General features: G+C 55.1%; 41 protein-coding genes and 1 pseudogene (1 of these 42 running past the window's edge). 25 read left to right on the forward strand and 17 right to left on the reverse strand.

The genetic code is table 11. The features are described from left to right. Positions 1-525 (forward strand): annotated as a pseudogene (locus ABEA92_RS25145) (hypothetical protein); the annotation flags it as partial. A 381-nt stretch (positions 526-906) separates the two neighbouring features. Here the strand turns inward: ABEA92_RS25145 and ABEA92_RS25150 are convergent. After that, positions 907-1,320: a hypothetical protein gene (locus ABEA92_RS25150; protein ID WP_345687461.1), complete on the reverse strand. Its 414-nt coding sequence runs from the start codon at positions 1,318-1,320 to the stop codon at positions 907-909. Between the two features lie 254 nt (positions 1,321-1,574). Here ABEA92_RS25150 and ABEA92_RS25155 point away from each other — a divergent pair, with 254 nt between their 5' ends. From ABEA92_RS25155 to ABEA92_RS25165, 3 genes are all read left to right on the forward strand, one after another. Then, entirely contained in the window at positions 1,575-1,898 is a 324-nt protein-coding gene (locus ABEA92_RS25155) for a hypothetical protein (protein WP_345687463.1), read from the forward strand. A 338-nt stretch (positions 1,899-2,236) separates the two neighbouring features. Further along, positions 2,237-3,514, forward strand: coding sequence for a valine--pyruvate transaminase (locus ABEA92_RS25160; RefSeq protein ID WP_345687465.1), 1,278 nt, complete (start codon positions 2,237-2,239; stop codon positions 3,512-3,514). Between the two features lie 319 nt (positions 3,515-3,833). Beyond that, a complete protein-coding gene (locus tag ABEA92_RS25165; protein ID WP_345687467.1) occupies positions 3,834-4,340 on the forward strand; it encodes a hypothetical protein in 507 nt (168 codons plus the stop codon). 42 nt (positions 4,341-4,382) lie between these two features. On the opposite strand, the gene ABEA92_RS25170 is transcribed toward ABEA92_RS25165, so the two are convergent. The 5 genes from ABEA92_RS25170 to ABEA92_RS25190 form a co-directional block, all read right to left on the reverse strand. After that, positions 4,383-5,000 (reverse strand): HupE/UreJ family protein, encoded by a 618-nt coding sequence (locus ABEA92_RS25170; protein WP_345687469.1) that lies wholly within the window; start codon positions 4,998-5,000, stop codon positions 4,383-4,385. A 252-nt stretch (positions 5,001-5,252) separates the two neighbouring features. Then, positions 5,253-5,855 (reverse strand): protein tyrosine phosphatase family protein, encoded by a 603-nt coding sequence (locus tag ABEA92_RS25175; RefSeq protein WP_345687471.1) that lies wholly within the window; start codon positions 5,853-5,855, stop codon positions 5,253-5,255. Positions 5,856-5,966: 111 nt separating this feature from the next. Then, positions 5,967-14,312: a tetratricopeptide repeat protein gene (locus ABEA92_RS25180; protein WP_345687473.1), complete on the reverse strand. Its 8,346-nt coding sequence runs from the start codon at positions 14,310-14,312 to the stop codon at positions 5,967-5,969. A gap of 337 nt (positions 14,313-14,649) precedes the next feature. After that, the gene (locus ABEA92_RS25185; RefSeq protein ID WP_345687475.1) at positions 14,650-15,318 is read right to left on the reverse strand and encodes a response regulator transcription factor; all 669 of its coding nucleotides are present in this window, start codon (positions 15,316-15,318) and stop codon (positions 14,650-14,652) included. Beyond that, positions 15,315-20,054: a chemotaxis protein CheB gene (locus tag ABEA92_RS25190; protein WP_345687477.1), complete on the reverse strand. Its 4,740-nt coding sequence runs from the start codon at positions 20,052-20,054 to the stop codon at positions 15,315-15,317. Before ABEA92_RS25190 ends, ABEA92_RS25185 begins: the two co-directional genes overlap by 4 nt. 732 nt (positions 20,055-20,786) lie before the next feature. Between ABEA92_RS25190 and ABEA92_RS25195 the strand changes: the two genes are divergently transcribed. Together ABEA92_RS25195 and ABEA92_RS25200 are read left to right on the forward strand one after the other, a co-directional pair. Further along, on the forward strand, positions 20,787-21,005 hold the full coding sequence (locus ABEA92_RS25195) for a hypothetical protein (protein WP_345687479.1): 219 nt from the start codon (positions 20,787-20,789) through the stop codon (positions 21,003-21,005). 31 nt (positions 21,006-21,036) lie between these two features. Next, on the forward strand, positions 21,037-21,600 hold the full coding sequence (locus tag ABEA92_RS25200; RefSeq protein ID WP_345687481.1) for a hypothetical protein: 564 nt from the start codon (positions 21,037-21,039) through the stop codon (positions 21,598-21,600). A 486-nt stretch (positions 21,601-22,086) separates the two neighbouring features. Here ABEA92_RS25200 and ABEA92_RS25205 read toward each other — a convergent pair whose 3' ends face one another. After that, a complete protein-coding gene (locus ABEA92_RS25205; protein WP_345687483.1) occupies positions 22,087-23,175 on the reverse strand; it encodes a sugar phosphate isomerase/epimerase family protein in 1,089 nt (362 codons plus the stop codon). Between the two features lie 160 nt (positions 23,176-23,335). Here ABEA92_RS25205 and ABEA92_RS25210 point away from each other — a divergent pair, with 160 nt between their 5' ends. Then, the gene (locus ABEA92_RS25210; protein WP_345687485.1) at positions 23,336-26,161 is read left to right on the forward strand and encodes an Hsp70 family protein; all 2,826 of its coding nucleotides are present in this window, start codon (positions 23,336-23,338) and stop codon (positions 26,159-26,161) included. 88 nt (positions 26,162-26,249) lie between these two features. Here ABEA92_RS25210 and ABEA92_RS25215 read toward each other — a convergent pair whose 3' ends face one another. Further along, positions 26,250-26,441, reverse strand: a complete 192-nt coding sequence (locus tag ABEA92_RS25215; protein WP_345687487.1) for a hypothetical protein — start codon at positions 26,439-26,441, stop codon at positions 26,250-26,252. Positions 26,442-26,622: 181 nt separating this feature from the next. Here ABEA92_RS25215 and ABEA92_RS25220 point away from each other — a divergent pair, with 181 nt between their 5' ends. Both ABEA92_RS25220 and ABEA92_RS25225 read left to right on the forward strand, forming a co-directional pair. Continuing rightward, on the forward strand, positions 26,623-28,119 hold the full coding sequence (locus tag ABEA92_RS25220; RefSeq protein ID WP_345687489.1) for a sulfatase-like hydrolase/transferase: 1,497 nt from the start codon (positions 26,623-26,625) through the stop codon (positions 28,117-28,119). A gap of 135 nt (positions 28,120-28,254) precedes the next feature. Continuing rightward, the gene (locus tag ABEA92_RS25225) at positions 28,255-29,622 is read left to right on the forward strand and encodes a sulfatase-like hydrolase/transferase (protein ID WP_345687491.1); all 1,368 of its coding nucleotides are present in this window, start codon (positions 28,255-28,257) and stop codon (positions 29,620-29,622) included. Positions 29,623-29,657: 35 nt separating this feature from the next. On the opposite strand, the gene ABEA92_RS25230 is transcribed toward ABEA92_RS25225, so the two are convergent. After that, on the reverse strand, positions 29,658-29,948 hold the full coding sequence (locus ABEA92_RS25230) for a transcriptional regulator (protein ID WP_339942104.1): 291 nt from the start codon (positions 29,946-29,948) through the stop codon (positions 29,658-29,660). A 413-nt stretch (positions 29,949-30,361) separates the two neighbouring features. Between ABEA92_RS25230 and ABEA92_RS25235 the strand changes: the two genes are divergently transcribed. From ABEA92_RS25235 to ABEA92_RS25250, 4 genes are all read left to right on the forward strand, one after another. Beyond that, positions 30,362-33,175: a hypothetical protein gene (locus ABEA92_RS25235; RefSeq protein WP_345687494.1), complete on the forward strand. Its 2,814-nt coding sequence runs from the start codon at positions 30,362-30,364 to the stop codon at positions 33,173-33,175. A gap of 214 nt (positions 33,176-33,389) precedes the next feature. Beyond that, positions 33,390-33,563, forward strand: coding sequence for a hypothetical protein (locus tag ABEA92_RS25240; protein ID WP_345687496.1), 174 nt, complete (start codon positions 33,390-33,392; stop codon positions 33,561-33,563). 163 nt (positions 33,564-33,726) lie between these two features. After that, positions 33,727-34,125 (forward strand): STAS domain-containing protein, encoded by a 399-nt coding sequence (locus ABEA92_RS25245; protein WP_345687498.1) that lies wholly within the window; start codon positions 33,727-33,729, stop codon positions 34,123-34,125. A 406-nt stretch (positions 34,126-34,531) separates the two neighbouring features. Next, positions 34,532-36,310, forward strand: coding sequence for a SulP family inorganic anion transporter (locus tag ABEA92_RS25250; RefSeq protein WP_345687500.1), 1,779 nt, complete (start codon positions 34,532-34,534; stop codon positions 36,308-36,310). A gap of 564 nt (positions 36,311-36,874) precedes the next feature. Here the strand turns inward: ABEA92_RS25250 and ABEA92_RS25255 are convergent. From ABEA92_RS25255 to ABEA92_RS25265, 3 genes are all read right to left on the reverse strand, one after another. Next, entirely contained in the window at positions 36,875-37,870 is a 996-nt protein-coding gene (locus ABEA92_RS25255; protein ID WP_345687503.1) for a Gfo/Idh/MocA family protein, read from the reverse strand. Positions 37,871-38,166: 296 nt separating this feature from the next. Next, positions 38,167-39,450, reverse strand: a complete 1,284-nt coding sequence (locus ABEA92_RS25260) for a Gfo/Idh/MocA family protein (protein ID WP_345687505.1) — start codon at positions 39,448-39,450, stop codon at positions 38,167-38,169. A 139-nt stretch (positions 39,451-39,589) separates the two neighbouring features. Next, positions 39,590-40,180, reverse strand: coding sequence for a peroxiredoxin (locus ABEA92_RS25265; RefSeq protein ID WP_345687508.1), 591 nt, complete (start codon positions 40,178-40,180; stop codon positions 39,590-39,592). Between the two features lie 311 nt (positions 40,181-40,491). On the opposite strand from ABEA92_RS25265, the gene ABEA92_RS25270 reads away from it, so the two are divergent. From ABEA92_RS25270 to ABEA92_RS25280, 3 genes are all read left to right on the forward strand, one after another. Continuing rightward, positions 40,492-41,160: a PDZ domain-containing protein gene (locus ABEA92_RS25270; RefSeq protein WP_345687510.1), complete on the forward strand. Its 669-nt coding sequence runs from the start codon at positions 40,492-40,494 to the stop codon at positions 41,158-41,160. 234 nt (positions 41,161-41,394) lie between these two features. Next, complete coding sequence (locus ABEA92_RS25275) at positions 41,395-41,646, forward strand: hypothetical protein (RefSeq protein ID WP_345687513.1); 252 nt, start codon at positions 41,395-41,397, stop codon at positions 41,644-41,646. 128 nt (positions 41,647-41,774) lie between these two features. Further along, positions 41,775-42,272 (forward strand): hypothetical protein, encoded by a 498-nt coding sequence (locus ABEA92_RS25280; protein WP_345687515.1) that lies wholly within the window; start codon positions 41,775-41,777, stop codon positions 42,270-42,272. Between the two features lie 122 nt (positions 42,273-42,394). Here ABEA92_RS25280 and ABEA92_RS25285 read toward each other — a convergent pair whose 3' ends face one another. The 5 genes from ABEA92_RS25285 to ABEA92_RS25305 all read right to left on the reverse strand — a co-directional run bounded on the left by ABEA92_RS25285 (position 42,395) and on the right by ABEA92_RS25305 (position 46,293). Then, a complete protein-coding gene (locus ABEA92_RS25285; protein ID WP_345687517.1) occupies positions 42,395-43,786 on the reverse strand; it encodes an MATE family efflux transporter in 1,392 nt (463 codons plus the stop codon). 234 nt (positions 43,787-44,020) lie between these two features. Next, positions 44,021-44,197 carry a hypothetical protein gene (locus tag ABEA92_RS25290; RefSeq protein WP_345687519.1) on the reverse strand — a complete coding sequence of 59 codons (177 nt, stop codon included), beginning with the start codon at positions 44,195-44,197 and terminating at the stop codon, positions 44,021-44,023. A gap of 164 nt (positions 44,198-44,361) precedes the next feature. Further along, the gene (locus ABEA92_RS25295) at positions 44,362-44,571 is read right to left on the reverse strand and encodes a hypothetical protein (RefSeq protein ID WP_345687521.1); all 210 of its coding nucleotides are present in this window, start codon (positions 44,569-44,571) and stop codon (positions 44,362-44,364) included. A gap of 15 nt (positions 44,572-44,586) precedes the next feature. Beyond that, a complete protein-coding gene (locus tag ABEA92_RS25300; protein ID WP_345687523.1) occupies positions 44,587-44,826 on the reverse strand; it encodes a hypothetical protein in 240 nt (79 codons plus the stop codon). 30 nt (positions 44,827-44,856) lie between these two features. Then, on the reverse strand, positions 44,857-46,293 hold the full coding sequence (locus tag ABEA92_RS25305) for a YeiH family protein (protein ID WP_345687525.1): 1,437 nt from the start codon (positions 46,291-46,293) through the stop codon (positions 44,857-44,859). 370 nt (positions 46,294-46,663) lie between these two features. Here ABEA92_RS25305 and ABEA92_RS25310 point away from each other — a divergent pair, with 370 nt between their 5' ends. From ABEA92_RS25310 to ABEA92_RS25350, 9 genes are all read left to right on the forward strand, one after another. Then, the gene (locus tag ABEA92_RS25310) at positions 46,664-48,514 is read left to right on the forward strand and encodes a chloride channel protein (RefSeq protein ID WP_345687527.1); all 1,851 of its coding nucleotides are present in this window, start codon (positions 46,664-46,666) and stop codon (positions 48,512-48,514) included. After that, complete coding sequence (locus ABEA92_RS25315; RefSeq protein ID WP_345687529.1) at positions 48,507-49,589, forward strand: SGNH/GDSL hydrolase family protein; 1,083 nt, start codon at positions 48,507-48,509, stop codon at positions 49,587-49,589. Before ABEA92_RS25310 ends, ABEA92_RS25315 begins: the two co-directional genes overlap by 8 nt. Continuing rightward, positions 49,571-50,104 (forward strand): molybdopterin adenylyltransferase, encoded by a 534-nt coding sequence (gene mog / locus ABEA92_RS25320; protein WP_345687531.1) that lies wholly within the window; start codon positions 49,571-49,573, stop codon positions 50,102-50,104. Before ABEA92_RS25315 ends, mog begins: the two co-directional genes overlap by 19 nt. Before the next feature lie 8 nt (positions 50,105-50,112). Further along, positions 50,113-51,063: a tRNA pseudouridine(55) synthase TruB gene (truB, locus tag ABEA92_RS25325; protein WP_345687533.1), complete on the forward strand. Its 951-nt coding sequence runs from the start codon at positions 50,113-50,115 to the stop codon at positions 51,061-51,063. A gap of 102 nt (positions 51,064-51,165) precedes the next feature. Continuing rightward, positions 51,166-51,963: a hypothetical protein gene (locus ABEA92_RS25330; protein ID WP_345687535.1), complete on the forward strand. Its 798-nt coding sequence runs from the start codon at positions 51,166-51,168 to the stop codon at positions 51,961-51,963. A 191-nt stretch (positions 51,964-52,154) separates the two neighbouring features. Then, the gene (locus ABEA92_RS25335; protein ID WP_345687537.1) at positions 52,155-53,255 is read left to right on the forward strand and encodes an MraY family glycosyltransferase; all 1,101 of its coding nucleotides are present in this window, start codon (positions 52,155-52,157) and stop codon (positions 53,253-53,255) included. Beyond that, positions 53,234-55,705 (forward strand): O-antigen ligase family protein, encoded by a 2,472-nt coding sequence (locus tag ABEA92_RS25340; protein WP_345687540.1) that lies wholly within the window; start codon positions 53,234-53,236, stop codon positions 55,703-55,705. Before ABEA92_RS25335 ends, ABEA92_RS25340 begins: the two co-directional genes overlap by 22 nt. Before the next feature lie 70 nt (positions 55,706-55,775). Then, the gene (locus ABEA92_RS25345; RefSeq protein WP_345687542.1) at positions 55,776-57,020 is read left to right on the forward strand and encodes a DUF1573 domain-containing protein; all 1,245 of its coding nucleotides are present in this window, start codon (positions 55,776-55,778) and stop codon (positions 57,018-57,020) included. A gap of 30 nt (positions 57,021-57,050) precedes the next feature. Continuing rightward, on the forward strand, positions 57,051-57,671 hold the beginning of the coding sequence (locus ABEA92_RS25350; protein ID WP_345687544.1) for a multiheme c-type cytochrome. It continues 1,155 nt past the right edge of the window; 621 of the gene's 1,776 nt are visible here — the first part of the coding sequence; its start codon is at positions 57,051-57,053; its stop codon lies off the right edge, out of view.

The raw sequence follows: 57,671 nt of genomic DNA on the forward strand, positions 1-57,671 counted from the left end.
GAAGCGGCAAAAGGCAAGCAGATTGATTCGGCCGCCTTCGATTTGAAGCCGATTCCAACCGAAGCAGCGGGACAGGCGACTCGCGACACTCCGGTCGAGTCACTTCGTCAACAGCAGGGTTCCAAGCGTGCGAATCCGACCGGACGTCAGGTACTTCGTGACGGATGGCTTGCTCCGCTGCCGCTCGACTCCGGCACGCTCTCGAACGATCCCCAGTCGCACACCAAAGGATTTCGAAGCAGCGATCGCGGTTTCCTGAGTCTGTCACTAAGCGATTATGTTCGGTTGCTCCGCTGGGTTGCCCAACACGGAAATGACAAAGTGAAAGTTCCCAGGAGTCTCGCCAAAACGCTTGAGTCACTGGGGATCGACGTGTCGATGTGGCGAGAAATCGTATGGCACTGGAACGCATACTTTGGTCAATCAAGCTGCATTGGTCGGCGTGAGTCGATGCAAGCTGATGCCGAGCGGACGGGGCACCATTGGCACCGCGGCCAATCGAGAGCCTCCGCTTGCTTTATTTAATGCATCCGAACGCATATGTCGGCGCATCTGAGCGGGCGGATAATCTTGATGATCAACGTAAGAAGCACATCGCTGTCTGAGCGCAACGTGTTTGTAGATGCCGCTTGCAGTACTCTTCTTTCGCAAGGCTTTACCACGCCAATGAGCCTTTTAAGGCTGGCAGATGCAATAGTTCCGCAGCCAAGCTACGATGCCGAGCGTGCCTATAAAAATCAAAATCGGTGCCAGCCACAATCAAAAACGGTGCCAGCCACCGAAGTAGGTGCCTGGCACCGATTGAAAAGGCGAAATTGGTGGGTGGCACCAATTTTTGACGTGAAAGGCCGTCGCCTCGCGAGCGAGGCGACGGGCCGGTTCGTGTCGAGTGTTCTGCGATTCGCGTTAGCTCACGCAAAGCTCGCATTCGCAGTCACTGCAGCCACATTCCTCGAGCTCGCAACATCCGCATCCAGCTTCGCAGTCACCACAATCGCATCCGTCGCCCGTTGCAACCACACTGCTGTTTGTCGCGGCAACAGTGTCACCACTGCCCGCTTGATCGATACCTTTCGATCCATCCAAACAGCATGCGTCCGTTCCTGCGTCGGCAACTGCATTGCATTGGCACGCCTCACAGCTACACGCTTCGCAGCTGCATTCGCTACCATCGCAGCAATCACAACCAGCCTCGCATTGGCTGCATGAACAACACGCCAACGGCTGCTCATTGCCAGCCATCTTCGCTCCGGTAGCAGCCGAGGCGACCACCGCTGTTAACGCTACCGAGGCAACCATCACACTAAGAAATCGAAACATCTTGGTTCTCCAAAAACATCAATCTTGTCGTTGAACAAAAAACAAATCAGAAATAATCGTGCTTCTCTCGAAACCGCTATTTCCGCCAACGACAAAGCAATGCGCACTGGTCTTGTGCAAGGAGAAATACAACAGGGCCATCCGAGCGGCTGGTTGTCACCGATTTCGACCAAAGATTCCCAAATGGCAACTCCGCCGCCATCATTGCGTCGGCCAAAGGAACGTCGGGTTGATTACGAACCACCGAAACGGGAGTGACATGCCAAATCGCGGCAGTTCCGTCGCACGCGGCACACTCACAATGGCTGCACCCCTGGCCCGCCTCTGCCGTCCCTCCAGAGATCGATACGCTGCAGAACGTCACGCCAAAAATCCCGCAACAAGTTGCCCCCTGGCTGCCCACTTTGGCATCACACCCCAGCCGTTGCGTTGCCGTTGAGGAATCGGCCATGCAACAGGTCACACCAGGTGAATCTTGCCCCGCACTTCGGCAGCAGCAATTGGCCGCGGCAACCGCAGGTGATGCCACCAACGCGCACACGCCAAACACCGCAATCCAAGCGGTGAAGCTTCGGTAGTGGAGGTGTTTTAGATGCATCCGTTTACGGCGAAATTGAGTATGATTCAAACAGGGACAATCCTTGAAACGATGATCGTATTCTAAGTACATCCGGTCAAAGCGTCACCTTGTTTTTAATGAACGTCAATCGCGATGATCCGCCAACCATCATTTCAATGGTTCATTTTGTCTTTATAGAACAAGTTTATTTAAACGGACCGTGCGGCATGATTGGGGAAAGCTGTTGGCCGCCGAGCAAGTGACACACGACATCGGTCGTTAGCGTGGTTTCACGCTCGCCAAAGATCCACCATACTCGTGAGCGTTCAACAGCTATGTCTCGCACTGAAAAAAACAATGAAATTGCACTGGTCTGAGTTCGGTGAACAGCTTTGCCGCGGCAGCGGAATCAGCGAATTGATGGATGATCTCGGGCATGCGATTGCCAAAGGCGGCGACAGTATCTGCATGCTTGGTGGCGGCCAACCGGCACACATTCCTGAAATGGATGCACTGTGGCGAAAACGGCTAGAGCAGATGGGAAGCGAGCCTGGCAAAATTGAACATGCCGTGGGCAACTACGAACCACCCTCAGGAAACCCGGCCTTCCGTCATGCACTTGCGGATCTGTTCAAACGACAATTTGGTTGGAATCTCGGTCCCGAAAATATTGGCGTGACCGCTGGCGGACAAACCGCCTTCTTCATGCTATTCAACTCACTGGCCGGAAAATTCCGCGATGGTAGCCGCAAGAAGATTCTGTTGCCGTTGGTCCCGGAATACATCGGCTACGCCAACCAATCAGTCGACGGCGAGATGTTTTGTGCCGTCAAACCACGGTTGGAAATGACCGGCGATCATGAGTTCAAATATCGTGTTGACTTCGACGCTCTAAGCATCACGGACGACATCGCTGCAATCTGTGTCTCGCGGCCAACCAACCCGACCGGAAATGTGTTGACCGACGCAGAAATCCAACGGCTCGCCGAACTCGCCTCGCAGCATGAGATTCCGCTGATCATCGATAACGCCTACGGCGCACCGTTTCCCAACGCGATCTTTACCGAAGCCACTCCGGTTTGGAACGAGAACATTATCCTGACGCTCAGCCTATCCAAAATTGGTCTACCGGGCACACGCACCGGGATTGTCGTGGCGAGCCCCGAGGTGATCCGTTCACTTTCATCCATGATGTCCATCGTTGGGTTGGCCAACACCAACATTGGCCAAGCGATCGCCACACCGTTAGTTGAAAGTGGCGAAATCTTGCGACTTAGCAACGAAGTGGTTCAGCCGTTCTACCGCACCAAGTCCGAACAGGCCCTGGGCTTCGTTCGTGAATACTTTGACGACAGCTTGCCTTATCGAGTTCATCGCAGCGAAGGCGCGTTTTTCCTGTGGATGTGGTTCGAAGGTCTGCCCATCCCATCACAGGAACTGTACCAGCGCCTAAAGGCTCGCGATGTGTTGGTGGTTCCCGGAAACTATTTCTTCTTTGGATTGGATGATCATGGTTGGCGGCACCGCGATGAGTGTATTCGAGTGACGTTCACAATGCCTGAACCAACGGTAAAGAAAGGTTTCCAAATCATCGCCGAAGAGGTGGCCAAGGCATACGCGGAAGGCAAAAATTAATCGCCCTCAATGCCCAGCGAAGATGGCAACGCCGGCGACGCGGTGAGAGAATCAGCGGCCACCGTTTGCTTTGAAAACCACAACACCGGCGAACACTCGCGTTTACTTAAACGCAACGAGCAAATATAAAACGTCCCGATTGAGTCATCCGGCTAGTTTCCGTCGCACCGCCATCGCCAAAATCAACGACCACTCGCGATCAATCGTGCACTTCACTACGGTTGTCGCAATCAGCTTTTAAATTCCCACGTTGATATCCAAACCGATCCCCAGGACTCGCTGCGAGTTTCGTTTGGAATCAATGCGTATCGGCTGCGAGATGCTCACACGATCACCGAAACTACGATTTCTACTGCTGTTGATCGCGTCGTGGATTGTGATGACCACGACTCACGAGGTCGGCCATCTAATCGGAGGCTACCTGGGGGGCGGAACGCTGCAACATGCCGAGCTCCGACCGTGGCGTTTGCCTCACAGTCACTTTGCTCCCGATCCGCACCCGCTATTGACCATTTGGTCAGGTCCATTGGTCGGCGTTTTGACGCCACTATTAGTCGCCATTACGATTCGCAACGCATCCGTTTGGTTCATTGCAAACTTCTGCGTGCTCGCCAACGGCGTTTACTTGGCGGCAGCGTGGTTCAGCGGTGACCCTTTGCTGGATACCCCACGCCTGCTTGCCGCCGGTGCTTCGCCGTTGACAATCGCAATCTTTTGTGCGCTGACCTTGATCTGGGGTTACCCTGCGTTTCGTGCAAGTTGCACGGCAATCTTGCGTCCCCAACTTGACGAACCATCGGATTGCTCGAATCCAAAAAGTCTCTGATGGCTGAAACGTTTTTGCCCAAATGCCGGTCGCCCTGCCGCTTTAAACGAACATCAGTGCAAACGCAGCAGCCGTTAACGAACCACCAATGATACGGCAAGCTTTGGAAAACGTTTCGGTGGAACCAAGTCGCTGAAAGAATCGCGCGACCAGCATCGAAACCACGATCAGACCAATCGAGGTCGCCATCAAACCAGTGGCGTAGGACACGACGGTTTGCGCTCCGGTCATCTCGGTTAGGTGAGCGTAGCCGTGAAAAAGCCCCAACCCGCAGATGCCGCTCACTAAAAACGTGGGTGTGGTGCGTGGGGATAACAACGTCAGCCCACCGATCAATACCGAAGCCACGATCATCGTTTCGACCATTGGCACGGTGATTCCAAGCCAAGCCACGGATGCTCCGACCGCTCCCATCGTCAAAAATGCCGCGGGAACCGCTGCGACCGCACGTCCGCCGAAGCGAACCGCAATCAATGCGACTGCGATCAGCGTCAACAGATGGTCAATTCCAGTCAACGGATGCGTCAGCCCGTGCAAGAATCCCCCCATCCCCTGCTCCGAAACAGCATGGCCGGCAGCGCCGTGCCCGGGATGGGCCAGTGCCACGCTAGGGAAACTGATCACAAAAACAGCGGCAGCGAGCGTCATCCATCTATTCATATTTCAAATTCCTTGAGCGGGGTGAATATCCATTTATTGTTTCGAGCCGACGGAGCATGCTGTCGGGACCTGATGACAGAACGTTCAGTCAGTGCACACAAACAGAGCGTTCCAACAAGGCCCTGCGAACACACAGCCTCGGAAAGGGGCTCGATCAACGCTCAGTGTACGCCAAACAATGGGGCCGCGTACATTGGGTTTGCACCGATCCGGTTCGAAATAATCAGCCTGCCGTCAATGGAGTTCGCATCGCTAACGAGGCGACTTTTTTGACTCGATGTACTCTAGCACTTTAGCTTCCAATACCGGGGCTCTCAGTCCGACTCGGCGTGCTTCTTTGCGAGCTTCCTCGACACTCAACTTGCCATCGACGATGCGGTGCGCCATCCACACGGCTCCCACGCGACTCGCTGCCGCACAGTGCACCAGGACTTTTTCGTCGCTTTTCGCGGAACGAATGATTTCCAAACTCTTGTCGAACATTTCCGTCGTCAAATCGTCAGGGCCTTGCACGGGTAGCTGAAAGAAACGCAGCCCCGCCGCTTCAGCAACCTGTTTTTCATCCCACTCTAACTCAACCGGTTCGCGGAGCGTCAACACCGTGGTGATCCCTCGCTGCTTTAGCTCTTCGAACATCTGCTGGTCGGGTTGCCCCGCTAGGATCACATTTCCGAACCGCAGCACGTTTGGGGTATCGCCCAACTCGTGGGGTTCGAGCTGGTGTGACGTGGTTGATGATTCAAGTTTGTCCGCCGCCCCCCCTTCATCGGCGAGGGACTGCGAACACCAAACGGAGCCGAAAACGAAAATCGTCGCGGTCAATACCGCAACCACGCAAAACTGACGCGATGGCATTATAAAGTTCTTCAGATCAAGGGAGGCCGGGCACGGCGTGGTCAACACAGGATTACGCCATTCTAGCGTACATCGCTATCGTAACACGATCTAGCCACGACGAACGGGTTCCTATTGATAGGCCTCTTTGGTCGTGATCCCCCGGCGTTCATTATTGAGCAGCCCTTCAAAGTTTAACTGTTGTTGTTCTTGATAAATTGAGTTTTGACGGAACAGATTGTCACGCAATCCCGCCTTGCCTTTACTCAGCGGCTTCGTTTCGGCAGCGGCATTCGCGGACTGCGCCGCCATTGGGTCACCTGACGCCCCCGAAGTTCTCGTGGTCGCCATCGCGGACTGCAGATCCACGGTGCCTCGAAAAAATGCGTACTGATGGTTTTGGTGAGCGGCAATCACGGTACTCGTCCCCCGGATGTCGTCAGCGATCACCAAGCCACGCAGATCAGTATCGTCGGATACAAATTCATCATTCTCCGATCCAATGACTTTTACATGCACGTCATTTAAAAAATGGTCGCTGGTCGTGTCTTTGACGCTGACGCGAACACGCCCTGAGGTGGCGTCTTCTTGCACAAGAAGTTCCAGTGGGCTTATCAACACTAAACCCGATGCATAGAGATTCTCGCCGCGGCACACCATCAAATAGGCTCCCTCATCATCCAGCGGCAATTCGAGCATCTTTTCACGATCACGGAAATCGCGTCCGTCTCCGAGTTCAACCGTCGCTTCATGATACGGTTTGATCCCAGCCAAGTTGATTGCAGTAATGCGGTCGAGATTTCGTTGCAGCAAACCAAACTTCATTAGATCGATTCGATAAACCTTGACGACCACTTCGGCAATATTGCGGAAACGCAATTCGACTTGTTTGGGATCATCGGGTTTGATCGTGGTGACTTCATCCAATTCAACCGCTTTCCGGTTGAAGAAGCGAATCGCTTCCGCCGCATCCGCAAATCGCTCTTTGACTTTGGTGTATTCCGCAATCGCGTCGGCGGCCTCGCCTAAACTGTGATAGACCTGGCCCATGATGTAGGTTGCCTCCCAGCGATTATCGGCAACTCGGGTGCCACCGGTGTCGGGATTGGGGAACGTCGCCTCAGCCACTTTGCGACACATCTCCAGCGCGGCATTGGGATGTTCTAGTTCGAAATGAGAGTAACCGATCATGTACCAGAACGAATCGAGCAACCGGCTGTTGGGATACCGCTGAGCATATTTTTCACAGCGATCGATCGCAAACTCGAAACGTTCCAGATCGATCAAGGCCGTTGCCAGTGCAAAGCTGGCCTGATCATCGGCGGGGTCACTGGGCCATGTCGTGACAAAATGGTCAAGCATTTTAATGGCGGCGTGAATCAGGTGCACGCGGGTGATTTCAGCCGATTTCAACTTGGCATCGTCACTCGCTTTGGCGGCACGCCGGTACGTTTCTTGGGCCAATGCATAGGTTGCCGTGGCCACGTAGGCTTCGGCGGGATAGTCATGCAGCAACCGCTCCATCACCTGCACGCTACGCACGAATTCGCCTCGTTCATTCAAAAACCCCGCGACTTGCGATTCACGTTCAAAACTAGCCTGGACCGTTGCCCGATACACCAGATAGCTGCGTTCATATTCGCCAAGTTCGCGATACGATTTCGCGACGCTCAAGATCTCTTCAAATGAAATTTGCACGTCCGGAAATTTCTCTTTAAGAACTTCAAAGTACTTGACGGTATCACGGTGCTGGCTTCGATTCAGTGACGATGTGAACAACCACTGAGTCGCGTTTTTGAATTCATCGACAGCAAGTTGCCAGTTGTCAACCAGCTCCGTTAAATGGCGATGCGCGGCATCGTAATCGGCGTTGTCAATCGCGTGTTTTCCCAACGCGTACAGCTCGTCCGGCGTCCATCGATATTCATCCGCCGATCGTTCATCGGCATCCAGTACCTCGAGCGACTTGACCTCCGAAATCGAAAACAGCGATGGTTCATAAAAGCTCTGCAAGATCGATTGGGCGGCACGATAGGTTCCAGGAGCCGTGCCGACCAACGTGTAGTGGATATCCGATGGATATTTTCGATCACCAATGTAGAACGTGATTTGGCCAGGCTCGATTTCGAAGCGTTCGAATTGCCCGGATACGGAACCATCGACCACAGAGCATCCCGCCGGGATCGGCTCGGTTAGCACTAGGTAGTCGTACTTCTCTGCATTGCGGTTAGTGACGTAGTGCCGACGCGGCATAAGCGTGACGACGCCACGATCGCCCACCGGCAATTGCGTCAATGGATTCGTGAACGAGCGGTAGTTGCCGCTGACGACTGCGAAACCACGAGGAACGTCACGACCATCGATCTGCTTCTGCGCAGGCTCGTAGACACGCCTGACGGACCACTGTTTTGTCGAGTTTTTGATTTGGTCCGCCGAAACAAAGCCCGTTAAAATCGCTGAATAGCTGAAGGTAGCACGTCCGACCAAATTGAATTCGATCCGGTTCGCCTTGTCTTGAACCAGCAAGCGTTCATCCACCGCAATGCGACGCGTGCCGTCCTTTCGAGGATCGATCGTCATCGTTTCGAGTTGCTGATCGTTCACCGTCACGGTCAACTCGAACGTCTCCGAGACCGGCTTGGCCGAAGCGTTCCATTTCGCCAAGGCGGTAATCGCGGGTCCGTTTACCTTTTCGATTGGCCATCGCGATCCCACTCGCGCCGACAACAACGATTCGGTCATCTTAGCCACGTTTGGATTCTGGGGGTCGATCGCTTGCAAAGCCAACAAATAGATCGCCTGCAGCTCAGTCACATTTCGCATCCATGGCAGCACCGAATCGCGATCGTCGTCGCTAAGAGGCGATTCGCCACCCGGAAATTTGACAAGTGACAAAATCTCGAGTCCCATCTCGTCGTGATTCATTTCTGCAAGCGTCAAAGCCAGATGCACCAACCCCGATAGGCTCAAACGATTGCGTTCGCGATACAACCGATTGGCGAGGGAGAAATCACCACATTTCGAAACCGCCATCGCATGCAGCAGCACCGTTTGCCGTTCGAGATCACTCGAATCGGTCTCGGTAAACGCCGTTTGCAAATAAGCTTTCCCCGTTTCGATCGTCGCTTGCGGAACGGCGAACCCAAGATTTCTGGCTGCATGCAGAGCCCACATCACACGCGATGACAGATAGGGGTCCGCCGCGGAACCATCTGAATTCCCCGACCACGACCATCCGCCTTGTTCGCGTGCCGACGAGACAAGCTGGGTGACGGCAGCGGCGACTCGACTTGCTAATGCGTGCCCCTCGGGTGTGTCCGAATCTCGTGTGTGGCCAATCATCCTCAGCAAGGCCGATCCCCCCATTGCATCGGATATGGCTCGTTCGATCGGACTTGCCGCTGGTAATCCGCAGCGATAAAGCGGGTTTAGATGGGTTCCCAGCACGCTTTCCAGCAACGATCGGTTAACACTCGGACCAATTACAATCTCAAGCGACGAACTTTCCGCTGACTGATCCTTATTGAGCTCTAAGAGAGCGACCGTACTTTGCGACGAGGTGCCGCTAGCGACTTGAAACACTGGAAAACCGAATGGACGAACGACCACCACTTCGCTGGTCACGTCATCCGGTTCCCCATCGGAGCGAACCGTCAACTCGAACGTCACCTTAGAAGCGGGTTCGATTTCGACCGGCATCGCCAATCGCTGAATCCCTTCGCCTTCGATCGAAATCGTTTTGGTTTGAAGCACCGATTTTGAATCAGCCGTTGCCGGATCACCAAAAGTCGTCTTCAGCAACACGACGACGGAGCGTTTACCGCCATCAGCATGATGGATTTCGATTGGCAGTTTTGCCTTGTCGCCTTCGGTAAAGGCAAGTGGCGTTTTTAGCACACCAAACAGGTCGCGTTTGGTAATGACATCTGCCGTCGATTCACCCGCGAGCGTCCCTTGGTCAATGCCTTTCGCTGCCAGACGCCATGATGTTGATTTGGCAGGCATCGTCATGGTGATCGTCGCACGGCCGTGCTCGTCCGTGACCACCGAGGGATCCCAAAATGCCGTTTCAGCATGAGCCATCGAAGGCAGCCATTGAAACCCCACTTCCCGAATTTGCTGCTCCAAATCGGCTCGCCCTTTTAAGATGATCAATTTGCCACTGCGGGTCACTCCATTGACGATCAAGTCATTGTTGAGGCCTTGATTGACGGAAACGTCAAAGTATTCTTGCTGCGGCACGAAGTCGGCTTGTTGCGATAGCCGAGAAAACCACTGTGCGTTTTGGTTCTTGGTCCCGTCCGCCGCCAGCGGGATTGTCGCGGCCTCCATCACTTGCGGTGTGCTTTGAACCGTACCCCCGATCGACAACCGACGACGTGACAACGCATTCCATGTTTGCGACGATGGATATTGCCGCTGCCCGGATTGCTGCACATTGTTCGCAAATGGATCATCCGGTGCCTGCACCCCATCGGCGTCAACGTCCGCGCCGAACGGGTCGTCAGCATCGGGAAGGTTTGCGTCACCGAAAATGAGCCCTTCGGTCGCGACAGCAAAGTCGCCTACGACTTGACCGGATCCATCCAACGCATCACGCGACGGTAATCGTCCATTTAAATCGGCAAGTGCACGAGCCTCTCGATCTAATACCGCGACACGTTCGGCTTCGGCCAGCGACGTCTCACTGACGCTGTGTGTGGTCGGGCGATAAGCGAACATACAACTTGTACTTTGCCGTATGGCGGAACGACGCAATCCTGCGGAGAAGAATGCATCGATTGCTGATTGAATGTTGCCGAAGGTGTTTAGCAGATTGGTTTGGACCAGCCCCAGCGATAGTTCCGTTTTGACGGGGTTCCCTTGAGGATCGGTCACGGTGACCTCGACGGTCAAATCGTCCCCCGGCTTCAATTTTTGTGTATTGGGTTTCAATGTAACCTGAAGCGATTGGGACACTCGAAACTCGCTTTCGGCCGCATGCAAACGGTTCTTCGTCATCACCGCGACGGATAAAAAGACGTTCGGGGCAAACGACGACTTCATCGGCAATTCGATTTTGTTATCGCCGGTCTCGAGCGAAACGAACTGATAATCGAGAATCGAAGCTCCCTCGAACGTCAGCAGCGCAAGCGCAGGTGCCTCGCGCCAATGCAGATTGACGGCCGCCTTGTCTCCAACTTGGTAGTGATGGCGATCCGCCAAGATTCTCAGTCGCGTGGTATCTTTCTCGCCTGAGATGCGAACTCGAGTCTCGCCGCTGATGCTGTTTTTGAATTGATCGATCCCGGTCGCGCGAATGATGTAGATCCCGGGCTCATCGAGACTAAGGGTCACACGTGCTTGGCCTTCGGCATCGTCGCTAGAAACCTCATGGCTTTCGATCAGTCTCTCACCCGGTCGGCCGTCCGCGACGGTTCGCAAAAACACTTCGACGTTCAGACGCGTTTGCACCGGCTTTCCGGCAGGATCTGACACTTTGAAGAGCGTTTCGAACGATCTTCCGTTCAAGAAAACATCCCGCGACGTGGAGGCCGCAATTTCGAATCCCCGTGTCGCCAAAAACACCGTGTGCGTGGTTGTCAGGTTTCGCTGTGGGTTTTCAACGGTCAATCGAAGCGGTTGCGATTCGTCAAACGTCGTCGTTTCAAACTCGATTGAAAGCTTGCCCTCGTCATCGGTTTTGGCTTCGGACACCGCTGCATCATCACCAAGTCGATAGCGAATCGTTTCGCCGGCCAACGGAGTACCGTAGTAGTATTTCAACTCGACTGTCGCACGAATGTTTTCGCCCCGATGGTAGACTTGTTTTTCCGGTTCGACCGTAAGCTGAACCGGTTCTAATTTGTACTCACTGACTTTAAACGTGGTCTCGAATGACAACGTTCCCGCACGGTCGGATTCCCCCGAAGTGTTGCGGTGCAAATGAATTCGATAGTCCCCGGGCGTCGCCGCCGGTGGTAGCAGAAGATGGCTGTTGAGGGTGCCGAAGTCGCTTAGTGCAACCTCACTGGATTGCAACTGTCGCCCTCGCGAGTCGTAGATGTCGATCTTGAACTTCTCGCCCGGTTTATACGTGTAGCGATCTTGATCGACCCAGCGAACGACTCCCTTGATGTTGACCAGCTGTCCGCTGCGGTAGGCCGGTCGATCGGTGTACACGTATCCTCGCGGCGTCAGCCCTACCGCGAAATCGAGTCCGTTTAGATCCGTCACGGTCGATGCCATATGGCCTTCGTGGACCGCGAACACACGCAAATCGCTGATCGATTTCAGTTCGCTGAAATTCGTCTGCAAGGTGCCATCCTCTCGCGTCACCGATTCGGCAAACACCTTGTCCCCATCGCTGAAAAGCACACTCACCCCGGCGGCCGGTTTTCCCAGCTTCATGTTTTCGGCGAACAGGAACAATTCATTCCGAGATGATTTGACCAGAATGTCAATGTCGCTGACGACCACCATCGTAGTCGCTTCGAGTTTGTCGCTGGACACCGTCACGGCGGTCACCGAGGGCCCATCGACGGGGATCTCGATATCGCCATCAACTTGTTTGTACGGTTCGCTATTTTCGATCGTATGAACAAATTGCGAATCAGGATCGATCAACGCGATATCGAGCGTTTCAATACCGCTTGCCAAGTGCATCTTGCGGAAATAGTCGACCATATCGACTCGGTACGTCTTTACCGTCACGGATTCCAAGTTCCGTGTCGTTAAGCGGATGCGAGGCTGTTCGTCGCTGCGAAATTTTCGTTCGGTGACAATCTGTAGCGTCGGCGACGTCAGACGGCGAATGCGTCTTGCCGCTGGCGTATGATTTTCGACTTGTTTGTAGGCTTCGAGTGCTTCTTTGAGCTTGCCTAGCCGCTCTTCGAGCGTGATGCCAATCATCAGCGACGCATTGTTGGCTTCTTGGGTGCCGGGGTACTTGTTGACGACGCGTCGCCAATCGGAGATCGCATGTTGAAACAGCTGTCTTGTCGGTTCATCCAATTCAACCGATTGCGGCGAGTTCCCGTCATCGATCGCCTTGGCAACGCGTTGTTTGTGCATTTCCGCTGCCTCGGCCGCCTTCATTTCACCAAAGTTAAACAAGATCTGCGAAGCTCGAGGATCAAGCGGATATTTGTTAAGAAAGGCGGTCCACCGATCGCGTGCCTCGCCGTAATTCCGCTGGCGGTTGGCATCGGCTGCTTTGGCGAATTCCGCATCCACGATCTGTTTCTGGACTTCTGGCCAACGAGGATCCGCGGGATGATGCTCTAGAAACGAACGCCAAGCGGCAATCGCGTCGTCAAACTTTTCTTGTGCCAAGTACTGTTGTCCGAGCATTCGACGTGCCACAGCAACCTCACTTGAATCCGCGTAGGCGGCAGTATTGATCAACGCTTCAAGATGCTCCGCCGCTTGCGTATGGCGACGGTGATGTGCATAGCCTTGCGCGATTTCCAGAGCTGCGGTTGAGGCCAGTTCGTGCTCGGGATGATGCCCAAGGAACCGCTGGGCCGCTGTCGTCGCCAATTCCAAATCACGGATCGTCTTGGGCTTGGGAAGACCATAGGTGTGAGCCAATTCGTACTCGGCCCGAGCTAGATACGCATCGATCGCAACCGCATCTTCGCCAGCATCGGTCTCGTTGGCCTCACTAAGAAAATCCTGCCACGTTTTTCGTGCCTCGGCGTTCATGCCAAGTTTCAGCTCGACGTCGCCGAGCCGAAACGTGACTTCGGCCAATCGGAGTCGAGTCGCGGATTGAGTATCGACGTTGTCAACATTGTCATCGACACGGGCATACTTCTGCAGAAATGCTTGGTATGCCAACCTGGCTGCTTGATAATCCTGTAATTCCTCGTGGCAACGAGCGATTCGGTATTCAATGGTTTGTCGCAGCGAAGACGATGGGCCAAGCTTTACCGCTTCACTGTAGTAGCTAAGGGCTTGGCGATAATCAGGCTCTTTCGCCTTTGACGGATCCTCGGCCGGAATTCCCTCGAAATAGCGGTCCGCGTACTCGAGATACAGTTCGGCGAGCTCGTCCTTGCGACCTCGCGACAACAAACGCTCGGCTTCAGCGGCATAAATCGCTCCGGCGTCTTTGTATTGGTGACGCAGCACCATCACATGAGCCCGACCAAACCGAGATCGCGGCACCCAGGGGCTGTCGGGATATTTTGTCTCGAGCGTATCATAAGCGGCGATTGCCTCGTCATCGAGCCCCGATTCGGCTAACGCGTTGGCTTTCAAATACTGCAGATAGTCGCGTGACGCGGTTGCCTTCTGGTCAAGCGCGGCGTCAATCTCCTTGACCGCAACGTCGAACTGGCGATCCTGCATCGCATCGTGAATCGCACGTGAAAGATCCGGCAGCAAGGTGATTTGCGGTTTCGCACCTGCAGGATCAGCAGCCGTCTGGGCGAATGTATCTTCCAGCAAAACAATGCACGCCGCCACCAGCATGCAAAAACGAATTGGGCGCATCAGCTTGTCTCGGCAGGGTGAGAGAGAGTAGGTCGGAAATGAGAGGCAACCCCGCATGTGCGATTGCGGGTTGCAGATCCGATTTTACACCGCCGCATTGGCCAATAGGATTTGCCGAATGTCAGAACATTGTAAAACATTCCGGTCAGCGGACGAACGACCGAGCTCGCCTGGCTACAGTTCTCGTAGTTTCATGGCAAGATTCGACCAGCGATTGTGGGTTCGCGATCATCGTAAGCAGCATCAGACAAATCGTCGAAACGGCTGTTTATGCGACAAATGATTGCCCGCGTCGGATTGCCCCGTCTATTTCACCACTTCGGATAGCCCGTGTCGATCAGTAGCCGCGTTTCATCACCCACTGAGTCGCATGCTGGACCAATTGAGTGGCGTGATCGATATGAAGTTTACTTTTGATGTTTTCCTTATGTCGCTCGATTGTTTTGACACTTAAAAAAAGTGTGTCGGCGATCTCACGCGTGCTCTGCCCATGACCGATTTGCTCAAATACTTGCAGCTCCCGATTGGTCAATGATTCGAGTCCCTGCAGCAACGCCGGCTTGACGCTGCCCAAACGACCACGAATCAGAGTCTTGGTCACCGATTCGCTGAAGAAGAAGTCGCCATCGAGCAACGCATGAATCCCTTCGATCAATTTTTCGGGCGCTTCTTCTTTGTTGATATACCCGCGTGCCCCGGCTGCCAGTACACGGTGTGCGTACAAGTCTTCATCGTGGGCCGAGATCACTAAGACTTTTAATTGTGGAAGCGTCTTGGTGATCGAATGAATCAAATCCAATCCGCTGCCCTCTTTTAATGACAAGTCGATGATCGCCAAGTTGGGCGACTCCCGTTTCAACAGCTTGTATCCTTCCTGTTCACTGCTAGCCATTCCGCAAACCACCATATCGGGTTCTTGATTGATTAGTTGAGAATAGCCGAAACGGACAATGCCGTGGTCGTCCACCACGACAATCCTTGCCGTGGCGGACAGTGTCTTGTTCATGATTGACAACTCCGCTTGGGAATGACGAATGTGACCGAGGTCCCTTTGCCTGGAAGCGAATCAATTCGCAGTTCACCGCCAACGGATTCAGCGCGATACCGCATGATATTCAATCCATTCGTATTCGCTTTTGGCGGTGTTTCTGCGATCCCAATTCCATCATCCTGTATTTTCACCGAAAATTGGTCGTTTGTCGAAAGTTCGATACAAATTCGTTTCGTCTGGGCATGTTTGATCGCATTGTGCACTGCTTCACAAGCGATTTGATAAATCACAAACGCGACGGCGTCGTCGGTGATGTACGACTCGTCAAATCGCTCGGCATCTAGGTCGCATGGGACGTCGAACCGACGGGTCGTTTCGCGACAAAGCCCTTCCAGGGCCGCGAACAATTCCACTGAATCAATCGAGTTCTTTAACAGCCCATCGGACAATCGGCGAACATCTTGATGGGTTTGCTTGAGAATGTCGCCAAGATGTTTGACGTTTTCGAGTTGCGATTGCATTTCCGGCGGCATGCTGCGACGCAATGACTCGGCGATCAAGGCGCCTCCGGTTAATTGCTGTGCGATTCCATCATGCAGCTCTCGACCTATCCGTTGTTGTTCGATGACCGCCACTTCGGTAACGACTTCTTCGAGACGCTTTCGTGCGATCAAATGGCCAAGTTGAATCCCGATGTCAGGCAGAATTTCGAAGAAACGGTCGCGCCGCGACTGAACCTGATCCGAAATAAACTCCATGATTGCAACCGTTTCGCCGTCTACCGTAATCGGAAAGGCGCAGGCGGCGTGAAATCCAAAATCCGAAAGAGTATGGAACATTGGATTCAGCGAGGTGTCTTCGACCCAGATTGGCTGGCCCGTCTGCAGCACCGTCCCGATCATCCCCTCACCAGCGTGGAATCGCATTCGGCTACGATACTGACGAAATTCGTCAAACCGGAGAAATTGCTCTTTCGCATCCACGCGAACGTGCCACAATCCCGAACTTTCCATTTGCTCGCAGTCGTCACTACAGCAGCGCCATAGATGCCCGACCATCCAACCGTTGTAGGATGCGATACGCTGCAGCGTTGCACGCATCGCGTCTTCGACTGTTTTTGATTCGTTGGCGACACGCGTGATGTTTTGAAGAATATCGAGGAATTCGGTTCGTTGTAGAACTTGTTCACCAAGAATTCGGTTTAATTCCTGGACGCTCTCTTCGGCAGTTTTACGTTCCGTGATGTCCACCCACATCCCCACGGAAAACTGGGCCATCCGCTTTCCCTGTTCTAACGAATATATCACTTTTCCACGGTCTTCGATCCAGCGAATTTCGTCTTGCGTGCTGACCACTCGAAACTCGGCTCGGTAGCCATTGTCATCGCAGCGACGCAAAGCGTCCGACAAATGTACGAGGTAACGTTCGCGATCATCCGGATGAACCATTTTGGTGATCCGATCACAATTGATCGGTTCATCCGGCGTGATTTGGGCGATATTACGAAGTTCGTTAGACCACGACAACTTTTGGTTCGCCACATCGTAGGAATACCAGCCCAAGTTAGCAGCCTTCGATGCGAGCCGAAGCTTTTGTTCAGTCGCCGAAAGCTTGGCTTCCATTCGTTTTCGTTCGCCGATATCAATGCACTGCGCAACAATCGTGCCGTCGTCACGCGAATATCCCGAAAACAACATACGCAGCACTGCCCCATTCTTGCACCGAAAATCTCGCTCGTAGGGCACGATGTAACCGGTCTGGTCCAGTTCATCATATTTCTCTGACGCAACATGGTACCACTCTGGTGGCGGATCGAGATTCAACTGTTGTAGCGAGTGCGACTGCACCTCGTTTCGTGTGAACCCCGTTCGGTCTAGGAACCAATCATTGCAATTCAGCAGGCCTCCCTTCGCATCGAAGAACAAGACTCCGATGCCATCCACCTGCAACGCGTGACGCAGTTGCGCCTCGTTCGCTCGCAATTCCTCTTCGCGTTTTTTCCGTTCAGAGATATCGATCATGGTCACCACGACCCCACCACCCACTTTATCATCCGAGCGATATGGCAGCACGCGACGGACGAAGACCCGACCGTCATGGCAACAGACCTCGTTTTCAACCGGCAGTTTTTTGTCGATCACTTGGGCACATTCCGCTGCCAAATCCCCATCGAGAAAATCGTGGGCAAGATCACAAATCGATCGTCCTTGATCCGATTGCCGTACGCGAATCAAGGACTCGACCGCGGGTGTGAACCAGCGAATAGCCAGATGATTGTCCAAACAGATCGTGGGAATCTGGGTTGCAGAAACGAGGTTTTCTAAATCGGCATGTTTGCGTTCCAACTCATCGATCTTGGATGCCAATTCTTGATTGACGGTGGCAAGTTCTTCGTTGAGTGATTGCAATTCCTCTTTGCTTGTTTCCAGCTCTTCATTCGTGCTCTGCAGCTCTTCGTTGACACTAAGCACCTCTTCGTTCGATGCTTTGTACTCTTCATGAGCGATCTCAAAATGCTCTAACGAGGACTGGAATTCGTCTTTGACCAACCTCAACTCGTTTTCCAAATGGCGAATGATTGAATCTCGTTCGTCAAGGGTGGAGTCGCTGCCAACATCCTCACCAAGCTTGCCCTCACCAAGATCGCCCTCACCAAGATCGCCCTCACCAAGATCGCCCTCACCAAGATCGCCCTCACAGTCGCCGCTCGGCGAATCAATCTGCGGTTCGGCCACCGCTTGATCCTCGAAAGACTTAAACGCGATCAGTACAAAGGCATCCTCGTTTTCCGCATCATCAAGCAAACGGATTTCAATGGTCACATCGCGGGGACGATGGTCGTGATCCAAGCGATAATTGAATTGGACGGGTTTTTTTTCGGCAAATGTTTTACGGACCGCGTCGCGAAGTTTTAATTTTAGATCGCTACGCAGCTTGCTCAGCAAGTCGTCGTTAGGGACCCCCGCTCCAAACTGTAGGAATCGGTTAACATCACCATTGATGTACAAGATTTGCCAGTGCCGATCGATCAAGACCGCACAGGGTGCCACGATGTCAAACAGGCGCTTCTTAATCATTTGGGCAATTTGTTTGTCGTGACGTCGCAGCGGTAATGGCAGTGGGGTCCGATACGGTTGTTGCGTCTGCCCTGAAGGGATCGGGAAATCGATACGAACATGTGGTGCTGAGTTGGCTCGTTGAAAGATTCGCCAGCGTTTGTCGACCGTCGAAAACAATTCGTCTTGCCGGCCGATGGTTTCTGCCGTGCCCAACAACAGATAACCTTGTCGCTGCAGGGCGTAGTAGAAAATCCCCATCACCTTATGCTGAGTTTCCGGCTTTAAATAGATCAAAACATTGCGGCAACAGATCAAATCAAGCTGAGAGAACGGAGGGTCTGCGATCAAATTCTGTTCCGCAAACAATACCACGTCGCGGAGCGTTTTGTTCACTCGGTAGTGATCACCATCGGCCTCAGCAACAAAATAACGTTGAATTCGAGCACGCGTCACATCGGCCTGGATGCTCTGCGGATACCTTCCCGCGCGTGCATAGGCAAGCGCGTCTTTGTCAACATCTGACGCAAATACTTGTAGCCTACATTCTTTCTGTTGTTTACTCAACTCGTCTAGAAACAACATCGCGACCGTGTACGGCTCTTCGCCGGTAGCACACCCTGGAATCCATACACGAATTTGACTGAGGTTCGCATTACCGTCGACGACTTCGTGTTCCGCGAATTTCGAGGCTACGATGCTGGGAATGACTTGCTCCGCGAGTTCCTTCCAAACATTCGCGTCGCGAAAGAAGTCTGTCACGCTGATAAGCAGGTCTTTGGACAGCGCCGAAAGTTCTTCGGGATGATTTTCGAGGTAGTTCAAGTATTGCGAAACTCGAACAATCTGTTGTAGACACATGCGTCGACGTATCCGTCGCAGCAATGTGCCTTCTTTATAATCACGAAAATCATAACGAGAATGTTTTCGCAATAGCGAAACAATCGTCTCGAGTGTCTGCTTGGATATCCCCTCCGAAAATCCGCCCAGATCTTCTTGATCGCTCGGCGATACGGCGGCACGACTTGGTGACCGGCTTGACTTTAGGTAGGGATGTTTTGCGAAATGAGTGATCGCAGCCGCAATCTCGGCTGGCGACAGCACTTGATCGACCATCCCTGTTTCGATCGCGCTGGTGGCCATTCCTTCGTATTCAGAGGTATTCGGATCTTGGGCAATCACGAACCCACCTGCTTCTTTAATCGCTTTGATCCCCAACGTGCCATCGCTGCCAGTACCGGACAGGATAACTCCGACGGCACAGCGATGTTGATCCTTGGCCAACGCACGGAAAAATCGATCGACGACCACCGGCACGGTACTTCGTGCCTGCATTGACTGCAGCCTAAGCCGACCACCTTCGATTTCTAAATATTGGCCCGGGGGGATGAAATACACACAATTTGGCTCGACGATCATCGAATCGCCGGCCCGATGCAAGGTCATTGATGTGTATTTTGCAAGCAATTCTGCCGCGTGGCTCGGTAAATTCTGGGCCAGATGTTGGACAATGACCATCGCAACGTTTGGTTGATCCGGCATCGCCTCGAGCAATCGTTGCAACGACTCCAAACCGCCCGCCGAAGCGCCGACACCAACGATTGGGAATCCCCCCTTCTGCTCTTCGGAAGCCCCGTCGGCGGATTCACTCTGTTTTCCGGTCGATGCTGGAGTCCTCTCTCGTTTTTTCCCCATAACCATTCCGTGTGTTCGCTAAACTTGTGTGGACTTTATCCGCCGTGAATCGCCCTTGGCGTTGTCGAAAGTCATCACCACCAACCGCTGTGAATGCTGGCTTTAGGTGGCCACAAGTACACGGTGATTTCAAGAGATGTCGATCGCCCCACCCTGCCACGTCCCTCATCGAACGTCAGTAAAGGGCAAAACGTAACTTCGAGCAGCTTCAATAAGTATGCCTGCGATTCATTGTAGCGTTGCAGAGCCGGTTCATAGAATACACGGCACTAATGTTCAGTGGGGGGATCCCCCAGACCAGAGAGCGGGAATCTATCCTGTTTTGACGATCTTCGTGTGATAAGAATCAGCGACACCATCACCGCAACAGGGCGATCTTTTCTCTCAAGTAGGTGAGCGGTAATGATTAAAAGAAGTCCCGCTCGATGTTTGGGCAATCGGCTGATCGAGCAAGGGAAACGTGGCTAGCAACCAGACAGCCACCGCATCAATCGTTTCCTGGTAAAGGTGGTCCTTTGCGATCAATCCACAAAGAACGGCGGAAAGATCAAAGTTCACACCTTATGTAAACCCAAGGATTTGCAACCCGCATCGCCAGAGTCGATCGGTCGACGCAACCGCTGGCAACTCACATGTAAAGGCGTCCACGCCACCAAACCGAAAAATGTATTATTCAGTTCTCACTGGGGCAAACGGTTCGAGTGCGTCCCGCGTTTATAGAAGGAGACCGCCATGTATTCGCGCAGCAGCAATGTGTCGCTTTCGGCCGAAGCGATGCAAGATTTGTACCGAGTTGCCGAGGCAATCGAGACGCTGGAAATACAACTCAGTGTGTTGAGCGTGCAAATGCACTATGAAAAATCTCGTTTCTCGCCCCGTGCGATGGAATTGACTCGCGAGTTAGGTGAGATCCACCGCTTGCTGGAAAACACATTGACGTTTGGCAGTTGATGTCGATTGCTTCCCTGTATTAAATTCCCCGATGGCTTGTAACCCAAAAGAAGAAGAAAAGGCGGCGATAATGGAATTGCGAAAGCAACGATATGTAGAGCGAATCCGGGCGTTGGCTCAAAATAGCGATAGCCATGTCGATTTGAATCAGCAGGACAACTTGGACAATGGACTGGCGGCCGCGTTAGATTTCATGTCTCAAAAGCTGGCTGAGCCGAATGCGTCGGATACGCTCAGTCACGACTTAACCGCAATCCTCGAGCTGGTTGTCCCTGAATTTTCCGATGCATGCAAAATCGATCTGTTTGACAAAAGTAGTTGCATTCGTCGTTTCGCAAAATACGCCAGCGACGAATTGCTGCTAGACAACAATGCCACAGTGGTGCGTGAACGCGCCGATCACCCAACACGGATCAAGATCGCGTTGTCCGATGGGATCTCGTTCTTAGGCGCTATCGAATTTCAACGGTTGCCCCATCGAGGTCCGTTCACCATGGATGAACATCTCGACGCGAAGGTGCTTGCCAGCCGAGTGTCGAAACGTATCGTCAGGATGTCCCACGCTCGCTTTTCTGGTGCGAGCTATCGCAATTAGCCTTCACCGGCGATGGGACGTCCAACGCCATCAACCATACTAGCGGAGCAGCGCGGAGCCTCGCCCGGGTGCAGCATGAGGCAACGTTCGAAATTTACTGGGCGAGGCCCTGCGACGCTCCGCTACGGTTCCGCTGGGAAATAACTTCGTCATTTCAAAGTGTTTCCCGAATGACATGAACCCTCCGGTGGCGTTAGCGCCGTGCCACTAGCGGCTATACTGGAATGAGCGTAGCTCGGCCAGCCTTAGAGGTAGTGGACGAGGCTACGAGTCCCAGCGACTTATTCGCACGACGGGACTCGTTGCCTCGTCCACAACAGAAGAAGACATTTCACCCGCGTGATTGGTAACAAAAATCGAATGACGAAGTTGTTTCCAAACAGCACCTAAAGAAATCGATCTCTGAAAACGGACTCGGAGATCAGGCACTGAGATCAGGCATCCAAAACGGGTCCTGAAAATTCCGCTGCGGCAATTCGCTTGCGACTACGCGTTGGCAAAGGCATTGCGAAGCATGCCAAGACTCTTGGGGATCGCGGTCTCGTGAGCCTCTTTGCCCTCGAACTCGAGCGAGATGTAGCCACGATAATTGGCTTCTTTGAGGATTGCGGCCACTTTTGCGTAATCGATCTCAAGCGTGTACCAAGTGCCGCCGCCATAATAAGTTTTCGCCTGGACAAAAACCGCCTCGGGTGCAAGTTTTTTGTATTGGGCGTATTGGTCCTCGAGAAAATTCCCGGTATCCAGCGTGACGCGTAACCAAGGCGAATCGACCTCGCCAACCACTCGCAACACGCCGTCGGCGGTGCGGCCAAGTCCCCAGTGATTTTCCAGCCCCATCACAACGCCACATTTCTCTGCGGTGCTCAGACATTGCTCAAGCGAATCACGCACCCATTTAAAACCGTCGTCATCGGTGTACCCTTCCAGTCGCGGTTCGATCCCCTTGTTTGCCATTAACTCGTCAAAACTGCCTGACGTTCCCCAACGTCCGGTGTTCACACGAATGGTCGGGATCCCCATCGCATAGGCAAGCTCGATGCAATGATTGGTATGGTCAATCGCTTCTTGACGTTTGGCCGCGTCCGGTGAGACGAACGATTGGTGGGTGGACAATCCGCACAGCGACATGCCTTGGCGAAACGCACGCTGCTTGATCCGTTGCAGCGTCGCATTGGATTCGTCTTGCATTTGCACATGCAAAATCTCAACCGCGTCAAACCCCGCGTCCGCTGCCAAATCGACGCATTCTTCGATCGACAACTTGCTGTCGTCGCGGTACCGCCAATAGGAATAGGTTGACACCGCAATCGGGTTACTTTTGTTTGCGTTTGTGTTTGCTTCACCAGATGGGTCGCCGCTCGATCCCGAGCCAAGCTTTTGCCCCTCGTTCTGAGGGGAAGCCGCGATCGAACCGGCCCCCACCAATGCGGTTGCGGTCGCGATCGCTCCGGCCACTGCTTGACGGCGATTACAACGCTGTGATGACACAGCAGGTTTCCCTGCGGCCGGGGCGGCCTTGGTTGAACTTGCCTGCGGAGCATCAGAATCGGTTTGGGAGTCGAAATCCGTCATAATCAAAGTCGCTTGGGTAGATAGGGATCGATAGGTCCGCGGATGGCAGAAATTGCGTACGCAGTATAACCTGAAACGCCCCGACAACGGATATCCCGCCAGTGTCTGAACCGCAATTTGTCCAGCACTGAAAGATTCTTCCCTCATTAACCTACTCGTTGTGTCAAATCCTGATTCCATTGCTGACGAAATCGACTCTCGCCCCTCACGCTATGTGGTGGGGATCGATTTAGGGACGACCAACTGCGCTCTCTGCTTTATCGACACGGAAAAGGAACCTTGGTCCACCGAAACCTTTTCGATTCCTCAGTGGATTGATTTCGGTCAATGCGAGAATCGAGAAACGCTGCCGTCATTTCACTACGAATTGACCGACGATGAACGATCCGGTGCGCACCGTTTGCCTTGGCAAGACGACGCGATGCCCTATTGCGTCGGAGTCTTGGCTCGAGATGCAGGGCACCGGCATCCAGGCCGGCGAGCGGCGTCGGCCAAGAGCTGGCTTTCGCACGAAGGCGTCGATCGCACCGCCGATCTGTTGCCATGGCATGGTGATGCCGACGTCAGCCGATTGTCACCGGTCGACGCGTCGGCCCGCTACTTGGAACATTTGCGGTCCGCTTGGGATCATCAACATCTCGATGATCCGTTGGCTCAGCAGGATGTCGTGATCACGCTGCCCGCGTCGTTTGACGAGGTAGCAAGAGAATTGACAGTGGCTGCAGCCAAAAAAGCAGGCTTGTCACGAGTCTATTTGATCGAAGAACCGCAAGCCGCGTTCTATGCCTGGATCGACCGGCAACGCGATCAATGGCAAAACAGCGTACAGCCAGGTCAATTGATTTTGGTCTGTGATATCGGCGGGGGCACCACCGACTTAACCTTGATCCGAGTTCGCGCGGCGGGTGAATCGGGCGAGCAAATTCAATTTCACCGCGTTGCCGTCGGCGATCACTTGATCCTCGGGGGCGACAACTTGGATCTGGCGGTCGCTAAGCTGGCCGAAGCAAAAATCATCGCTTCGGGTGCGAGCCACTCGTTGTCGCCGAGCCAGTGGGATCGTTTGGTCCAGGTGTCCCGGACGGTCAAGGAAACGATGCTGCAAAACGATCGCCCCGAATCCTACACGATCAATCTGCCCTCGGAAGGCAGTCGATTGGTCGGTGGCAGCATCCAGGTCGAAGTCACCGCCGCCGAAATCGATGCCACGTTGATGGATGGTTTCTTTCCGACGGTCGATTTAGACGCGACCGCCGTCGCCGGTGACAGCGGATTCCAAGAGTTCGGGCTGCCCTATGCAGCCGATGCGGCGATCACACGACATTTGGCCGAATTTCTAAAGACGCATCGCCGCACCGGACTTGATGAACAAGACGATGATTCGGCAGAACGACCGGCGTTGGTGTTATTTAACGGTGGGGTGATGTCCGCGCCGGCGGTGCGTCAGCGGATTGTCGAATCGCTCGCGCGTTGGTTCGCCGAGGATGACGAGGACTGGAAACCTCGCGTTCTGGAATCACCAAGACTCGATTTGGCGGTCGCACAAGGCGCAGCCTATTACGCCGGCGTGCGTCGTGGGCACGGAGTTCGAATTGCCGCGAATCTGGGACGATCCTATTACATGCAGGTCGCCGACCATCCACCGCGAGGGTTGTGTTTGATCCCCGGCACGGCGGAAGCAGGGCAGCGGTTTCGCGCCGATGAACACCCATTGGAACTACAAATCGGTGCGCCGGTTCAGTTTCCATTGTGGGTCAGCAGCACGCGATTGGCCGATTCGGTCGGGGCGTTGATTGAAATCGATCGCAAAGAATTCTCGCCATTGCCGCCGATTTGCACGGCGTTGGTCCAGGGCAAACGACGCACCGACGAAACGATCAACGTCGTCATCGAAGCCGAGTTGAGTGAGATCGGAACCGTCGGGCTGTACTGTGTTGATAACCAGTCGAGCAAACGTTGGCGATTGGAATTCGATATCCGCAGCACGCTGGAAACCGATCGTGATGCGCACACAGGAATCGGCGAAACACGCGGGATTGTCGATTCGGACACCGTGACGCGGTGCGCCGAAGCGATCGAAAGCGTGTTTGGCGAATCGGCAGCCAAGCTAAAGCCCAATCAGTTGGTCAAACGGTTGCAAGAGGTCACCGAATCGCACCGCAACGAGTGGCCTCCGTCATTGCTGCGAGATCAGTGGCAATTTCTGCTGGACCATCAATCAGGACGCCGCAAATCGCCACAGCACGAGTCACGCTGGTTGAACCTCGTCGGCTTCTGTTTGCGACCGGGCTATGGAGTCGCCGTCGATGATTGGCGAGTTTCTCAGGTGTGGCGATGTGTGCACAACAAGTTGGTGTTCCCAGCGGCGGCATCGCGTACCGAATCGATGATTTTGTGGCGACGGATCTCGGGCGGTTTGACCGCAGGCCAACAAGCTCAGTTGGCAGCGCCGTGGATCAGCGCTCTCAAGAACCGCACTCGCAAAGTTGAGCCCCACGAGGCCGCCGAAGCGTGGCGATTGATCGGATCGCTAGAGCGTTTGCCGGTCAGCGACAAAGTCACCTTAGGACGAATTGCGATCGAAGCGGTTGCCCAAAAGAAGAACGAAAAAATCCGTCATGCGTTGCTCTGGGCCATCGGCCGGCTGGGCAGTCGTCAACCGCTGTACGGACCGCTCAATGGCTGTATCGGCGCCAGCGAAATCGCCGACTGGATCGAGTCACTGATTCGTCTGGATCGCAGCACCGACGCTGCGAATCACGAATCGGTCTGGATGCTCGCGTTGGTTCAAATTGCCCGCATGACCGGCGACCGCTATCGGGATCTTCCCGCTGAGGTGCGAGACGAGGTCGTGCAGTACTTGACGGCAAGATCGGCGCCGCCTCATTACCTGGAACTACTCAAGTCGGTCGGACGACTGGAAAGCGAAGAGGAAGCGGCGATCTTTGGTGACACCCTGCCGCTGGGAATCCGGCTGGTGCGATAAGTTCCGCTGGTGCGCTAGTTCGATTGATGTGCTAGTTCCACTGGTGTGATAAGCCGGTCAGTGCAGTGGCTTCGCGAGTCAGTCGGCTTCAGCGATTGTGAATTTCCATCGGTTCTGCGGCTCTTCGCCGCTCGCCGCCGCTGCTCATCATCGCCACGGCGATCCCACCGAGCACGATCAACAGCACTGCCGAGATCACATGAGGCCGATACTTTTCCCACGTCGTCGGCGATTTTTGTGGCGACGATTGTGATGAGGCAGGGGCGTTTGGATCTATCATATTCCGATTCGAAAGAGCGTCCTGAGCGATAAGCAAACGTCCAATCCTACCCGAACCCGCCCGCAAAATCGACCAGCAAGTTTTGACGTTTTTGGGATCACTTTGGGTGGGCTTTGTCAGCACGTGCGATGCGTTCATGCTACGCTGTTAAAATTCCTTTTTCCCCAACATGAGTCTCCCTATGCCATCGATCAACACGCTGCTCATTCGATCTCGGTCTCGCATGGTTTTAGTCGCTACCGCTGCTACGTTCATCCTCGGTGTGATCGCTAACGCAGCGGGCGACGAGGATGTTTCGAGCAATGCGGCGGCTGCGGCGAACGGGCGGCCCAATATTGTGTTGGTGATGACGGACGATCAGGGGTGGGGGCAGACGGGTTACTACAATCACCCAGTTCTTAAAACTCCCTATCTTGATGCGATGTCCGAGAATGGATTGCGAATGGACCGGTTCTATGCCGGTGCTCCGGTCTGTTCGCCGACGCGAGCCAGTGTGTTGACCGGACGCTCAAACGACCGCACCGGGGTCCAGTCGCATGGCTACGCACTTCGACGTCAAGAAACCACAATCGCCAGCGTGCTGAAGGATGCCGGCTATGTCACGGGCCACTTTGGAAAATGGCACCTCAATGGACTACGTGGCGCCGGAGTCCCCGTGCTGCATACCGACAACCATCATCCTGGACATTTTGGTTTTGACCAATGGGTTTCGGTCACCAATTTCTTTGACCGCGATCCGCTGATGAGCCGGCGTGGCAAGTTCGAACAATTCACGGGCGATTCGTCGGACGTGGCAATGACCGAAGCGATTGACTTTATTTCACGACAATCCAAAGCGAACCAACCGTTCTTTACCGTCGTCTGGTTCGGGTCACCCCATTCGCCTTGGTTGGCCGACGACGAGGACTTGAAACCGTTCGCGTCGCTCGACAAAGATTCGCGGCACCACTACGGCGAATTGGTGGCGATGGACCGCAGCATCGGCACCTTGCGAGACTCGCTGCGGCGACTCGGGATCGCAGAGAACACGTTGGTTTGGTACTGCAGCGACAATGGTGGGTTGCCCAAGATCACACCCGATACCGTCGGTGGGCTGCGCGGCAACAAGGGAAGTTTGTATGAAGGTGGGCTGCGTGTTCCCGCGATCGTCGAGTGGCCTGCGACGATCCAACCACGCGTCACGAACTATCCCGCCTGTACGATGGATATCTTTCCGACCCTGGTCGACCTGTTGTCGCTCGCCCCATCGGTCGCGCCGAATCCGCTGGATGGCGTCAGCTTGAAGCCGCTGTTTCACGAAGAGATCGAATCACGTGAAAAACCAATTCCCTTTCGTTTTTCGAATAAGGCGGCGCTGATCGACAACGACTTCAAATTGCTCGCAGAAAACCTGGATCGATCCAAGTTCGTGCTTTACGACTTGAACAACGATCCTACCGAAACCACCGATGTGACGGCCGAGCATCCGCAGGTGGCAAAGCGAATGCAGAAGTCACTCGTCGAGTGGAACGAATCGGTCAAAGCCAGCGTGGCCGGAAAAGACTACCCCGAAGGCCGGGTAGACCCGGATCATCCCGAGCCTCGGTGGTGGACCGAAGTCGAGGACTACAAACCCTTCTTTGACCAATGGCAGGATCGCTGGGAGTACGCTCGATACTTCAAGACGAAACGCAAATGAGTTGCCACGGACTTGATTGCAACGAATGACTCCTTTCCGCGATGTTCGACGTCATTTCATCCTCTCGTTACGAGGACGAGATTTTGGCAAGAACGCTGCGAACGATACTTACGCCATGACTGAAAAGGTTACTGAATGTACCGGATTGCAATTTGGATAGTTGTCTTGTTTTGCGGCCACGGCGCGTTGGCGTTCCACGTGTCAGCCGCCGAGAAGCCCAATATTTTGATGATCTATGCCGACGATATCGGCTATGAAGCATTGAACTGCTATGGCGGGCTGGATTTTGAGACGCCTCGGTTGAACCAGATGGCTGCCGCCGGGATACGATTCAGCCGCGCCTACGCCAGCCCCGTGTGCACCCCGTCCCGCGTCAGTTTGCACACCGGACTCTATACGACCCGGCATGGACATGTCGGCGTGCTGCCGGTCCATCAGGGGACGCGGCAAAAAGTGGATTTTCAAAAGATGCCAACGTTTGCCCAGCTGCTGCGATCCGGCGGCTATACGACGAGCGTCACCGGAAAATGGCAATTGGCGACGCTGCAGATGTGGCCGGATCATATCCGGGATGCGGGCTTTGATTCGTGGTGTATTTGGCAAATTTGGCGAGATGGAAACAAGACACTTCGCCACTGGACCCCCACGCTGAACGAAGACGGCCAAGTTCGCGAAGACATCGCCGATCGTTTTGGTCCCGATGTGCTAGCCGACTACGTGATCGAACAGATGACCGAGGCCAAAGCTGCGGGCAAACCATTCTTCATTCTGCACAACGAACTGCTGCCGCATGACCCAATCATCGAAACGCCGGACGATCGAGCACTTGGACGCAAAGCCCAGCTTGGAAACATGATCCATTACATGGACAAATTGGTGGGACGTCTGCTCGATGCGGTGGAAACACTTGGGATTCGAGACAACACCTATGTCGTCTTCATGGGCGACAATGGCACGCACGACGTGGATTTCAAAAATCCAAAATCCGGGCAGCTCCATGAGCTCAAACACACTCGGCATACCATCGCGGGGAATGTCAACGGTGGCAAGTTTCAGCTGAACGATGCTGGAACCCATGTACCGCTGATCGTGTGGGGGCCCAAATCGGTGCCTCGCGGAGCCGTCTGTGACGACTTGGTGGATGTCGTCGACCTCTTTCCGACCTATTGCGAGTTAACCGAGACCGCGATCCCCGCTTCACTGTCGATTGATGGACGCAGCATCGCGCCGCAGATTCATGGCGGCGATGGTCAACCGCGTGCATGGGTGCACCACGGGATCGCGGGCAAAGGCGAGAACTTGTTTGATGGTTCGTGGCGTCTGTCTCGAAAGGACGACAAGCTGGTCGACGCACGAAACTTGCCAGCCGAATCAACGGTGACTCAGACAAGTGAGCCGATCCACGCGGTGAAAAACCGATTGGGTTCAATCTTCGAGAAGATCACTCCGACTGGCCCGCGGCCGCCTGAGCCCTTCCCAACAAAGGTGCTGGGAAGGGATTAATCAAGCGATTGGCGGACACGCCTGCTGGGCAGGGATTAACCTTGGCCGCGTTCTTCGAGCTGCTCGCGGTACGAATCGCGTTCGCGGCGAGTCGCTTCAAGATCGAAGATCAAATACTTCATGTCCAAGCGAAGCTGTGACAACGCTTCTTGAACCAGGTTCAAGATGCGTCGACGACGGGTGCTGCACTCGACCACGCGGTCCAAGGCCGGAGCGACTGCGTCACGATAGCGTGCAGGAAGTGAATTGATCGCGTTGATCATCTCTTGCAGTTCTACGGGAGTGTCTTCGTTCAGCTTGTTGGTCGATCCAATGGTCTTAGGCATTCGGTTGTGCTCCGTAGAGTGAAATCAGCAAGTGGTGTCTTGTAATGCTTTGCTATCCATCGCATGCGAAGTGCCGATTCCCTGGCCGAGAGTTCTGATTCGATCGTAAGACGCTTCCAGTCAATGACTTAGGATGATTGGGCCGGCGATGATGTCAAAATGCAACGTTGCATTTTTTCAACCGACTTCCTCTTGGCTTGAAGCCCTAAATCTTGGTATGGGAACGTTTTACGTTTGTAGAGACGGCTTTCGACGGGATGTGTTTTTTTTTCAACACGCTGTCGCATTTGCCGTACATCTCGGCTGTGAGTTGCTGGTAGCGGGTTGTCGCACAGGTGAAGTTCACCGTGGCAGAAGACGAACGAGCAACTGCGGCTGATTGTTTCGCATCCGAGCTCTGTGGTCAACGATCAATGTCTTTGCCAAGGCCATCCGAATCCAAATCGTCGTCGGTCAAACCGTCTTGGCAAACCCTGCGCATTGTGCTCGGCGGGTTGGTTTTTGCGGTTGCGGGATTGGCGTTAAGCGTACCGCGCGGCCATGCCCAATTGTACGATTCGCTCGATGCGTATCCGCCGCGTTGGCACTTGGACACCTCCGACTGTGACGCCCGAATCCTGACGCATCAACATCTGCCGGACGGGGGTATCGATGGCCGCGCATGTGAAGTGGTGACCCTGAATGCGACGCACGGCACCGAAGCGGTGTTGGCCTATCCCATCGAACCGATCGTACCAATCGATGGCTTGACGGCGAACGTCGCTGTGATGAGTGCTCGGCCGGGAGCCCGCATTGGTTTTCGCGTTCGTTTTCCCTATTTACGCCCCGAACCATCTCGGCGACCGGCGTCGGTCATCGTGTACGGGGCAAGTTATAACGATTCGGGTCAATTTGCGACGATCGGGATCGGCATGATCGAGCGTCCGCTGCGACTGAAGACCATGGCACTGCGCGGCGAACATGGATCCGATGTCAATCTAAAGGATCCCTATGTCGACGCCGTGGTGGTGAACGCATACAGCGGAGCCGGCGTCACCGCGCTGCGGCTCGATGAATTACGCGTCGACGGGATCGTTAGCGTCAGCGATGTATCCCGCGCGACCGTACCGCAATCCGACTCATCCGAACACGACCGCGATCCCGCCGGCAGCAATCGAAGCGATCGTACCCACGCCAGCCGCATCGACCCTCAGGGTTCGTCGACCACCGGACAGATCAATCGCGGCAATGCGTTTCCGAACGGCAAGGTCACTCGGATCCTGCAACACAATGGCGAACCGTTGGCATGGGTCCGATCGCTCGGCTTTGATGCCGTACAGCTCTCTTCGCCGCCGGATGCGTTGCTGTTAAACGAGGCGATCCAAACGCGCATGGCGATTTATGCACCGGCCCCCTCGGCGCCGGATCCGTCGCTGCAAGCACTGCTTCACCCGGTAGCCGCTTGGTACGTCGGGCACAACGAAGCACTCGATTCAACCCGCGTCGATGCGGCGGATCTAACCGCCCGTCGACTTCGCGGATTTCCGAGTCCGTGGCAACGTCCGATCATTGGTGCACCGTCGGAAAGTTTCCGCCGCTACATGACCGTCATGGACGCAATGGTGCACGACATGCCGATTCGTGCGCGAGGACTGACCGCCGAGGAAGAGGTTGCGGAATTGACTCGTTTTTCTCGCCGCGTCGGTGACCGCGTTCAGATGGCCGCAGGCGTGATGAGCATGCCACCGGAACGAACACTACAACAAACGCAAGCGATCGCGGATTCGATTGGTGCACCGCAACCGACCGGTTTCCGTTGGCATTCGATGTGGTTGCAGACGATGCGAAGTCTCGAAATTGCACCGCAAGCCATCCTGTTCCGCTCGACTCATTCATTGGCGTCGGGTACCGAATTGGATACCCATCGATCGATGGCCCTGAGTTACGTGAATCGCGTCATCGCGATGATCGAACCTTGGATTGCCGGGGCAACCCCGGTGACGCCGCTGCGAGTGACGGGAGCTCCCTATTACTGCACACGGCTCTCAAAAGACGACGTTGACGTCGTCCTGTTGACGTCCAAAGCAACACGCGGATCGGAGGTCTTGGCCGGCGACGGACAAACACTCGAGTTAACGTTGTCGCCTACCGATTCGAAAAAGACAATTTGGCGATTGACGAATTTCACGGCTCAGCGTTTGGCTGCGGACGTGACCGCCACCGGAGCACGATTGTCGATTGTGTCACCCGATGCAGCCGAGATCATTGTGATCAGCAGCAACCCAAGCGTTGGAGGTGAATTGAGCCAGTCCGCCGCGCGGTTCGCACGCCAAGCGGCACTGGACCGATGGCAGCTTGCCGGTGACTTGGTTCGTCAAACACGCAACCAGTGGCAAACCGTGTTGGCGTCGCGAATCGGCAGTCGCAGTGCACCGATGGATCTGATCGGCGTCGCCGGTCGGACGCTTGCCGATGCCGAACCGCTATACCGCGCCGGCGATACGGATGCGACGCTACGAATGGCGCGTCGTGCTGATGCATGGGCACTACGTAGCGAATGGCAGTTAACCGAAACGTTGATGCCCGATTGGCCGCGTCCCACCAGTTGTCCGCCGATCGACTGCGGCGCCGCCGAAGTCCAAACGATGTGGTTTCCGTTGACCAAGGACCGTGGTTGGAGTCGAAACTTTTTGACCGCCGGCGCTCTGGATACCGCAGAATCGCTGAGCGAAGAACGTTGGAAATTTGGCAAGCGACTCGAGGGCCGCGCCCAAAGCGAGGTCATGTTTGCCAGTCGCGGATCGTACGCAGGTCCCGGTGCCCTGCTGGCTCGCGCGACTACGACCGCGGATGAACCGCTGCCTGGCGGGTACGAGGGAACCGTCATCCAAATTCGCAGCCCCGCCGTCCGCGCCCCCGCCCATACCGCGGTGCGGATGGATGCCCTGGTGCGAACGATTGGTTTTGGGCAACCGCACCAAGGCGTGCTGGTGTACGATTCCATCGGCGGACAAGAGATGGGCGTGTTGGTGCGCGGTCGATCGACATGGACCCCTGTCCGCTTGTACCGTCAAACGACCGAAGAAACCGAAGTCAGCGTGATGTTCGAATTGATGGGCGACGGCGAAGTGATGATCGACGAAGTGACGCTGCGAATCTGGCAGCCCGAAGACGAACCGCCTCCCAAAGCGTTCCGCCCACTCAGCACCGCTGTGGTGGACGAAAACCCACAAGCCGAATCGCGATGACGTAGCATGCTCCGCAGGCCCCAATCGCTACCCCTCGCCCGGCTGCTACTCTGCGTCCACACGCAGCGACCGCGTGTGAATCATGCTTGACGTCTTCCGCTGGCGTTGGTTTATGGCGACAATGTTTCCACAACTTTAGCTCCCCCCAAGACCATGAGGACGTCCGATGCATCAAGTCAAGTTATTTAAAAGCGTTGATACGGAAATGGCGGACATGGAATATCAAATCAACCGCTGGATGCGTAAAAGCGGCGCCCGCATCATCTCGATCACCGGCAACATCGCCGGCTCGCCCAACACATCCGGTGGCCCGCTGAGCAGCTTCGCAGCAAGCGACTTGTTCGTGATCGTGTTGTACGAAATCGACGCTCCGCAGAAACCGCAATAGTCCTCACCACGTTACACCGGAGCCAACAAAACGGTGGGATGCGGATCGGTCGAAACACGGCGACGACTCGCCGTTGGTTGAACGTGATGGAGTTATCGGGTATGCTTACTCGAACTTACCGAGAATCGGTAAACCACTCTGCGAACAAAAAACACAGAGAAGTATGAGCAATCTAGGAAGCGGCCCCGTTAATCACCCCATCCAAAAACATCTTGATCGATCGGTAGATAAAGGTCTCGAACAGACCATCAGCTGTTCAACTCAGCAACTTAATTCGCTGAAAACCGCGAGAAAGTTCTCGCAAGAGCTCGTCCGTTGGATGCGATGCCAAACCGAATCCGAGGATCGATCCTCGCAATCGGTACAAACGCTGAAGCTAGACTTAGGGGGTGTTGACCGGCTCAGCAGCGTGGGCGTCAACGAGTTGATCGAGATCAACCGCAAGGCACGCAAACTAGGTGTCAAGTTGATCCTGACCGAGGTCGGAGAAACGGTTCAAGAGGTCTTTGCGGTGACGCGGCTTGAGCGAATGTTTCACGTCGTGGGTGCTTCTGCGTCCTAGATAAATGAGCCCCTTACGTAACGTGTCGGCCTATCGACACGCCTCCTGATCAGTCTGGTTCGGGTCGCATCGTCCGAACTTTTCTTCCGGCGATCTTTGATTTTGCGGTAGCTCGCAATAGGCAACCTGTTTGGACCCGATGTCGCCCCCGTCGCCAAGGTAACGGGGACGATCCTCCCGCTGCAACCGATCGGTGGTCTTCACTGGTTTTGGGATCGCTGGGGTCGAATGAGCAAGCGATGTTGACGGAAAATGGGTGGGCATTATAGTCCGCGACTACAAAGCCACTGGTTTCTCCGTCGCCTGACCGGTTTTTTATGAAATCATGGATCTCAGCTGCGACGGTTCTCTACGTCCTTCCCCATAATTCGAATCGCTTTCGCTCGATTCCTGACCTACACCTGACATGCTAAACTTTTTCCGCTCACGAACCGCGACGGCCAAGGATGACTTGCTTTCGGGTTTGACTGTTGCTCTTGCCCTTGTTCCCGAGGCGATTGCGTTTGCATTTGTCGCGGGTGTCTCTCCGATCATCGGACTCTACTCGGCATTCTTCATCGGCTTGATCACCGCAGCCTTCGGCGGACGTCCCGGAATGATTTCGGGTGCGACGGGCGCGATGGCAGTGGTCGTCGTCGGGTTGGTGGCAACCCAAGGGATTGAATATTTGTTTCCGACGGTGGTGTTGTGCGGGCTAATCCAAATCGCGATCGGAACCGCTCGGCTAGGTAAATTGATTCGCTTGGTTCCGCATCCGGTCATGCTGGGGTTCGTCAACGGATTGGCAATCGTCATTTTCATGGCCCAATTCGGCAGTTTTCAAACCTTGGATCGAGCCAGCGGGCACTTGACCCTGTTAAGCGGTATGCCGTTGGTCGTGATGCTGGTTTTGGTGGCGATCACGATGGGCATCATTTGGCTGTTGCCCAAGTTGACCAAGGCAGTGCCGTCATCGCTGGCGGCAATTTTAACCGTCACGTTGTTGTCGGTAGGGATCAACCACACAATGACGTCGGACTCGGGTTCCGGCGAAAACGTCGTGGCGACCGTTGGTGACATGCTGAACACGCAAGCGAAAGCCAAAGCGATCGCGGCCAGCCGAGCGAAGGCCGAAGAGATCGCCAACGACGAAACCAAACCGCTTGACGTTTCAACCGTGGGCATCACGTCGGATGGAAAAAATCGCGTCGATTCTGTGAACGCGGTCACTGCCGCTGCCAACGCCGAAGCGGCCCTGGCAGACGGTGAAGGCGAAGCGACTGCGTCAATCAGTGGCGGGCTGCCTCGCTTGTTCTTTCTTGACTACAAATTGCCTCCGATGAATTTCGAGACACTTTGGATCATCTTTCCGTTCGCGATCACGCTCGCTGGCGTGGGGCTGATCGAATCCTTGATGACGCTGACGTTGATCGACGAGATTACCGAGACGCGTGGACGTGGCAACCGCGAATGCATCGGTCAAGGCGCCGCCAACGTGGTCTGCGGATTGTTTGGCGGGATGGGCGGTTGTGCGATGATTGGCCAATCGTTGATCAACGTCAATTCGGGTGGTCGAGGCCGATTGTCGGGAATCACCGCAGCGGTTTGTCTGCTGATGTTCATCTTGTTTCTATCTCCTTGGATTGAACAGATTCCGATGGCCGCATTGGTCGGGGTGATGTTCATGGTCGTGATTGGAACGTTCGAATGGGCTTCACTGAAAATGTTTCATCGGATGCCAACCAGCGACGTTGCTGTGATGGTGTTGGTTGCCGGTTACACCGTCGTGATGCACGATCTGGCAACCGCGGTTATCTTGGGCGTGATCGTTTCCGCAGTCGTGTTTGCTTGGAAACATGCTGCCAACCTTGGTGCCGACATTTCGATCAACGAGGCTGGCGGCAAGATCTACCAGCTGCACGGCCCACTATTCTTTGCTTCGGTGTCCTCGTTTAAGGATCTATTCGACCCTGCGAACGATCCCGACGATGTGGTTATCGATTTCTACTACACACGCGTGTATGACCAATCGGGACTCGAGGCGATCAACACGCTGGCGGAGAAGTATGAATCGCTGGGCAAACGATTGCACTTGACCCATCTCAGCGCCGAGTGCCGTAGTCTGCTGGACCGCGCCGGCGACTTTGTCGAAGTCAACTTGTCCGAAGACCCTCAGTATCACGTCGCCACGGATCGTCTGGGCTAGGCTCTGCCCGAAAACCGTAGCGGAACTCGTCAAGAGTTTCGTTGTTTTAGTCGTACGATGGACTTCCTAGTCCGTCGAATGCGCCATTGCCGGACGAGGAAGTCCATCATACGCCCCTTGCCGCAGGAAACTTCATTAAATCAACAATCCGTCAAGACTTTCGGCAGCATGGCATACCCCATTGGCGAATCGAAATTCTTCACGGGCTGCTGATTTAATTCAAATGCAAATCGCAACGGTGAGCCGTGGGCCGTGAGGCACCGGGTACTGCGTGGGACCCGGCCGCTGACGCGTCACGGCTCACTAAATCAACAAGCCGCTCACGAATTCCGCTACCAAGCTTCCGCCTCTGATCCGTTCTCAGACAATGCCTGGCCTGGATCAAGTCGGTACGTAGGCCGGATCAAGTCCTAACGTCGCCGGACCAAGTCGCGCTGAAGCGACACCGATCCAGCGATTGAAGGCGATATCCGAGTTCATAACCGCCGTCACGCCGGATCTTCGCTCCGCCGCGATCCGGCTTGCAGCGGGTGACGCTTCTTTGCATGGCGATCGGCGATGCCGTTATTCCGCGAGCAATGCGTCGGCTTCTTGTTCCGCCTTTGCCATCACGTCGGCGATGCTGACGTATTGACCGCCTTGGTTCTTGCTTTCCATCGCGGCTTGCATGAATGCATAAAGCTCGATCGTTTCAGCAGGATCGACTGGCGACTCGTGAGTCCGAAAGAATTTGGCGATTTGCACCAGCAGCGGTTTGTAGCCCGCGTAATCGCCTAAGGGCAGCACCTTTTTTTCGCCAAATGCGATTCCGCCATATCCGCTTTTGCCCGACTTGATTCCGCGAAACGTTGCGAGCCGCTGGTCCTGCCATTGTCCGATGGCCAGTTCCGCTTGGGGTGTTGATTCGTGACGCACTTTTTCGCAGCCGGGGCCCATGCACGCGTAGAGAGCCTCGACGCCGTGGATACCGTACCAATACAGATCGGTATGCGACGGTTCGAGTGAACAAGGGCTGTAGGTTTGACATCCAAGAACGTCTCCGAAGTCAGACGACTGGATCGCGTCGATGCCGCTGATGTAACGCAGTGACGAACTCGAAAACATCGGAACGTCGTACTTTTTCGCCGCACGATAGATTGCCACCACTTCGCTAAGATTGGATCCGACCGGTTTATCAATAAAGACCGGTTTGCCCGCCTTGAACACCGCGAGGGCTTGTTCTAAATGCGGTTTGCCATCGTTGGTTTCCAGCAGGACACAATCCACTTTCTTGAGCAACACGTCGATCGAATCCACGATTTCGACATCCATCGCCTTGATGGCTTCGGTGTATTTGGGGATGCGACTCGTACTCGATTCGATATCGCGACTGCCGTAGGGATAGGCCGCCACGACGCGGCAATTCGCCAACTCTGGCTGCGACGGCGCTTGATTAAACTCCTTCGTAAACGCAATCGCGTGGGAAGTGTCCAGCCCGATGATACCGATCGACAAGGTGTCTTCGGCGAGGGTGGTCAAGGCGGAAAAAAGTATTGCAATCATGCACAGAGAGATTCTCATGGATCGGTCTCGAGGTGGGGCAATTTAGGAGAGGGAAGGGGTGTATGATGGACTTCCTAGTCCGTCAATGGTGGATTCGACGGAATAGGAAGTCCATCGTACGACTAAATCAACGAAACTCTTGACGGCTTATTGATTTCGTGAAGTTTCCTGCGGCGAGGGGTGCTTGATGAACTTACAAGTCCGTCAATGGCGGATTCGACGGACTAGGAAGTCCGTCGTACGACTAAATCAACGAAACTCTTGACGAGTTCCGCTACGAAGGGTGTTACACCTCACCTCGTCGGCGTCCAAACTTACGCTTGGCGAGGCTCCCAGCCTTTGGCGTATTCACGGCTCCAAAGCTTGTTGGCTTCGGCGTTGTTTTCGATGTGACCGTTGGTTGGGTTGGTTTGCAGGACGGATCCGGTGCGGAAGGCAATGTTGCCCAAATGACACAACAGCGTGCTGCGATGCGCTTCCTCAATGTCCGCGTTTGTTCGCCGTGGTGAGCGAACGGCGGTCAAAAAATCAGTAAAGTGATCGGGGTCACCAGCGGGTCCCGAATTGGTTGAAACCTCTCGGCCCTTCATGTCGTAAACCGTATAGCCGGCGCCCCGCATCACCACCGATCCTTCGGTGCCATGAATGCTGATGCCAAACCCGGTATCATGCGGTCCGAGCGGCGACCAACTGAGCCCTTCCCACGTGATCGTTTTGCCTTCGGGGAAATCAAACGTGGCCATCATCGTGTCGGGCGTTTCTTGGTCGTCATCGTGACGATATTTTCCGCCACCCGCGGTGACTCGCGTTGGAAAGGTCAGCCCTAGAGCCCAGCGAGCGACGTCCAAGCCGTGCACGCCGTTATTGCCCATTTCGCCGTTCCCCCAGTGCCAATGCCAGTGCCAATTGTAATGGACCAGGTTGTCTTTGAATTCACGGCGTGGCGCAGGCCCTTGCCACAAATCCCAATCGAGCCAATCGGGCGTTGGCGCTGGTTTGCCCTTGCCAATCGAACCTCGCCGATTGTTGTACCAAGTGCGAGCGTATAGGGTTTGACCGATTTCGCCGGCATGGATCTTCTTGACCGCTTCGATCAGTGCCGGCCAACTACGACGCTGGGTCCCCATTTGCACTACACGATTGTTGCGTCGGGCCGCGGCCAGCGCCCATTCGCCTTCGGCCGCGGTGCCGCTGCAAGGTTTTTCCACGTAGACGTGTTTCCCCGCGTCACACCCGAGAATGGTCGCCGGAGCGTGCCAGTGGTTCGGAGCCGCCACCACCAACGCATCGACGTTTTTATCATCCAGCACATGGCGGAAATCAGTGACGATTTTGGGGCGTTGCCCCTGCTTGGATGCCACCAGTTCCGCGGTGCGATCGGCAGCACGCGAATCGACATCACAAATGTAGTCGATGCGAGTGTTGGGAAGAGCCATCATGCCAGAGGTGATCGCACGGCCGCGGCCGTTGACCCCCATGATGCCCAGCGAAACGGTCTCACTGGGCGTCGCGTCGCTTGCCGTCAGTGTCTTGGTCGCGGTTGCCGTGAACGCCGCGGCCGCAGCGGTGGACTTTAGAAATAGACGTCGATCATTCATTGCACAGTCTCAGGTGGGAAAGGGGGCAGAAAACGGGTAGGCATCAAACGGAGGGAGTTATCAAATCGGCTAGCGCGCCCGAGCGGCGGCTAGCGTTCCCAGGGCGGGCAGCTAGCGATCCAAACGCGGTGCGAGGGGATCACTCCAGATTTTTGACGACGTCAAGAATTTTGGCGGGATCCTGTTTGGCTTGGACTTTGTCATCCCGGTAAGCGATCTTTCCATCGCGATCGATCACAAACGTCCATCGCTTGGCCGTCACGTCGCGTTTTAAAACCCGTTCGCTACCGTCGATGATCGCCTTGACCGACTTGGAACCGCGAGTGATTGGCACTCCAAATTTTTCAGCAACCTTGCCATCCACGTCGGCCAACAAGGGAAAGTTCAACTCGTGTGCCTTTTTGAACCATTGATGGTTCTCGACCGAGTCGCCGCTGACCCCGACAACCTCGACCTGTTGCGACGCCAAGTCAGCCAACGTGTCACGATAACCACAAGCTTGCGCGGTGCAGCCACCGGTCATATCCGCTGGGTAGAAATAAAGCACGACGACCTTCTTGCCGAAATGGTCAGCCGAATTCCAGAGTTTGCCTTGGTCGTCTTGGACCGAAAACTCAGGCGCCTTGTCACCAACATCCAGCGCGCCGCCTTGCTCTTTGGCGACCGCCGTGGACGTCGTCAACCAACACAGAAGCATCAAAGTGACACCTGCAAAAGTGGAGCGTAACATAGACTTTTCTCTATAGAGTTATGGGGAGGATGTTCCTATTGAAGTCCGAATTATAGACGATGTGAACGAAAGCGGGGGCAGACGACAAAAAAGGTTTGGCGCTCATTTTGTCGATGACTGCCTGCTGCGCGAGTGACCGCAGCCAAGGATTGCCAATTCGCTCACATTTTCGCTGGTTTTTGCCGTGATCACGCGCGGGGCGGCCGCGGCAATCCGCTAGACTAATGGGGGGACCATAGGAAATCGCATTGCCAATGGGCGTTTCGCCGTTACCGCCAGCGTCGTTGGCCAGAAAGGGAGAGTTTGCTGGAATGTTTCAATTCAAACGTATTGCGAAGAGGCTTGTCATCGCCATTGTGGTTGCCGGTGTTTTGCCTACCGCGAGCCCGCAACCAGTATGGGGCGACGATCCAGCCAGTCGTGCTGCGGTCAGGCCTGTCGAGCCCATCAAAGCCGAAGTGCCCGTCAAAGCCGAAGCGCCCGTCAAACGAGCCGACTCAGCTAAACCAGCCGAGCCGGTTAAACGACCCACGCAAATGGAGGGGACATTGCCTCCGCCGCGAGCGACTCGGGGCAAGCCGGCTCAACCAAGTTTGCCCAGCGTAAAACCAGCGGCAGCGCCGTCACGCCAATCCAACGCGCCCCAAGCAGAGCGTCCTCGACTCGGATTGAATGTGAATGCCGAGCAGGCTGTCATCAATACGGTTTATCCTGACAGCGGAGCCGCGGCAGCGGGGGTGCGGCCGGGGGGCCGGATCGTCGCGATTGATGGGCAGCCAGTCCGCAACGTCGAAGATCTAAAACGCGTCCTTCGCGATCGGACGTCACTCGATACGGTGATTCTGCAAGTGGATTACCGGGCTTCCGCTGCCTCGCGTGTCGGCCAGCCGCGGACGCCGTCGATCAAAACGTTTCGTGTCCCGCTGGGGAAACCGAAGGTCATTTATCTGGAACTGCCTGCGCCAGCGAAGGAAAAGTGATCGCGATGTTGCGGGCGGCAAATCGAAACTTTTTTTGATTTTCTCGACCGCCTCGGGCAAAAACGCAAGCTAGAGTTTGAATACGGGTTTAGGAATCACAACGCTCGAGACTTCGGTTTCGCAAGCGTTGTGACCAGCAGCGGGGGAAAAATCGGATGTTGTTTGTCACAACTTTCTGTCCATCATCGGTCCTTGAGTGATCGACGATGATCTTCACTCATTTCGTACGCTGCCATGGTCGATTCATTCGGGCTATCTCACCGTCCACTCGCCATCTTAGAAACGGCGCCGCCACACGTTTCGGAAGTGCAAGATCCGTCCAAGAGCCGCTTGACTCAGCGGAGCGAAGATCGTGTCGCCGAAACACTTCCCTCGGGTCGTCCTCCGGCCCCGAACACTCCTGGCAATACGGCCGTCGAATTGGTCAATCAAGCGGTCGAATTACAGCAGCAATTGGCAGCCGGCTACATCGATATCCTGATGTAAAACGCGAGCTTCTTTGCTAGCACGCAAAACTTTGGCATGGTGATTCCCGAAAACTGCTCTCGCTCTCAGCGCGATAAGTTGAGACAACAGCGGCACGAACTGAATCTCACTTCCGAACGGAATCGAACATGCGAAATATCATCATCCTCGCCATGTTAGTCGCAGGTGCATCAGCCGCGGGCTGGTTTCAAATCCAACGTGACGGCGAATACACGCGAATCGATATCAATCGCGCAGAAATTCGCGAAGACGCACGCCGGGCAATCGACAAAGGACGTGAAATCCTTGACCGCCGCGATTCACAGCGTTCCGATTACCCCGATGCTCCATCGTCCGCCGGCCAACCGTATTCCCCCAACTACGATTCCGGATCCTATCCCGGCCCCACCGATTCGTACCAATCGCAATACCAAGATTACACGCCCACCACCGGCCCTCGTTACAACCAAGCAGAAGCCCCACGCGATTACCCCGCTTACGACAACCGCCAATACGATGCGGGACCTTATCCAAGCACCGGTCCCGCCCCGAATTACGGAACGACGCCCAGCACCAGTCCTTATCCCGGGCAATCGCCTGCGGATTATCCCCCCTACACCCCACCTCCTTACACGCCACGACGATAGTCGGTGAAGGTTTGACGGACACGCCGGAGACCACCAACTCGTCGGCGAGCCCGCTCAATCCTTGAAAAGATCGCGACATCGCAGGCCCACCGTCATCGCAGATCCGCAAAGCGTCTTGCCATTCAGCGAGGCGACTTGGACTCGGGCACTCGATCCGCTTGCGAATCGTTTTGACTTGCCACTGGACTGCGTGTTTTTCGCTTCCGGCTCATGCTCTGGGCTCGCAGTTTGCGAAAATGTCGGTTCGCGAACAACAAGTTTGAAATCGCAAACGAGCTGATCGAAATCGCATAGGCGGCTGCGGCCCCGGCGGCTCCAAAGGCTTGGAAAAACAAAACCAGCAAGACCACCAAGCCCACCGCGTGGATACACAACAGCGACAATAGCGTTCGTCGTTCGCCTGCAAAAAGCAAAAAGGTCGGCGAGAGTGAAAAGAGCGTCCACACGCTCGAGCCAAATGCGACGATACAAAGCGGGACGTAACTGTCGGAAAAACGCTCGCCGTACAACATCAGAATTTCGTCACCTGCGAAAATCACGACGACCAGGAACATCAGCACCCCGGTGCTAATCACCCAGAATCGCGTCCGCCGCATTTCGGTCAAGCGGCGCCACTGTGATGTTTCGATCCCCAGCGCAATCGTCGGCTGATAGTACTTGTCCGTCGCCTTGGCAAGCAACAAAATCAAACATCCGGTTTCAAATGCAGGCGCCAAGATGGCGACCTCATGACCTTGGTGTGGCACGTGGTAAGCCACCACCAACGTCGCGCGAAAAAGCCAGGCGATCAATGCGTAAAACACGAGGTACGAAAAACTGTCACGCGCCCAAGTCGACCTCACCGATGGGTCGATCACCTTTTCCGCATAGTGACGCGACCGACCAACCAATAGCGACATCGCGATGATCAGCCCCACCATGCTGCCGATACAAAAACACAGCACCGCGCGAAATGGCGTGATTCCCACTTCGATCGTGGTGAATCCCACCAATGCCAACGTGGTCAACGGCACCAAGACTCGCGAGATCAACGTCGCTCGCGTTGCCATTTGAAACGCCATCAACAAATCGATCGTCACCCCCGCGGCGGCAACCACCGGCAAGGAAACGATTGCCAAGAACATGACGTTGCGATGGTTTGTTTCGAGTACGGGGATCTGCATCAACGCGACCCCCAATCCCACCAACAAACTCATCAGCAGCGTGCCGCCATAAGCAAACCGCAAATAACCACGCAGCGGACTGGGTTGGTCGCCCGCCACATAGACCGGAACAATACGCAGTCCGTATTTTCCAAACCCCGCCTCACCAAGCGATGCCAGCAGCCCCAACGTCGCGATCGCCCCGACATACTGTTCAAAGTCGTCGTCCGCCAATTGCCGTGCCAGCAGCATCGTGATCATATAGCCCACCAAAACGCCAATCACGTTCAGCGTGGTCAATACGATCGTGGTCACCCCCTCTCGCTGTGGCAATGACGTGTGAAAGGTTGCTTCAACGTGTAGGGGGGGCATCAGCGATTACAGTCTATTTGCGGATCAAGGCGGGAGCATCATTATAGACGCTGTTCCGAACGCGAGTGAGTGCCCCGGGCCATTATCTCGCGTGGTTCGCAGCATCGATTCGACCGGCCATCCATTCGGCGATCGGTCGGCCCGATTGACTCTGCTGCAACACAGTTTTCAAGATCGAAACGATAGGAGTCGCCAGAAACATGCCAACGATTCCCCGGATCAATCCGAAAAAAACTATCCCAACAGCAACACAGTAGGGCGGACGTCAAATGACTTGCCCATCACCTGCTGCTCGATGGCGTTTCCATTAACAAATTGAATCGTGTTAATCAGTATAAAACACACGATTGCCGCGGTGGGCGACATCTCCGTACTGAGTGCCAAGAAAGGAAGCGGCAGCACATTTTTCACACAAAATACTTGCGAGCGTGCTCTTCAATCTCGGCCAGCAATGCTCTCGGCAGCGATTCATTTTCCAAGATCGAAATAGGATGCATCGACCCTTTTGGAATAGGGTTCGACCGCAGCGGTATCGACCGACACCGCAACATCCGCTTGCGATTCCGACTCGATCATTACATAAACATCATCCCCGTCCCTCCGAGGCAACGGCTCGGACGGCGGGAAGCCGTCGCTGCAGAATCGATGACGCTTGGCTTGATGACGCCACGATCAGCATCCTTAAAACCGGCCTGCCGCTGCTCTGGACCTTGGCTTGGCGTCGGCGGCGTCGCTTCGCGTGGGGTCGCTTCGCTATTTAGCGCATCCGGCACATGATCGACCACCCCCAATCCTTTGCTCTACCGCTGCGGCCGGCGTAGCAGATGGTCTCGATACGTCATCGTTTCGACATCGGTATAAAACAATGCCGTTGGATCGATTCCCCAACGCTGGTTGTGTTCGATGATCGGTTTTACGTAGCGAGTCGTCCCCACCCAAGGCAAAACAACGCACCACAAGACAACCAACACCCCAATCGCAAGCAACAATTGAAGTGCCCCGCGTGTTGGATTCGGTTGTAGTTTCGCCGCGTCGTCCATACTTCTTTCTGACTCTGTTTTCACGATCGCTCACTTCGCCAACATCGCTTCAATCGTATCACGGAAAAGCACTCCGAACATCAAATAGGCCATCGCCAACGTCAGCACCAAGTTCAATGATTGCCCACAGAGGTAAAGGATCATCGGCTTACCACCTTTGATCTGAGGCAACAGATCGGCGAACCGAGTGTCCAACCCGATACTGACAAACGCGAGACAGAAGAACCAATTGCGTAGTCCCTTGGTCGCCTGTTTCGTGGTCGCATTGATGATCTCTTCGCCATGACTCAGATACGCGTTCAGCAGGGTGAACGCGACCGATGCGACCAGAAAACCGATGACAAATCGCGGGAATCGTCGCCACACCTCGGCGATGCCCGCCGGTTTGCCTTCGCTTTGCGGTTGCACGCAAGCGACCCAATAGATCGAGATGCCGAGTGATGCGACGCCGATCAAGATATTTTGAATCATTTTGACGGTTACGGCGATCTTCTCGGCATCTTCGCCAAGGGCTTTACCGGCGGCAGTCACTGCACCGGTCGAATCGATCGTGCCTCCGATCCACGCGCCACCGACGATGGGGTCGAGCCCGATCCACTGGACCGCAAACGGCATCACAATCATCATCACGACGGTGAACAGCAATGACATGCTGATCGCCAGCGACAACTCCTCTTTCTTGGCTTTGCAGCTTGCCGATGCCGCGATCGCTGCAGAGACCCCACACACCGACATGTCGGCGCTGATCACCATGTTCAACGTCTTGGATTCCATTTTCAACACCCGTTGGCCAAACCAAAACGTCGTACACAGCACGATCGGCGTGACGACCCAGGCCACAAAAATCCCGGGGACTCCGAGGGCCAACAATCGATCGAACAAAATCTCGCCGCCGAGCACGACCAATCCGGTTTTGATATACAGTTCGGTCGCAACTGCGGGCCGCATCCAACCGGGCACTCCGACCGTGTTGCTGACCACCAAACCGATCACAATGGCCCACAATGCCGACGACAGATTCAAATGTTTGACGGTCGTTTGCCCTTCCATCAAATAGGCGATCATCGCCAGGGCAAACACAAACGGAAACGCGATTGCAAAAGAGACGATTTTTCGTCCCGTCATCGCTGCCGCGACCGTAAAGGCGATCCAGCACGCGAGTAACGATCCGATCAACGGCACAACCATTCCCGTCAACGCATCCAGCGGATTTGATTCCCACGAACCGGGTGTGCCCATCCAATCGGCCCAGGGATGAACCAGGCTACTGCTGGTCGATTCGGCATCCGGAACCGTGACGGCGATAGAAAGGACCGCCAACCCAAGCAGACTCAATCCAACGATCACCGCCACCCAATCCTCGCGGCGGTACCAGGGAGGATCGACGTAGGTCAGCTCGCAAACGGATGCATTCACATCGTCTGGTTTTGCAGCGAACGAATTCTCGTCACGTGTGGGATCATTCATCGGCGCGCACATCGCAAAAAGAGGGGGGGGGGGGGCTGAACTAGAAGATATCGACAAATACGGTGACGCAAAATGGGCACGATTTCGTCGTCATGATGCAAATAAGATCGTTCGCTAGCTATCGCCGGTGAACACTCGGTTCTGAAACCGAACGTTTTACTCGCGAGAAATCTTGATCAACTCGCAAGAATGCAGGGCCTAGGACAGCCCGGATGGCAGGCGACACAGAAAAAGCCGACTTCCGAGACGAAGGCTCCTTTCGTGAAATTGCTTCCTCGTTTTATAGTGATGGGCTTCTGGGTTTCTGCAGCGTGTCGAGGACCGACGCGGCTGGAACCATTCGTCTCCTCTCATTGTCTGCTCCGTTTCGGTGAAATTTCCAGTTCGGCCATTTCGTGCCTTGAAACTCAATGCATCAGGCCGCTGGTCACTGCTCGCACTGCTTGTCGGGCTAGCGGTCGGGGTGGCGTCGATCGCATTTGAGTGGACCACACAAGCGGTTCGCCGCTACACGCGCGGCGAATTTGCGGGCTACCCCCCAGAGGGTTCAATCGGCGAACACCAGTTCTTTGACAGCGCGAACCTTGCGTTTTCGCCCTGGATGGTCGTCGTCGTGATTACTCTTGGCGGCTTGGTCTCGGGTCTGCTCGTCCACTGGTTCGCCCCCGAAGCGAGTGGAGCGGGGACCGATGCCGCGGTCGACGCGTTTCACAATCGCAAAGGGATGGTCAATGCGCGGGTGCCTTGGGTCAAAACGATTGCATCAGCGGTCACGCTGGGTACCGGTGGATCGGGAGGCCGCGAAGGCCCGATTGCTCAGATCGGAGCCGGCATCGGATCGACGATCGCCGACCGATTTCATCTTTCGTCAACCGATCGCCGCATCATGTTGGCCGCGGGTGTGGGTGCCGGGGTCGGCGCGATGTTTCGCGCGCCGCTTGCCGGTGCGATCTTTGCCGCCGAAATCTTGTACAGCGATGCCGATATGGAAGCCGATGTGATCGTGCCCAGCGCGATTGCGTCGATTGTCGCCTACAGTGTTTATACGCGATCGATTTCGCCCGAAGTGCGATTCCAGCCGATTTTCGGAAACGATCTTGCTCACACTCTTGACTCGCCCATCGAGTTGTTGCCTTACACACTGTTGGCAATCATCCTGATGTTCATGGCGGCGTTTTATGTCCGCTTCTTCCATGCCACTCAAAAACTGTTTGAAGCCGCACCGCTGTGGCCGCACCTTCGCCCCGCCCTTGGCGCCCTGGTGGCAGGTTTGGTGGGAATTAGTCTGTTCGTCTACAGCGGCCACAACGCGGAAATCCTGGGCGTGTTGGGTACCGGCTACGGCACGCTGCAACACGCACTTAACGGCGATAGCGGATTGACGATTGGCATCTTGGCGACGGTGGCCGTCGTGAAGATGTTAACGACGTCGCTGTCGATCGGTTCGGGCGGTTCCGGGGGTGTGTTCGGCCCGTTGATGGTGATTGGCGGCTGTGCCGGAGCGGCGTTCGGTCAAGCGGCTCATGCCATGTTTCCCGAATGGGTTCCCTACCCCGAAGCCTATGCCGTGGTCGGGATGGCAGGCTTCTTTTCGGGCGTCGCGCGAGCTCCGATCTCGACCATCATCCTCATTCGCGAATTGACAGGCGACTTTGGATTGTTGGTACCCACGATGCTGGTTTGCGCGATCACGTTTGTGTTTTCATCCAAGTGGATTTTGTACACGCATCAAGTTGCCTCGCGACTGGAGTCTCCGGCACACCGAGGCGATTTTCTTGTCGATGTGCTCGAGGGGTTGGCGGTCAAAGACGTCTATCTCAAAGGCCGGCGGTTGTTGATGATCCACGAAGGGGAAACGCTTGACGAAATCGTGCACCGTTTGGCGGAAACCAACCAGCACTACTTTCCCGTCGTCGACTCGAACGATGCGATGGTCGGATTGTTTTCCGCCGATGACGTCCGCGCTTATCTCTATGATGAAACGCTGTGGCGATTGGCGAACGCGCGTGATGTGATGATCAGCGAATTCTATCGCGTCTCGCCCGACGATGACTTGAACACGGCGATGCAACAGTTCACGACGCTGAACGTCGATGAACTGCCGGTGGTCGATCCCGAAAATCCAACGAAGTTACTCGGTTTTTTGGGACGTAAAGAAACCATCGCAGCCTACAATCGAAGGATCCTCGAGCACCGCCGCGAGACCGAGCAAGATGTCTAATCCTTCGAAACGTAAACGAACTCGGCTGTACGTTCTGCTAACGACCGCCGTACTAGTCGTCGCGGGCGTACTTGGTTACATCGAATTTCATCTGGCCCGACCGGTGGGTGAGGGTCCCGCGGGGCCTCAAGTCGACATCCGATCGTTTCACAAGGTCTGGTCTGATGAACCGATCCAAATCATCGGCGTCGGCGACAGTATCACTGCCGGGTTAGGAGCGAAAACGCCCAGCCACAGTTTTTTCAACCGCGTCATCCAAACCCCCGATGACGAGTACGCAGAACTCCGCGGCGTTTGCTTGTCCAAAGTGCTGCCGAATCTAACGGCTGAAAATTTCGCCATTTCAGGTTCGGAGTCGCAAACCCATCTGGATGTAATTCAAAACACGATCCCGGTTTACCATGACGCTCGCGGGATCGTCTTGATGACCTCTGGCGGTAACGACTTGATCCATAGCTATGGGCGAAGTGCACCAAGGGAATGTGCGATGTACTCGGCGACGCTCGAGCAGGCCCAGCCGTGGATCGCCAATTTCCGCACTCGCCTGGCGACCATGTTTGACGAACTCGAAGAACGCTTCCCACTAGGCTGCGAGATTTTTATCGCGGACATTTACGATCCAACCGATGGAGTGGGCGATGCGCCAAGCATTTTCTTGCCCGCTTGGCCCGATGGATTGGCGATCCACGCTCAATACAATCAAGTGATCCGCGACGTTGCCCGGTCGCGAGACCACGTTCACGTCGTTGATCTGTACCAGACGTTCCTTGGACACGGATCGCATTGCCGTCAATTTTGGCGTGCGAACTATGATGCAAACGACCCTCATTATTGGTTCTTTACCAATATCGAAGATCCCAACGACCGCGGATACGATGCGATCCGGCGAGTCTTTTTGAACGCCATTGTCGAGCACAGCCGCTTGGTTCCCAAGTACACGCAGCACTCGAGTCCCCCAACCACCCCACGACCGCGTCCTGCTGATGCATGGCTATCGCAAGCGACGCTAGCGAATTTCTCGATTGATCCTTTTAGCGACCGCAAGGACCCTCTGTTTTGCAACCGATACGAATAGGAATATTGACCGTCTCGGATCGCGCCAGTCGCGGTGAATACGAAGATCGCGGCGGCCCCGCCATCCATGACTACTTGAACGAGGTTCTCGATTGCGAATGGACTGCCGATGCTCGAATTGTCTCGGATGATGTGCAATCGATCGAGTCTGCATTGATCGAACTGTGCGATCAATCGCACTGTTCACTCGTCGTGACCACCGGCGGCACGGGACCGGCAAAACGAGACGTTACCCCCGAAGCCACCGAAGCGGTGTGCGAAAAAATGATGCCCGGATTCGGCGAATTGATGCGTAAGGTTTCGCTCGAGCATGTCCCGACCGCCATTTTGTCGCGACAAACCGCGGGGATCCGTGGCTCGAGCTTGATCGTCAATCTGCCCGGCAAACCGTCGGCGATCGCCGAGTGTTTGGACGCCGTGTTCCCTGCAATTCCCTATTGTGTGGACCTGATCGAGGGCCCACGCATTGAAACCAAGCCGGATCGCTTGGCCGCGTTTCGCCCCAAAGGAAAGTAAACGCAGTCGTGTTCGGATTTATCAATTGCATCAAGCCGTCTGGAATGACGTCGCGTGATCTCGTCAACATTGCCGCGCGGCGAGTGCGGCCGCACAAGGTGGGGCACTCTGGGACACTCGATCCTCTGGCCGAAGGCGTCTTGGTGCTCGGGGTCGGTCGCGCGTCTCGGTTGACCTCGTTTGTGCAGAACTACCCCAAACAATACTTGGCTTCGTTTCGGCTGGGGGCCGAAAGCGAATCGGGAGACCTCGAGCAACCGTTGACCGAACATCCCGATGACCCGGTCCCGACGCTCGAATCGCTTGTCGCGGGCGCAAAATCGTTGACCGGTGAAGTCGTCCAAGTCCCCTCGGCATATTCCGCGATCTGGATCGATGGCAAACGCGCCTGCGACCGAATTCGCAACGGCGAACAAGTCGACGTGCCTTCGCGCAAAGTCCAAGTGTATGACTTCAAAGTCTTGAAATACGACTATCCCAACATCCAGCTCGATATCACCTGTGGTTCAGGTACGTATGTTCGCTCGTTAGGCGTCGATTTGGCTGCAAGTGTCCGAGCACATGCGGTGATGACTCACCTGGTTCGCACTCGAATTGGACCGTTTGCTATGGCCGACGCCATTTCCATCGAGCAAATCCGCCACGACGATTTGGAGGCATTTGTCCAGCCCGCGCGATTGGGTGTCGAACATTTACCGCATTTGTCCGTCAACGACGAAGACGCAATGAGATTGATCAACGGTTTGAACGTGTTTGGCACCGCGTTTTATACGCCAATTGACCCGCTAACCGGCGATGCCGGACCGATCGAGTCCTCGGATCCGACCGACGAAGGTATCGCTGCGGCGATTCGAACCGACGGACGGTTGATTGCGATTGTTCGCGGCAAGACTAAGCAATACGATCCGTCTTGGTACCCCGAGCGTGTCTTTCCGCTCAAACCACGATCGGTGTCTTGATCACCTAGCGATTCGACACAATCGATCCAAACAACGTGGCGTGAAACGCTACAATCGGGTTCAATGGAAGGTGCCGCGATCTCATTTCCACAGGAAACTCTGATGCCACCAAAACTGACCACCTGGATTGTGATGTGGGGGCTGATATCGGCTTCGGTCGTAGCAGCCACTGCGGCGGATCATCATCGCAGCGGCCGCAGCGGCGACCAACTTGTCGAATCGTTGATCCAGCAACTTGATTCGGCCAAATTCAGTCATCGCCAACGTGCGATGCGTCAACTTCATTCGCTGGGCAAACAAGCGATCGAGAAATTGGCGACCGCGACGCATAGCGAAAGCCGCGAAGTGGCTGACCGGGCCTTTGACATCCTGCAGCAGCACTTGATCGGCAACGACACGCATCTCGAGCTGGCCGCCCGCGAAACGTTGCAGTCGCTTTCGCAAAGTGAATCGGCCAAGGTCGCACAAAGAGCCAAACGGTTGTTGGAACCCGATTCCAACGATTGGGACGAGCTGAACCCGTTTGTTCCCGGCGGAGCTGTCGTTCGTCGCCAAGCCCTTTTGCGAAATCCATTGCAAGCAGGCATCCGTATTCAGGTGGGCGGACTGAACCAACAACCTCGGGCGCGACGAACGATCAGAATTCAATTCAATAACGGGATCAAATCGGTCGAGGTGACCGAAAACAACAAGACGATCAAAGTGGCGGGCAAGGCCGATGGCAGTATCGAGGTGACCGAAACGAACGCGGGCAAACCGAGCCCCACCAAAACGTACAAGAACGAAGACACGCTAAAAAAAGAAAATCCGAGTGCGTATCAAATTTTCCAGCAGGGTGGGATTCCCAACCCGCAGTTCGTTCCACCGATCCCGATCAATCCGCCTTTCCCACCCCGCTAACCCCTAATCAACACAACCGCCATAAAATCGGCGTCCGAAAACACCGAAGTTATCTCGGATCGTTTGCCCAACCTGGGGTACCACGTACCTCGACGCTGCATTTCTTGATAGATTGAGCCGTTTTAAATCGGTCGTTTTCTCATAGGGTGGTTGCGTTGGATCTCTCGCAGTGGCTTGGATGGTTGATCGCTGTGACGGTCCTCCCCCCGTTTGTGGTTTCTCTGCTTACGATTTACCCGGTTCGCCGTTTTGCAGTGCAGCTAGGTTTAGTCGCGCGTCCGGGCGGTCACAGCACGCATACCAACGTGACGCCGCTTGGGGGCGGCATTGGGATTTGGGCCGGCATCGTGGTGACGTTCGCGTTGGGCACGTTGGCAGTCGCGCTGGTTCGCAACAACGTCGCCCTGCAATCGCACTTGCCCGATCAAGTCGTTCCGCATTTGGAAGGCGTGTGGTCGCGTGTCACGCAATTGTGGTGGCTGCTCGCCGCAGGCACCGTGCTGACGATTCTTGGCGTGATCGATGATCGCGGCGGCGTGAATCCCTGGTTGCGGTTGGCGGTCGAGTTTGCCGTGGCCGCGTTTGTGGTCTACGGATTGAATTTTGGATTGACGGCATTCATCAGTATTGCCTGGCTGACCAAGGTGTTGTCGGTGATTTGGATCGTGGGGCTGATCAATTCGTTCAACATGCTTGACAACATGGATGGGCTCAGCGGAGGCGTGGCGGCAATTATCGCCACATCGATGGCGATCGTGATGTTGACGACCACCGACCCAGGAACCTCGCAGCCGCAATTGTTCGTGGCGGCGATGTTGTTGGTCGTGTGTGGTTCGCTGCTTGGTTTTCTGTGGCACAACCGACCCCCCGCCAAAATATTCATGGGGGATGGTGGCAGCTACTTGGTGGGTTTTCTGATTGCCGTTTCGATGTTGATGGCCACCTATGCATCGAGTGACGGATCACGACCGCATGCGATGTTGGCGCCGCTATGTGCGATGGCGGTGCCGCTCTATGACATGACCACGGTGCTGTGGATTCGGATCCGCCAAGGGCGAAGCCCGTTTGTGGGCGACCGCAGCCATTTCTCGCACCGCTTGGTCGAACTCGGTCTAAGCCGGACCCAAGCGGTATTGACGATCTACTTGGTCACTGGCACCTGTGGATTGGCTTCGATTTTGCTAACGCATGTGGAACTAACGCAAGCGATCATGGTGATCGGGATTGTGGGGTGCATGTTATTGCTTGTGATCATCTTGGAATCGACTCAGTGGCAAAGCGACGAAAAATAGAAAGCCGAAGCGGACACAGTCCGAGCGGCCGCAGCGACGCAAAACTCGCGAACACATCGGTCGCCGCCGAGACACATTCCAATGGCAATCCGACTCTATTTGATGCGGTCATCGATCCGCCCCGCCCTCGGTTTGCAAATCTGCCAAGCGGAATCGCGGTGTTCGTGTTGGCGGCCGCATTGGTTTATTCGCAGTATTACCCCAGCGACAGTGTCGCGGTGGAAAATGGCGACGGGCTGTGGTTTGTTGCGTTTTCGATCGTCGTTTTGATCGGGAATTCGTTTGGAAAACGATTCCGAAAGGAAGCCGTCTCGCACCCCGTTTCACTGGCGTTGGATTGGGTGCCATGGTTGCTTGCCGGGTGGATCATGATTGCGGCCTTTGGCAGCAGCCCGCCAGGGAACCTGCGGTTTGCCACCAACGAAGCGTGGATTTGGGTCAGCGCCGCGTCGATCTTTTTTGCCGCACGTCGCTTGTTCGCTCAGCCGATGGTGGTGCGTGGGATCATCACGCTGTTGTTGGGATGTGCGGTAGCACAAGCCGTTCACGGGCTGCATCAACAATTCATCAGTCTGCCGGAAATGCGTGCCGCTTACCAACGAAATCCAGAGCAGATGCTGCGGCTTGCTGGGATCGAGGCGCCACCGGGATCGTCCGAACGAATTGTGTTCGAAAATCGTTTGCGTGACGGAGGCCCCACCGGGACGTTTGCTCTGGCAAATTCGCTTGCCGGCGTCTTGGTCGTCGGACTCATGATTTCAATTTCGGGGCTCTGGTTTCACGCATCGCAAATGTCAGTGCCCCAGCGCGTGTGTTGGATTGGCTTGACGGCGCTACTGGCGATTTCGTTGTTGGCGACGCGAAGCCGTTCGGCTGTGTTGGCGGTGTTTATCGGCGCCGTGTTTCTGTTCTTTGCGTCGATGAGCTTTGGGCGACACCGACGCACGATCGTGATTGCGTTGGCATCGGCCGGCTTGCTTGCCGCGATCGTTGTTGGCGGAATCGTGATCTGGGGTGATCGCGAATGGGTCGAACAGGCCCCCGCGTCGCTTGCGTTTCGAATCCAGTACTGGCGCAGCACGATGGCGATGGTCACTCAGATGCCGCTGTTTGGTGCGGGGCCGGGAAATTACCAAATGATCTACGAGCGTTTTCGCGAGCCCAGTGCGAACGAGCAAATCGCAGAACCTCATAACTTCTTTTTCGAAACGTTAGCCAGCGGTGGATGGATCGCAGCGGGGTTGTTGGTTTGTTTAACCGTCGCGGTCCTCGCGTGCTGGAAAACTCGTCGTGATCAGCTGAGCGAATGCAAAGACACGCCCGACCCAGCGGCTCAGCGATGGTGGAACGCGGCGATCATCGTCTGGCTCGGTGCCGCCGTCAGCTTCGCGATGGTCTGGATCGTCGGCTTTATCGTGTTGAGTATTCCTGATATCGAAGCCGATCTGTTTGGGGTGCCGCTCAGTATCGCGGGGATCGTCTTGACATGGAAACACCTTCGCCGGTTTAGCGACCGCCATCTTCACACGCTTGCTGCGGCGACGTTGCTGTCGATCCTGGTCCATTTGTCGATCGCGGGCGGATGGACTGTGCCTGGGGTAGCGATTTGTGTGTGGCTTGTCGCGGCGGTGATCTGCCGCACGGTCGCCAAACCTGCCTCCGTCAAAATCACAACGGGCAAAATCACAGCGGGGGAAACTGAAAACGCCGCCACGGATCTCGGCGACGATGCCGATCACACGCTCAGGAATTGGCGAGAGCGAAAGTGGAGCAAACTCGGATCTGCCGCCAGCGTGCTGTTGCTTGGCGGGTTGGTATGGATGTCGATTTTGCCCGTTTCGCAGCAACAGCGATTACTCAAGCAGCTGTCACGTCCGCGTGTGGCCGGTGATTTCGAGGAAATGGATCGTTTGTTGACCAAGGCGATGGAGGCGGATCCGTGGTCCGCTGAAGCGGCCCGTTGGCGTGCGGACGCCTATCGCCGGCAAATCGTCGCCGCCGCAACCAAAGACGACGCCACCGCAGCCACTCGCCGAAGCACTTGGCAAACGCTGGTTCATCAAACCAAGCAACGAGCGGGCGAGGATCCGAGCGTTTATCGCGAATTGGGGATCGCCCAATTGCACGTTTTTCAGCGATTTGGCCAAGACGAAGATTTGCAGGACGCCTTGGAAACGTTTCGCCAAGCGGCCGCCTGGAGCCCCTCGAATCAGTGGATGGCAGCCCAATTGGCCGAGGTTTTACGGGCCGCTGGCGACTCGGCCAACGCAGCCGCGGCGGCCCAGCGAGCCGAGTGGCTCTCGGGGCTTGGTTTCACCATGGACCGGATGTTAGAAAATCAAATGATCCTAGAAGCAAGTCAAATCGGCATCGCTGCGGCAAACGAACCGAAAAGACGTCCTGCCAGCGAGTTATTGATGAACCAATTAGGGCACACCGACGTACGGTAACCCATTCATTTTCCATCCTCAAATCTCGAACTCCTCCCTCGTCTCCTCTACATCAGATAACGGTTGAATCATGAACAGATTTTGGGTGCTGTTAGCCATCGTGGCGGTCGCCGGTTCCGCAGCCGGATGGGGGATTAATTACGCAGCTTACGGTCATCGCGATGCTCGCATGGGCGAAATGGTTTACGGCGGTGATATCACCGGCGAAAACATCGATGATTACTACACCCAAGTCGCACAGACCAAAAATCCGCAAGTCGATTTGCCCAACGGCAGCACGTACGACTTCGGCACCATGGCGCCCGGGACCAAGGGCGAGCACACGTTTGTGATCAAAAACACGGGCGAGGGAGACCTAAAACTCCGCTTGGGGGCAACGACTTGTAAGTGCACCCTGGGCACCTTGGACAACGACGTGCTCAAGCCCGGCGAACAAACCGAAGTTCGCTTGGAATGGGATGTAAAAACCGACGCGAAAACGTTCGGACAATCGGCTCAACTGTTGACCAATGATCCAAAGCACTACGCCATCGATTTGAAAATCCAAGGCCGCGTCGTCGGCGACTTGGAAATGGTTCCCGACGCACTGACCTTTGGCGATGTGTCGGCCGACGAAACGGTGACGCTGACCGCCAAAGTCTACAGCTACATGGATCCACCGATCAAAGATCCGACATTCAAATTTAGCAGCGATGCGCTGAATGAATTGTCCGAAATCACGATTGAACCGTTCGAACCCTCCGAAGCCGATGGAGCAAGCTCGTCGGCGTTGCAGGGATTTGATATCTCGATCAAGATCAACCCCGGCATGAAGCAGGGACCCGTTTCGCAAAACGCAATGTTTGGTTTCATTCAAGAACAATCCGACTCGGATGCAACCGACGAGGACGAGCGAAAGTTTTTAGTCACGCCGATCACAGGCAAGATCGTCGGATCGCTCAGCATGATCCCAAATCCGAAGCTGACTGGTTCCGAAGGCGGCAACTATATCTATGATTTCGGAGAAGTTCCGCCCGAAGGTCCCTTTACAGCGAAAACCTTTGTTGTGCTAAAGGGCCAAGATCGCGACAATACAACTCTCAGCATTGAAAGTGTTGAACCGGAGGGGATCGTCGAGGCAACGTTTGGCGAAAAACTCGTGCGTTCATCGATGACGCTGTATCCGCTGGAGATCAAATTGATTCCAGGTCCGAAGGCGATTCAGCGACTCGGCCGAAACCAGGACGATTACGGTAAGATTCGCATTGTCTCGGATAATGGCAAATCAACCGGGAAACTGGTCGTGGGTGTGAAATTTTCAATGGAACCAAAATAAATTACCCCGTTGTTAAAAAATTTGGGTCGTATGAAGAATCAAGTTACCAAACCTGCTTTACGCGATCCGTCCGGTTTTTCGACCGATGATCCTGGGGCGATTCCGCACCGCGATGGCAACGCCAATGGCATTGCCGCCAACCCGCCCACGCGAAGCTTGGGGATCGGTTCCCGTCTGCTTGCTGGTGGATTGGGGATCGCCGCAATCATGGCGGTCATGGCGAGCTCGATCGATGCTCAAGCCCCCAGCGAAACGCCCCCCGTCAAAATCGAGCTCATTCCGACGCCTGCCGGAACCCCCGATACCAAAGCCGCCGATCCCAAGAGCTCGCCGACCGCCGACGAGCCTAACGCGCCCTCCACGTCGCCGGCAAAATCCAATCCGGGTGGCGAGGTTCCCGAAAATTCGCTCGGCCCCGAAGACTATCGCAAATGGCCGACTCCGGATTTGACGCTGGTCCTCTCTGGCAACCAACACGGGTATATCGAACCGTGTGGATGTACCGGATTGGCAAACCAAAAAGGAGGCGTCGCGCGACGCTACTCGTTCTTGGAACAGCTAAAAGAAAAGGGCTGGACGTTAGCTCCGATCGACGCTGGTAACCAAGTGCGACGCTTTGGAATTCAAGCCGAAATCAAATTGCAGCGGACC

This window comes from Novipirellula caenicola, assembly GCF_039545035.1.
GTDB lineage: Bacteria > Planctomycetota > Planctomycetia > Pirellulales > Pirellulaceae > Novipirellula > Novipirellula caenicola.

Excerpts from the sequence above, each read along its gene's own strand:
- ABEA92_RS25230 (WP_339942104.1), bottom strand. The coding sequence starts at position 29,948 with ATGCCTAAGACCATTGGATCGACCAACAAGCTGAACGAAGACACTCCC.
- ABEA92_RS25255 (WP_345687503.1), bottom strand. The coding sequence starts at position 37,870 with ATGAGAATCTCTCTGTGCATGATTGCAATACTTTTTTCCGCCTTGACC.
- ABEA92_RS25170 (WP_345687469.1), bottom strand. The coding sequence starts at position 5,000 with ATGAATAGATGGATGACGCTCGCTGCCGCTGTTTTTGTGATCAGTTTC.
- ABEA92_RS25270 (WP_345687510.1), top strand. The coding sequence starts at position 40,492 with ATGTTTCAATTCAAACGTATTGCGAAGAGGCTTGTCATCGCCATTGTG.
- ABEA92_RS25215 (WP_345687487.1), bottom strand. The coding sequence starts at position 26,441 with ATGATAGATCCAAACGCCCCTGCCTCATCACAATCGTCGCCACAAAAA.
- ABEA92_RS25160 (WP_345687465.1), top strand. The coding sequence starts at position 2,237 with ATGAAATTGCACTGGTCTGAGTTCGGTGAACAGCTTTGCCGCGGCAGC.
- ABEA92_RS25185 (WP_345687475.1), bottom strand. The coding sequence starts at position 15,318 with ATGAACAAGACACTGTCCGCCACGGCAAGGATTGTCGTGGTGGACGAC.
- ABEA92_RS25280 (WP_345687515.1), top strand. The coding sequence starts at position 41,775 with ATGCGAAATATCATCATCCTCGCCATGTTAGTCGCAGGTGCATCAGCC.
- ABEA92_RS25305 (WP_345687525.1), bottom strand. The coding sequence starts at position 46,293 with ATGAATGATCCCACACGTGACGAGAATTCGTTCGCTGCAAAACCAGAC.
- ABEA92_RS25315 (WP_345687529.1), top strand. The coding sequence starts at position 48,507 with ATGTCTAATCCTTCGAAACGTAAACGAACTCGGCTGTACGTTCTGCTA.
- ABEA92_RS25200 (WP_345687481.1), top strand. The coding sequence starts at position 21,037 with ATGGCTTGTAACCCAAAAGAAGAAGAAAAGGCGGCGATAATGGAATTG.
- ABEA92_RS25250 (WP_345687500.1), top strand. The coding sequence starts at position 34,532 with ATGCTAAACTTTTTCCGCTCACGAACCGCGACGGCCAAGGATGACTTG.
- ABEA92_RS25285 (WP_345687517.1), bottom strand. The coding sequence starts at position 43,786 with ATGCCCCCCCTACACGTTGAAGCAACCTTTCACACGTCATTGCCACAG.
- ABEA92_RS25330 (WP_345687535.1), top strand. The coding sequence starts at position 51,166 with ATGCCACCAAAACTGACCACCTGGATTGTGATGTGGGGGCTGATATCG.
- ABEA92_RS25165 (WP_345687467.1), top strand. The coding sequence starts at position 3,834 with ATGCTCACACGATCACCGAAACTACGATTTCTACTGCTGTTGATCGCG.
- ABEA92_RS25260 (WP_345687505.1), bottom strand. The coding sequence starts at position 39,450 with ATGAATGATCGACGTCTATTTCTAAAGTCCACCGCTGCGGCCGCGGCG.
- ABEA92_RS25275 (WP_345687513.1), top strand. The coding sequence starts at position 41,395 with ATGGTCGATTCATTCGGGCTATCTCACCGTCCACTCGCCATCTTAGAA.
- ABEA92_RS25345 (WP_345687542.1), top strand. The coding sequence starts at position 55,776 with ATGAACAGATTTTGGGTGCTGTTAGCCATCGTGGCGGTCGCCGGTTCC.
- ABEA92_RS25180 (WP_345687473.1), bottom strand. The coding sequence starts at position 14,312 with ATGCGCCCAATTCGTTTTTGCATGCTGGTGGCGGCGTGCATTGTTTTG.
- ABEA92_RS25225 (WP_345687491.1), top strand. The coding sequence starts at position 28,255 with ATGTACCGGATTGCAATTTGGATAGTTGTCTTGTTTTGCGGCCACGGC.
- ABEA92_RS25195 (WP_345687479.1), top strand. The coding sequence starts at position 20,787 with ATGTATTCGCGCAGCAGCAATGTGTCGCTTTCGGCCGAAGCGATGCAA.
- ABEA92_RS25235 (WP_345687494.1), top strand. The coding sequence starts at position 30,362 with ATGTCTTTGCCAAGGCCATCCGAATCCAAATCGTCGTCGGTCAAACCG.
- ABEA92_RS25265 (WP_345687508.1), bottom strand. The coding sequence starts at position 40,180 with ATGTTACGCTCCACTTTTGCAGGTGTCACTTTGATGCTTCTGTGTTGG.
- ABEA92_RS25205 (WP_345687483.1), bottom strand. The coding sequence starts at position 23,175 with ATGACGGATTTCGACTCCCAAACCGATTCTGATGCTCCGCAGGCAAGT.
- ABEA92_RS25245 (WP_345687498.1), top strand. The coding sequence starts at position 33,727 with ATGAGCAATCTAGGAAGCGGCCCCGTTAATCACCCCATCCAAAAACAT.
- ABEA92_RS25300 (WP_345687523.1), bottom strand. The coding sequence starts at position 44,826 with ATGGACGACGCGGCGAAACTACAACCGAATCCAACACGCGGGGCACTT.
- ABEA92_RS25150 (WP_345687461.1), bottom strand. The coding sequence starts at position 1,320 with ATGTTTCGATTTCTTAGTGTGATGGTTGCCTCGGTAGCGTTAACAGCG.
- ABEA92_RS25190 (WP_345687477.1), bottom strand. The coding sequence starts at position 20,054 with ATGGGGAAAAAACGAGAGAGGACTCCAGCATCGACCGGAAAACAGAGT.
- ABEA92_RS25220 (WP_345687489.1), top strand. The coding sequence starts at position 26,623 with ATGCCATCGATCAACACGCTGCTCATTCGATCTCGGTCTCGCATGGTT.
- ABEA92_RS25175 (WP_345687471.1), bottom strand. The coding sequence starts at position 5,855 with ATGCCATCGCGTCAGTTTTGCGTGGTTGCGGTATTGACCGCGACGATT.
- ABEA92_RS25240 (WP_345687496.1), top strand. The coding sequence starts at position 33,390 with ATGGAATATCAAATCAACCGCTGGATGCGTAAAAGCGGCGCCCGCATC.